The following is a 55,246-nucleotide window of genomic DNA, read 5'->3' on the forward strand; positions in this document are numbered from 1 at the left end:
CCCCTCAATAGAGGGGTATCGATAGAGGAAATCGCCTGTAAAGCCCTAATTATGTATTGCAGACTGGGGGGAATAACAACCGAGGGGCTTTTTTCTGCCCGGATGAAACAACCAATGCGGGGCACCCCGGTTGCCGATTGACGCGGGCCTGCCGCCGCATGGCGATGTCATTCTGCGCACAGGTTTGCTGGCGTAGCCGGCACCATCCCAGGTAGTCGAGACCTTCAAGACTTCGGTGCGGCTTTGCGCGCTGGTCACTGTACTCCCTGATGCACGCAGCATCTATTTACTCACCCCCCAAGGGATACCCTCCCTTGCGGGCAGGAGTCCCTTGTTTTCCTCAAAGGAGTCTCCCCATGGATCACTCATCCATTCGCACGCAGATACCAGCGTTGGTGTCGGCCCATGTTCCGCGCAATGTTCGCAGCTTCAAGTTCCGCATCTACGAAGACCTTCCGCAGGAATCCTCGCTCGGCTTCCGTATGGACCCGCAGCCCTTCGAGGGCAAAGTTGTCGCCAAGACCGATCAGGTCATTGTGATCAAGACCGGTCGTGCCGAATTCGCCGTACTGGATCGCCACCAGGTGAGCCAGGAGCCCGACGAAGGTATCAAGGTACAAGTCCAACCCTATGTCCGTCGCCGCTTCGACGGTCTTCGCGCGGATACGCCCGAAGAGCGCACAGAAGTGGCCTCGGACGGCACTCCCTACACGGTGAAGACACACATTCTCGGATCAGCACCGGCCAAGTTGCCGGCTCCTGAACTGCGTTGCCCGGAGTTGCAGGAGCTCGTTCATCAACTGGAGCAACTGCCCGCTCCCGATGGTTTCCGGCGCATCACCCACCTCCTGGTGGATGCCGAGGCCAGGGATTTCACCTGGGTTGACCCGTTACCCAACAACATCATCGAGACGCCACCCGCGATCAGCTTCACGGTCTCCACGGAGAAATTCCAGGGCCGCGTCACGGTGCTCTATGACCGTGCTGGCGACCATTACGCCGTGGAGTTGCGCCACGCTGATGAACTCATCCAGCGCGTGGACGAGGTGTACTTCGACATGCTCGGCGAAACGCTGGAACACCTGATCGACGACGGGCATTGGCGGCAGATCCAGGTGGAAATCCTGTCGGACGGGCGCAAGCCGATTCGGCACTGATCAGTCGGCCAACGCCACTCCTTACCTGTCCAGCTTCCTGCCTTCTTGGCGGGAAGCATTTTCCTCAAGCAATGGAGATCACCATGTTGCGATTCAAAGGTACAAATTTGCGTCCCGTGCTGGCCGAGGCTATCGCTCACAAGGGCCGCCTCATCCTCGCCAAGGATCATGGGGTGTATTTCCTGGCCGAGTTCGGCGAGCGTACACCCGATGGGCAGCAAAAACTGCTGGCCTACGCCGTTGGCTGCGATCCCGACATCGATCCGTTCGATAACTGGTGGGAACTCGCCCGCACCGAGCTTGGCGGGGATGACTTCGGGGAGTTTCTTGATCCCCACGATGTTGTCTTCACCCGCATCCTCAACAGTGAAGACGATCTTGAATTGTCGGCCACGCCGATACAGCTTTCGCTGCGAGCCGTTGCGTCCAAGCCAGGTAAAGGCTAGCTCACCACCTGATCACAAAGCCTCCATCCGGGGGCTTTTTCTGAACAGCGGCCATGTGACCGCATGCCTGTCTCTCGTTCCTTTCACAAGGAGCGCCCTCTGCCGTCGGTGCCCGCCGGCACGCCAGCCTGGAGACAGCCCACATGCGCGACCCGTTCAAGATCGACCAGCCCACCTGTATCAGTTTCAGCGCTGGTCGCACCAGCGCCTACATGCTGTGGCGAGTGTTGCAAGCCAATGCGGGCCGGCCTATCGATACCGTGGTCTGCTTCGCCAACACCGGCAAGGAAGTGGAGGCCACGCTGCGTTTCGTGCGCGAGTGCAGCATACGGTGGCAGGTGCCGATCCAATGGCTCGAATACCGCGATGCGTTGCCCGGCTTCGCGGTGGTCGATTTCGCAAGCGCCAGCCGGCAAGGCGAACCCTTCGAGGCGCTAATCCGCAAGCGCCAGTACCTGCCCAACCCGGTAGCTCGGGGCTGCACCACCTCCCTGAAAATCCGTGCAATGCACAAGTTCGTACGCAGTTTGGGCTGGACCGATTGGGATCAGTTCATCGGCATCCGGGCTGACGAGCAGCGCCGCGTGGCGAAGATCAGGACGCGCGGTCATTCCACAGAGTCCAGCAGAGAGACGATGTGCATGCCGTTGGCCGAGGCTGGCGTGAGCGTGCGCGAGGTGACCGCCTTCTGGCAGGCCCAGCCCTTCGATCTGGAATTGCTGACCGTGAACGGCCGCACGCTCGAAGGCAACTGCGACCTGTGCTTTCTCAAGCCACAGGGACAGCGGCTGGCACTGATCAAGGCCAAACCGGGGTCCGCCGTCTGGTGGATACGTATGGAGTCTTTGAATCTTGCCAGCAAACCCAGCGGCGCGCGCTTTCGCAACGATGGCCCGACCTATGCCGACTTGGCCCGATTCGCCGCCCACCAGCGCGACATGTTCGATTCCGACAAAGAGTCCATCGCCTGTTTTTGTGGTGACTGAACAATGGGGATGCGCGCCAGTACCGATTTCCGGTAGCGGGCACATCGCACGGGTGCCACGTTACAGCCATGTTCCGCTGACGTTGTCAGCAACATGCCCAGGTGGTCACGATCTTCAAGACTACGGCGCGGTTCCGTCCGCGTTGATCAATCCAGTTCGCACTCGGCATCCCAGATGCGAACGCCCATCGAGTCTTCGATGGTGATGCCAATCTAGTTGTACCGGATCCCAGGATCCATCAACCCACGCGGGGGTTACACACCTCCCGTCCGGGTCGGTGTGTCTCCGCACTCTTGTCCTTCAAGTCTGGAGATTCACCATGACCACTTCATCCGAAAAAACCTTTTTTGATCTTCACATCACCGGCCTCGGTTATCTCAATCGCGTTCGCGAAGTGAAGCCAAAGAAAGGTGATCCGTTCCTGGCCTGCGATATCGCAGCGCTCAATGGTCCGAGCGACGACGTCTCGTACGTGCGTTTTGATACGCGCGTTTCGGGCTCGGAAGCACAACATCTGGTTCGTCGCTGCATCGAGGCCGTCGAGGCTGAGAAGAAAGTGATGATCGGGTTCCGACTCAGCGACCTGTGGGCCGACACCTTCACTTACTCCAAAGGTAAACGTGCAGGCGAACAGGGCGTGAGCTTCAAGGCCCGTCTGTTGTTCATCAGTTGGATCAAGGTCGACAGTGCTTTGGTTTACAAAGCCGAGCCGAAATCGACCAAGGCCGATGAAAGCGAATCGCAAGCCCCTGCGGCTTCCGAAACGCCTGTCACCCAGGAAGCACCCGGCTCGGAAACCTCCGAGCCTGTCGCAGAACCTGTCGACGAAGCCACCGATGCGCAAGCACCAGCACTGGCCGAGTCGTTCTAATCCGTAACGCCGGGGTGGTCCTTCGATTCAACCCTCGTGGGGTTGACTTCGGGCCGACATAAGCCCCGGCCTTCCTTCATTGCCTGAATGGGTTATTACGCCAATGGCGTATCCATCCGCATCGGTACGACCGACATGCAGATGGGTTTCTCCCTGCCAATTTTCGTCCAGCCCCTGCATTGCAGGGCTTTTGTCCTATGCACTCGTGTTCGCCTGGCTCCATGCCAGTCGTTGCCGGCTGCTCAATTTTCAAGGAGTTTGTCATGCAACTTGCATCTCGTTTTGCATCACGTTCCCCAGTGCTACGTGCTGATCATCCGCTGTCCGATGACCAGATCCGCGCAATCGCCCCTTCCATCTTCGCGGAAAACCCGCATGAAAGCCGTTCCGAGCGGTACAGCTACATACCGACCTGCGCTGTACTGGCGAAACTACGCGATGAAGGGTTCGAGCCCTTCATGGTGTGCCAGACCCGCGTGCGTCACGAAGACCGTCGTGAATTCACCAAGCACATGCTCCGGCTTCGTCATGCGAGCCAGATCAATGGCAAAGAGGCCAATGAAATTATCTTGCTCAATAGTCACGACGGCACGAGCAGCTATCAGATGCTGGCTGGCATGTTCCGCTTCGTCTGCCAAAACGGTCTGGTGTGCGGCAACATCGTCGGCGACGTCCGTGTGCCTCACAAGGGCAACGTGACGGAACATGTCATCGAGGGCGCCTATGAAGTCCTGCGTGGCTTCGACCAGGTACAGGACTCCCACGAAGCCATGCGAGCTATCACGCTCGACGATGGCGAAGCAGAGGTCTTTGCGCGCTCGGCACTGATGCTCAAGTACGACAGCCCGGACAAGGTGCTGCCGATCACTGAAAGCCAGGTGTTGGCGACACGCCGGTTCGATGACCAACGCACGGATCTGTGGTCGGTGTTTAACCGAGTACAGGAAAATCTGGTCAAAGGAGGTCTGTCTAGTCGGACCGCCAACGGTCGCCATCAACGCACACGCCCTGTGCAAGGCATCGATCAGAACGTGCGCCTCAATCGGGCGTTGTGGTTGCTGGCCGAAGGTCTGCGGCAACTCAAAGCTTGACCGCACGCTGACTGCGCCCACTCCGGGCAGAGTCCGCGGTTCTCACACATCGTTCCTGCCAGAGCGTTCTTCAATCCCCAAGGGGCTGTACTGGCCTCGCGGGCTGGTGCCGTCCCTGCTTCTTCGAAAGGACATCACCATGCCTCATGTATCCGCCATCCAACCGCTACTGCGCATCGACGAATACCCAGACCTGATGGCCGACGGCTGTGCTAGTGATGTTTGTCTCCCGGTAGCCCTCGTGTCGCCTCAATCCACAATCGGAAGCAACCGCCTGTTCAAAGGTAGGCGATCGATTTCTTCATCCCAAAGGAGCTTTACCATGAACCTTCGATACCTTCCACGTCTGCGCTCCGCGCGGCCCTCCTCTGCCCCCAGGTTTTCAAGCGGCCCCCTGAAGCTCAGCGACAGAATGCAGTCGCTGGACAGCAAGGGACTGATCGCCCCCCAACGCTTTCTGCATCGCCATTTGCACGGTGACTGGGGCGAACTTGATGAGTCTGAGCGCCGTGCCACCAGTGCTGCTCTTGAGTCCGGGGGCATTGGCCTCACGCTATCAAGTGACGCCACGATTGGCGTTGGTGGTTATCACTGACGAGCAACGCAGTCTCACGATCATTCAATTACTCGTCGAGGCAGTTGCACCCTGAAGGCCGAGATTGTCGGTTTATCCACCTGTTGGGGCCCATCACCCCAAGGGTGCTGTGGTCCTCAACAAGGAGACTTCCATGGCACATTCATCCAGAAACCACCGCCGCCACTCCAAGCTGCTGTTTCCGGTTGGCGCGTTGATCTTCAGCAAGGGCGTCGATCGCCTGATGCGTGAAGGTCGCCTTGATCCAATGCCGTTCTTTCAACGTCATGCGCATGGCGACTGGGGCCAGGTTTCCGACGAGACCTGGTACGCCAACAACGCCGCGCTGAAGATCGACGGGCAGCTCAATTCATTCTACGTGGTCACCCGCGAAATCCGCCTTAGCATCATGTCCGAGGCCGACCGCAGTGCCACCATGATCCGGCTACCGTCGGAACGCTGAGGCCGCTCTTGCAATTATCTACCGACTTCCGGTCGCCAGTACCGGTCAGTCACTTTTTTCACCGCCCCGGGGCCTAACTCGGCCCCTGCCCCCCCTGTCCCCCTTGGCCTAAGGCAGAGTTTCCGAGCGAGGTCAAAGGCATGATCAATCTGGTGACTCGGCGAATCCTATTGTTTGCTGATACACCGGCCTTGTGAGGCGATGGTGTCGGTTCCACGCTCCAGAGAACTGACCGATGCCAGCATTCAGCCAAAATCACCCCAGCAGGGTCTTACTCTGCCTGCTGATGACAGCCGCTCTGGCCAGTTGCACGACGGCATCCGCTCCGACTCCACCCACTTCGGTTGAACCCGCAGAGAAAGGTCCCAGCACGTCCACGCGCGGGGTGCCGGAGTTCATCTCAGTGGTGCGTTATGGTCGGTACACCCTGGTCGAGTTGGCTCCGGTATCAGCGCAACAGGACCTGCTGCTTCAGGTCGTCGACGTGACCGTTCCCGGCACACGCACAGCCACCGTTGGGGACGCCCTGCGTCATGTCCTGCTCCGTTCTGGCTACCAGTTGTGTTCCAGCAGTGATATCGCAGCGCTGAATGCGCTCCCGCTACCGGCTTCGCACTACCGACTGGGCCCGCTGTTATTGCGTGATGCCCTGCTCACGCTGGCCGGTCCTGCCTGGGATCTGGAGGTCGACGACGGCGCACGCCGGATCTGCTTCACACGCGCAGTGCAGCCCACCACCGGTGGTGCACTTCCCCAATCCGGACCGGTCGCCCCTGTCGACATAGCGCGGCCTCCATTGAAAACGGAGGCCAGGCCATGAGGGGATTTCAATCCACCCCAGGCGACTCCCTCAGCATGCTGTTACGTGCGGCCAGCATCGCATGGCTGACCCTCATCAGCGCAGCCACGATCGTCAACCACGTCTCGCTGTCGAGTCTGGCCACCCAGGCCAGAGCCAACGCTCAGGCCAGCCAGGTTGTTGCCCTGGAAACCCGTCTGACTGAGCTGAGCCAGCGCCTCGACTCATTGCAGAAACAGCCTGTCGCCTTGACCCAAGCCCATTATGAGGCTGATAGCAAAGCTCTTGCCCAACGGATGACCGCCGTTGAAAGCGGGCTTGATCAGCGTCTGACAGCAGCCAGCCTTTCCTCCCTGGAAACACGCATCGACCAATTGACCAGTCGTCTGGATAAACCCAACCAGACGACTCCAGTATCGGTACGCGCCCGTGTGATACACCCGACAAAACCGACCCAAGCAGCGAGCCTACCGTTCACGGTTATGGGGACCGAGCTTCGCGGCGGCGAACGATTCCTGTCGATCCTGCCAACCGGCACTACCGCCTTTTCCGAGATACGCGTCCTGCGTCCCGGTGAGACCGACAGCGGCTGGCGCCTGCAAGCCATCGATGGCCAGACCGCCGTGTTCCAGCGCGAGAACGGTGGCCAGATGCACCGATTGACGCTGCCATAGGGGCTCCGGATGAACAGCAATCTTGTTTTCCGCGCGTTAACGCTGAGCCTGATCGCCTTCTTTAACTCTCCGGTGATCGCACAGAACGCTCTCACGATTGCCTCCACCGTCGCGCCCAGCGAGGAACAAACAGCGACCTCACGCGTCAGCGACGAACAACAGGCCCGTGACTGGGGGTTGCACACGGAAGAATGGGCTCGCTATCGCCAATTAATGCAGGGACCGCTGGGCCTCTTTTCGCCCAACCTCGACCCATTGACCGCACTTGGCATCGAAGCGCGCTCCGACAAGGAGCGCCGTCGCTATGCCGAGTTGCAGGTTCAGGTTGAAGCCCGCCGCGCCGAAAAGACGCTGGCATACCAGCGGGCCTACGACACCGCCTGGCAACGTCTACACCCGGGCATGCAACGTGTCACCCTGCCCGGCCATACTCCAGGCAATTCCTCCACCACCGTCAACAGCACGGACCGCATCGCCGTGTTCATCAAGGACGGCTGCGCGCCATGTGGCCTGGCGGTTCAGCAGTTGCAGGCATCTGATGTCGGCTTCGACCTCTACATGGTCGGCAGCCGCGCCAACGACACGCTCATTCGCGACTGGGCGAAGCGAGCCAGCATCAATCCAGATCGCGTACGCAACGGTTCAATCACGCTCAACCACGATGCCGGACGCTGGCTGTCTTTGGGCCTGCCGGGGGACCTGCCTGCCGTTGTGCGGCAGGTCAATGGCCAATGGCAACGGCAACGGCAATGACCCGCTGGTGTCATCTGCTCGTGGTACTGGGCTGGATGACCATCATCGCCCCCGCCGGCGCGCAGGACGTACCGCCTCCGGCGTACCAGATCGCCGCGCACCGAGCTGGCATTCCCTCTGCGGTGCTGTATGCGGTGGCGTTGCAGGAGAGCGGCCTGCAACGCGATGGCCGGCTGGTGCCGTGGCCCTGGACCCTGAATGTGGCGGGCGTATCGCGCCGTTTCAGTTCCCGCGCCAAAGCATGTACGGGTCTGCAAAAGGCGCTGCGGGAGGCTCCCCCCACACGGGTCGACGCCGGCCTCGGCCAGGTCAACCTGGGTTATCAGAAGCACCGCTACCCGCAGCCCTGCGATCTACTCGACCCGTATCGCAACCTCGCTATCGCAGCGGAAATTCTGCGCGAACAGCACACCGACGGCGAGGACTGGCTGCTCGCCATTGGACGCTACCACCGCCCGGCAGGCGGGGCAGCGGCTGCCCGCTACCGCATGAGTGTGCACAAGCACCTGCAGCGCGTGCTCGGCGGCGCCCTCGCTGAAAACTCCCCCAGGAGAAAACCACTATGAAGCTCCATCTTCCTCTGCGAATCGCCGCCCGATCGCTGTTCGGCCTGCTATGCCTGGCCACCGGGGGAGCGCTCGCAGACGCCGCCTCGTTGATCGTGGTCGAAGATCGTGGCGGTGTTTCGGCATGGCCCTACTACCAATCACTGAATCTGCGACCCCACCAGGACCAGCCGTTAGCCCCGTCCCTCGCCGCACCTCATCCGTCACAGCAACGTTTCAACGAAACAGACATGCTGCCGGTTCGTTCCGGACGCCTGTCGCCGGGGGAGGAGCCGCGCAGGGTCATCCAGGCCCCCGGGCTGCGGCCAATGTTTCTGGTCGGCGATGACGACCGCTCGCGCCAATGGTTACGCGAGCGTGCAGCAATCCTGGGCGAATTGAATGCGGTCGGCTTGGTCGTCAACGTGGCATCTGCAGACGCACTTGCCACCTTGCGCGGGCTGGCCCCGGGCCTGACACTATCGCCGGTATCGGGCGACGATCTCGCAGAACGTCTGGGGTTGCGCCATTACCCCGTGCTGGTCACTGCCACCGGCATTGAGCAGTGAGCCACTCGCCATGGCCCAGCCTCATGCGGTGGAAGTCCTGCTACGGCCAGCGGTGGAGCTGTACACCGTGGCCGTCTGCGCCGTTGCCGCGCTTCTGTGCCTGGTGGCGCCATGGTCGCTGGCGTTAAATCCACTGCTGGGCCTGGGATCAGCCCTGGCGTTCCTGCTGTTTGGCATTATTCGGCTCCGTGAGGCATGGTTCATCCTGCGCTATCGGCGCAATGTCCGCCGTCTGCCGAAGTACGTGATGACCAGCCGTGCTGTGCCGGTCAGTCAGCAGCGCCTGTTCATCGGCCGAGGGTTTCGCTGGGATCAGCGGCACACGCATCGGCTGATGCAAACGTACCGCCCCGAGTTTCGTCGTTATGTGGAACCCACGGCCGCCTACCGCATCGCCCGCCGTTTGGAAGAGCGGCTGGAATTCGCACCCTTTCCACTCTCAAAACTTGCCCGACTGACGACCTGGGACAGCCCATTTAATCCGGCGCGGCCGCTACCTCCAGTCGGTGGCATGCCGCGCCTGCATGGCATTGAACCGCATGAGGTGGACGTCACGCTGCCGCTGGGGGAACGGGTTGGGCATTCACTCGTCCTGGGCACCACGCGGGTGGGCAAAACAAGACTCGCCGAGCTGTTCATCACCCAGGACATCCGGCGGCGTAACGCAGCCGGCGAGCATGAAGTGGTCATCGTCTTCGACCCCAAAGGCGATGCAGACTTGCTCAAGCGCGTGTATGTCGAGGCCAAACGCGCCGGACGCGAAGGCGAGTTCTATGTTTTTCATCTTGGCTGGCCGGATATCAGTGCGCGCTACAACGCCGTGGGCCGGTTTGGCCGCATCAGCGAGGTGGCCACGCGCATTGCCGGCCAACTCTCCGGCGAGGGCAACTCTGCGGCGTTTCGCGAGTTCGCCTGGCGTTTCGTCAACATCATCGCCCGTGCACTCGTCGAGCTGGGGCAGCGGCCCGACTACCTGCTGATCCAGCGGCATGTAGTGAACATCGATGCCTTGTTCATCGAGTACGCCCAGCACTACTTCGCGAGCAACGAACCGAAGGCGTGGGAAGTCATTGTGCAGATCGAGGCCAGGCTCAACGACAAGAACACTCCCCGCAACATGATCGGCCGCGAGAAGCGCGTCATTGCGCTCGAACAATACCTGTCACAGGTCAGGGTCTACGATCCGGTGCTGGACGGGCTCAGATCTGCGGTACGCTATGACCGCACCTACTTCGACAAAATCGTCGCCTCGTTGCTGCCCCTGCTGGAAAAACTCACGACCGGCAAGATTTCTCAGTTGCTGGCCCCGGACTATGCCGATCTGGCCGACCCCCGTCCCATTTTCGACTGGATGCAGATTATCCGGAAGAAGGCCGTGGTGTATGTGGGCCTGGACGCACTCTCGGATGCCGAGGTTTCAGCCGCCGTGGGCAACAGCATGTTCAGCGACTTGGTGTCGGTCGCTGGACACATCTACAAGTTCGGTATTGACGATGGTCTACCCGGCACGGCGTCTGGGGTCAAAGTACCGATCAACGTGCACGCCGACGAGTTCAACGAACTGATGGGTGATGAATTCATCCCCATGGTCAACAAAGGCGGCGGTGCCGGTCTCCAGGTCACCGCCTACACGCAAACGCTCAGTGACATTGAAGCGCGTATCGGCAACCGCGCCAAAGCCGGCCAGGTGGTCGGTAACTTCAACAACCTGTTTATGTTGAGGGTGCGGGAAACTGCGACCGCCGAATTACTCACGAAACAGTTGCCCAAGGTTGAGGTGTACACCACCTCACTGATGAGCGGCGCCACCGACAGCTCCGACATTCACGGCAAGACCGATTTTACCAGCAACACCCAGGACCGCATCACGACGACGAGTGTGCCCCTGCTCGAACCCGCCCATGTTGTCGGCCTGCCCAAGGGGCAGTGCTTTGCACTGATCGAAGGCGGCAACCTCTGGAAGATTCGCATGCCGCTGCCGGCACCCGACCCTGACGAAGTGATGCCCAGGGACCTGCAGCAGCTTGCTGGGTACATGCGCCAACACTACGTCGAGGCGGGTGACTGGTGGGACAGCAAAGCACTACCGGGCCTGCAGGATGCCCCCCTACCTGATGACCTGCTTGACGGGTTCCGGCATATGGCGACCGCCGAAACGACTGCTGAGAGGCGCAACCGTGAGTGACCCGGCCAACACAGCGCAGCGCCAGCAGACCCAACAGCAGGGTTTGATCACCGGCATCATCACGCTGCCATTCCGGTTTGTGGGCGTGCTGTTGGGGTCTTTGTTTCTGTCCATCGTGATCGAATGCGTGGGTATGCACCTGTTCTGGGCCGATCAAGGCTGGCGGCACGCGCAAGGCATGCTGGACTATGAACTGACGCAACTCTCACAACACTTCACACGCAGCGCCGTGGTGCAGGAACCGGGACAAACGGCGTCCTGGTTGGTAGAAACGGCTTACCAATGGGTGTTCGTCAAAAGCGGGCTCATCGACTGGATGCGCGATACATCCGCCAAGGCCAGTTCACCCAGCCAGGGAGCGGGTCGGGATTTCCGTTTTTATCTGAGTCAGGTTTATGTGTACCTGGAGAACTATCTGATCGCCAGTGCGTACACGCTACTGGTGTTCCTCGTCCGGCTGCTGGTGCTGGTACTGACCATTCCGCTATTTCTGATGGCAGCATTCGTCGGTCTGGTCGATGGCCTGGTGCGGCGGGACATCAGGCGCTTTGGTGCGGGCCGTGAGTCCGGCTTTGTCTACCACCGGGCAAAGGCCAGTCTGATGCCGCTCGCCGTCATGCCTTGGGTCCTTTACCTGACCCTGCCCGTCAGCGCACACCCGCTTCTTCTCTTGCTTCCCTGCGCAATTCTGTTAGGTGCCGCAACAGACCTCGCAGCAGGCAGCTTCAAAAAATACCTATAAGTGCTGACCGGTATTTCAGGCCAGTAATGCCTGCGCCGCCTCCATTTGCTCGTGCTCAAACGCTGGAGCAAAATCGTCCAACTCGCTCGCTTGCAACCCCACCACAGCACTGAGCGCAATCTGCCGCCAGTCCAGCACGGCGTCATACACTTCTGCCAGCACGGCCAACGCATCCTCCCGACTCAACGAAAAATAGGTGCTCCGCGCCAGCAGCATCTCAAGATCGGTGATCGGTCCATCCTCCTCCGACAGCCAGGTTTTCGACTCTCGCTCTTTGTCCGGGAAGGGATTGACGTCGAATGCCGGTGCCAGCCGCCAGAGCCCCTTTTCCACATGAAGAAAGCCATGGTTCTGCAGGTGGTCATCCACATTGGTGATCAGTAGGTTAAAAACCAGTCGCCGCCACAGCTGCTGCACATCTGCGGTCGGTGCATGCCCCACGGAACGGATAGCATCGGCAATTTCGGTATAGCTTCGATCCTCTTCGCGCGACGCCTGCAGCAAAGATGCGGCGGACTGGTATGGAATACGCCCATCAGCACCATCGCGATCGAAACGGCGGATGATAGCGACCGGTACGCCATCCAGCTCTATGATACGGGCCGGCGCGGCATTGATACCTGCTTGTTTTGCCAAGCATAAGGCCAGCACTTCGCCGCGCGTCACGCTACGGGCGTCGCCCACGCTTGGGAATTTTCCAATGGCGAGTGCACCATCCTCATCAACCACCGTGCTCTTGGGGCGCATCCCGCCGAGCGATGTGCCTTTGCCCTGAAGGTAACGCAAATCTTCAGTGCTTTCCTGACCTTTCTCAACTGCCCGGCTGGCTTGGTAGATGCGCTGCAATTCCAGCAGTGGCGGTGTAGCGCGCCGTCCATCTTCAATAGTCCGGCAATATTGTTCATTCTGATCGCGCAGTCTCAGCGCGCCGATCCGGCTGAAATCGTCAACCGCCAGCAGGTAGTCCATCTCTGTCAGCGACGCGAGCGATGGATTACCCTTACGACGCTTGGCATGGTCACGTGCGATGACCCGACGTCCCCAAGCGTCCGGTGCTGTATCGGCAATGGCGAAATGAAAGACCGAATCGTGAGCTGAGGGAGCTCTACGTGGCTGATAACCCGAGATCAGGCTGAGATCGGCAGAAACATTGAACCCATCCTGATTCCCCAACCATCCCTGCTCATAGGCAAAGGTGGTGTTCTCGCGGCGCCCCTGCTTGACGTAAATAAGAGTGCCAACAGGTATTTCCGCCTTACCAAGACAGACCTGGACTTGCTGGCGAACTGAAGTAACCGATTTCATAATGCCCCCGATGCCGGCGGTTTACTGCGTACACGTTTAGGCAATTGTTCATCCATCAGCGTCAGCCCGATGTCGTCGTGCGCCGTATCCAGCAGGTTGGCCAGCGCCTGTACCTCACCGAACACGTGCAAGGCGCGGGCGAAGAAATGAATAGGCACCCGCATATCCCCTTTCTCCATGCGCCGAACAGTGGATACAGAAGCCCCCATTCGCTCTGCAAGCGAGGCCTGTGAAATCCGTCGACGCCTGCGTGCAAGCTCAATGTCGCTGCCGAGCTTGCGGAGCGCCCGCTCGACGGGTAACGGCAGTGGTGTACTCATTTATCATCCTCATAGGAATTCTTAAGGCCATTATCAGCTCCCATGAGAACAATTACCTCATGTCTCGTTACTGTTGTCAATAAACATCCCACGGGAGCGCTAGTAAGCGATTAGCAGTCCAATCAGAATGCTAAAGTGAAATCTGAAAATATATCAGCCCTTAGCGTCCACGATTTCGATACGCAGAGACACAGATGAAGAGATAGCTGTTCTGCGATGAAACAGTCGCCCATACCACTCTCTTCAGAATGCACAACGCAACACCACCGAAAAATGTATGTAAGGAAAGTGGTGAGGAGTAACTCCCCATTGTTTGCGGCTTTCCACCAGCCATCCCCGCAGCATCGAGCCGTTCGAGTCCATCGGAAATGGCGCAATGGCAAGGTTTCACAATTCGGCTTACGCATGGCGACGTCCGGTCGTAGCGTTGCTGCTCACCAGTATCTTCATCACTCAGCTCGCCGCCGCCGCTGACGATGGGTATGAGCGTGAACACCTGGCCGCCGTCGCCCGCCAGCTCGACCTGCTTGACCGTCTGGCCAAACAATCCGCCAGCACCGCCCCCGAGTCACGCTCCCGCTATCACTTCGACTATCGGCGTCTGGACGCCGACCTGCAGCGCATGCGGTCGAGCATCGACGATTACCTGTCGCCCCAGCGTGCACAGCCACGCGATCCCTCTGTACTGCTTGGCGATTACCGCCAGGACGCCGAACAGGGGGATGACCAATGAACGCCAACCAGCTTGCCGCCTTTCAGGCCAATGCAGGCTTCACTCCCTCTGCTGTCGCCGGCGTACTACTCGGTGTCGTGTTCGCAGTCCTGCTGCTGTGGGGCGTATGGGCCCTGCGCACAGCCTATGTCGGCTGGTCGGAACAGCGGATTTCCCAGCGTCAGTTCCTCGGCGTTGCGGTGAGGTTTATCGCGATGTACGTCGTGCTGACTTTTTTCCTGCTCTCCTAACGCAAAGGCGCACATCATGAACCCGCTCTCGCATCGCTTGCATTCGGTACGTATGGCCGTCCTGGCCTCGGCATCCACACTCGTCATGCTGCCATCGCTTGCCCAGGCCGATCTCCCAACCCTGGAAGACCCGTCACGGGGCACGGGCTCGGGCATCATGGAGACGCTGCGCAATTACGGTTACGACATCGTGATGCTCGTCGCCTTGCTGGTGGTCGCCTCGATGTTTGTCGGCGTCTGCTACCACGCCTACGGTACCTATGCAGAGATCCACACGGGCCGCAAAACCTGGGGGCAATTCGGCCTGACGGTGGCCGTGGGCGCCGTCCTGCTGGTCGTTGGTGTCTGGCTGCTCACTGAAGCCACCGGCGTGCTCTAGGAGTCATGCCATGAGCACGCATCAGGACATTCGGCCTGACGGGACGGTGGTGTTTCTTCCACACCGTCTCAACCGTCACCCCGTGGTCGTCCGCGGCCTTACCGCAGACGAGCTGTGGATCTGCGCCGGGCTGTCGGCAGCAGGCAGTCTGGTGGTAGGCGTGCCGCTGGCCTTTGTGTTTTCGACGATTGCCATCGTGCCCACGGCCATCATGCTGGGCATCGCTGCCGGGGTGTTTGCAGGTGGAGGCATGCTGCGTCGCCAGAAACGTGGCAGACCCGACACCTGGCTGTATCGCCAACTGCAGTGGCGGATCGCACAGCGTTATCCAGCCTTAGCCGCTTTTGTGGGCGCGCACGCCCTGGTGATCAGCTCGGGTTCTTGGAGCACGCGCAGGACCAAGGCAGCGTGAGCCGGTTCAAGAACGAAATTACCCACCTCCAGTCGCACATCAGGACCCTACGACTGGGGCTTGGCGCACTACTTGTCATCGTCTTGGTGATGGGCGGCGGCTGGTGGAGCGCACCGCGTGACCTGACCGTGCACGTCCCGCCCGACCTGCGCTCCGGCAGTACCCGGAAGTGGTGGGAAGTGCCACCCGAAAGCGTCTACGCCTTCTCGTTCTACATCTGGCAGCAACTCCAGCGCTGGCCCACCAACGGTGACGAAGACTATGCGCGCAACATCCACGTGTTGGCGCCCTATTTCACTCCCGCCTGCCAGACCTTTCTGCGCAATGACTATGAATACCGCCGTACGGCAGGTGAGTTGCGTCAGCGAGTACGAGGCCTCTATGAGATCCCGGGGCGCGGCTACGGCGAGAACCCAACCCTGCGGGTGAAAGTCGTCTCCGACCGCGACTGGATCGTCACGCTTGATGTAACGGCGGATGAATACTACGGCGCCGAGCAGGTCAAACGGGCCCTTGTTCGCTACCCGCTCAAGGTCGTACGGGTGGACGTCGACCCCGAGCGCAACCCTTTCGGCCTGGTCCTGGACTGCTACAGCGGCGCACCGCAACGCATCATCAGCCCCGACCCTGTCACGCCTGCAAGCACAACGCCGGGCGGGCTGGGTGGCGCTATGGGAGAGACGCCATGAAACACCTGCTTTGTGCCTTCAGCCTGCAGCTCACCGTTGTGCTGTCGCCGGCAGTCCACGCCGTGGAGATCCTGCGCTGGGAGCGCCTGCCCCTGGCGGTTTCCCTGATCGTGGATCAGGAGCGGATCGTGTTCATCGACCGCAACGTCCGCGTGGGTGTGCCTGCCTCGCTCGCCGGACGCCTGCGGGTACAAAGTGCCGGTGGTGCACTCTATCTGCGCGCCAGTGAGCCCATCGAACCGACACGCCTGCAACTGCAGGATGCTGACAACGGGACACTGATCCTGCTGGACATCGCGGCCGAGCCCGCTGTGACAGGCCAGGCGGCGATGGAGCCGGTGCGTATTGTTGAGGCTGAGGGCCCGGCTCAACGCTACGGCGAGACGCAGACATCTCAGGGCAGTCATGGCAGTGTCGACACAACCGCCCCGCCTCGCGCCGCCCATGAAACGCCTGTGCCTGTGGTGCTGACCCGCTACGCCGCGCAGAACCTGTACGCCCCACTGCGCACGGTCGAGTCCGTTCCTGGCGTGACGCGCGTGAACCTGCGCCGCCATCTGCCCCTGGATACGCTGCTGCCCACCCTACCCGTTCAGGCCAGGGCCATCGCCGCCTGGCGGCGGGATGACGTGTGGGTGACCGCCGTCAGGCTGGCCAACAGGTCGACCCGCCGGCTCGCCCTGGATCCGCGTGAACTGCAGGGTGATTTCATGACCGCTGCGTTTCAGCATTCAACCCTGGGGCCTGCCGGTACCCCGGAAGACACCTCGGTGGTTTACCTGGTGACCCGGGGGCATGGCCTGGCCAAATCTCTGCTGCCGACACTCAGCCCGATCAATGCGGCGCTGAATCTGCCGTCCCCCTCAACGCCAGCCCCGAAGGACGGAGCTCGTCATGAAAGGTAATGGCCTGCTGAAATGGCTGATGGTGCCCATGACGCTATTGCTGGTGTTCGTCGGGATCAAGCTGTTTTCCGGCGGTAACGGCCAACCGGTCCATGACGGCACTCCCCGGCTGACGTCCCAAGAGGCAAAGGCATTGGGTATCGAAGGCGATACGCCTCGCGACACCGTGGCGACGCTGGTAGGTCAGGTCAAACAACTGCGTACCGAATTGCAGAGCGCGATGGCGGACAACAAAACGCAGAAGTCTGAAAACGAGCGGTTGCGTCAGCGTGAAGGCTCAATTGACCGGCGCATTCAGAGTGCGCTGGAGACCGAACGTAACCAGTTGCGCAACGACCGTGAACAGGTCTCCGGCGAGCGGCAGCAAGCTCAGGGCTTGCTGCAAGACCTGCAGCGCCAAATCGAAGGGCTGTACAGTCAGCGTGGCGATGCCGACCTTCCCATCGGTCTGGGCCTGAAGCCCGGGGACGGCGATGGACTCGGCAGTGACGGTATTCACTGGATTGAACCGGACGATGCCAGGCGCGATGGCAAAAGTGGCGCCTCCGGCAAGCGCGACAGCTTCAGCTTCCCCACCCGTTTCGGGCCCGCGCAGAAAACGCTGGAAGCGACCCGGGAGACCGTCGTGGAAGCTGGCAGCAAGGCGGCGGGTGTGTCCACCGCAACGCCAGTTTACACCGTACCAACCAACGCGACGCTGATGGGCTCGATTGCGATGACTGCGTTGATCGGGCGCGTGCCAGTGGACGGTACGGTGAATGACCCCTACCCGTTCAAGGTCCTCATTGGTCCCGACAACCTCACCGCCAACGGCATCGACCTCCCCGAGGTGTCCGGCGCGGTGGTCAGCGGTACCGCATCAGGCGACTGGACGCTGTCCTGCGTGCGCGGCCAGGTCCGCAGTGTGACGTTCGTGTTCCATGACGGCACCATCCGCACCGTGCCCGAAGAGGGCGAGCGCGGCGATAACCAGCAGCAGGACAACAGGGGCAGCAACGCTACCCAGGAGGGCCTGGGCTGGATCAGCGATCCCTATGGCATCCCGTGCGTTTCAGGTGAACGCCGCAGCAACGCCCAGCAGTACCTCAGCAGTCAGGCGCTGATTACGGCGGCGGGTGCCGGCATCGCATCGCTGATCAAATCGGACAACGACAGCGTCGCTGTGGTGGCTAACAACAACGGTTCAATGGGCACCGTCGGTATTACCGGCAACGAAGCGGTGGGCCGCATCCTCGCGGGCGGCGTGCAGGACATGTCGCAGTGGGTGAACAAGCTCTACGGGCAGGCCTTCGCAGCCGTCTACGTCAAGCCCGGTGCCCAGGTTGCCGTCCATCTCGAACAACCCCTCAGCATCGACTACGCCCCCAAAGGTCGTCGCGTCGATCACCGTCTCGGAGGAGCTCCCCATGCACAGGATCTGGACTAACGGCCTGACGGTCCTCATGGTGACCGCGGCCCTGGCCGGCTGTTCGACCAGCAAGGAAAAGATGCTGCCGCATGACGGCAACACCATGCTCGATATCTGGAACGAGGAGACCGGCGGTGCCGCGCGTGGCGGACAGAGCGCGCAGCAACTGCTGGACGCCCGGCAGTCGCTGCGCCGGCCACTCACGCAAGACGATGTAAACGCGGCGCCGACTGTCAACGCAAGCTATACCCGCACCGCACAGAACGAGATCTACCGGCAGTTTCACCGCCTGCCCAATCCGGACCTTGTGATGTACGTCTTTCCCCATCTGGCAGGCACTGATCCCGCTCCCGTTCCCGGGTACACAACCGTCTTTCCCCTGTACCAGCGGGTCCAGTACGCCATGCCCGGTGAGCGGGTCGAGGATTACTGATGCGCTGGCCATTTTCCCGCGTACCTGAGACAACTCAGGCAGACAGGCCAACCCCGGATGCCTGGGAGCGCCATGTTGCCGAACTGCAAGCGCACGGCATTCCGGCGCCGGGCAAGCCCGGTGCCGCGCGGCGGCGTCCTGCAACACAGGCCGACGAGCAGGCGCTTTATGACGTCGTACCCTCATTCGCTGATCTGTTGCCCTGGGTCGAATACCTGCCCGATTCAAAATGCATGCTGCTCGAAGACGGCGTCTCCGTCGCGGCATTTTTTGAATTGATGCCCGTCGGTACGGAGGGACGTGAGGCGGCCTGGCTTGCGCAGGCGCGCGACGCCCTGGAAAACGCGCTACAGGACAGTTTCGATGAACTGGATGACTCGCCCTGGGTGATGCAGCTCTACGCTCAGGACGAGACCGACTGGAACCCGTACCTTGCCTCCCTGCGCAGTTATCTCCAGCCACGGGCACAGGGCAGCGCCTTCAGCGAGTTCTACCTGCGCTTTTTCGGTCACCATCTGCGGGCCGTTGCCAAGCAGGGCGGCCTGTTCGAGGACCGCACGGTCACCAAGTTACCCTGGCGCGGCCAAACGCGCCGCGTCCGCCTGGTGGTGTATCGGCGTGCAGGGAATACGCCCGCCCGACGCGGGCAATCCCCCGAGCAGGCATTGAATGTCATTTGCGACCGGCTGGTCGGTGGATTGTCCAATGCGGGCATACGCGCCCGTCGCCTGCAGGCGGCAGATATTCATGCCTGGCTGGTGCTCTGGTTCAACCCGCGGCCGACGATGCTCGGCCCCACGTTAGAAGACCGCGAACGCTTCTACCGCCTCACGGCCTATCCGACGGAGTCCGAACCCGGCGAGCTGGAACTGGCCAGTGGTACGGATTTCGCGCAGCGCCTGTTTTTCGGCCAGCCCCGCTCTGACGTCGAAAACGGCCTGTGGTACTTCGACGACCAGCCCCACCGAACCGTTGTTGTCGACCGGTTGCGCACGCCGCCCAACACCGGGCACATCACCGGGGAAACCCGCAAGGGCGGTGATGCGATCAATGCCCTGATGGATCAGATGCCCGAAGACACCGTGATGTGCCTGACGATGGTCGTCACGCCGCAGGACATTCTTGAGGCGCACCTGAATCACCTGGCGAAAAAGGCGGTTGGTGAAACCCTGGCCTCGGAACAGGCATTGAAGGACGTCCAGCAGGCGCGCGGCCTGATTGGCAGTGCACACAAGCTGTATCGCGCCTCGCTGGCGTTCTACCTGCGGGGTCAGGACATGGCAGACCTCGATACCCGCGGTCTGCAACTGGGCAACGTCCTGCTCAACGCAGGCCTGCAACCGGTACGCGAAGAAGATGAAGTCGCGCCGCTCAACAGCTACCTGCGCTGGTTGCCCTGTGTCTATGACCCGGGCAAAGACAAACGTCAGTGGTACACGCAGCTCATGTTCGCGCAGCATGTAGCCGACCTGGCACCGACCTGGGGGCGCAGTGCCGGCACCGGCCGCCCCGGGATCACCTTCTTCAACCGTGGCGGCGGCACCATCACCTTTGATCCGTTGAACCGACTCGACCGCCAGATGAATGCACACCTGTTCCTGTTCGGCCCCACCGGTTCAGGCAAGTCGGCCACGCTCAACAACATCCTCAACCAGATCACCGCCATCTACCGGCCACGGCTGTTCATCGTGGAAGCCGGTAACAGCTTTGGCCTCTACGGTGAGTTCGCCGCGCGCCTGGGGCTGACGGTGCATCGCGTCAGGCTTTCGCCCGGCGCAGGCGTGAGCCTTGCACCCTTCGCCGACGCCTGGCGTCTGGTCGACACACCCAGCCAGGTCCAGACACTTGATGCCGACGCGCTCGATGAAGAATCCGCCGAGGGCGATGCCAGTGCTGACGAGCAACGTGATGTGCTGGGTGAACTGGAGATCACCGCACGATTGATGATCACCGGCGGGGAGGACAAAGAGGAAGCCAGGATGACCCGCGCCGATCGCAGCCTGATCCGTCAGTGCATCCTCGAGGCCGCCCATCGCTGCGTGATAGAAAAACGCACGGTACTGACCCGTGATGTACGCAATGCGCTGCGCGAACGCGGTTGCGATTCGACGTTACCCGAGACACGTCGTACTCGTCTGCTGGAAATGGCCGATGCGATGAACATGTTCTGCCAGGGCGTCGATGGCGAGATGTTCGACAGGCCGGGGACGCCCTGGCCGGAGGCCGATATCACGGTTGTCGACCTGGCGACGTTCGCGCGCGAGGGCTACAACGCGCAGCTGTCGATTGCCTATATCTCGCTGATCAACACCGTCAACAACATCGCCGAGCGCGACCAGTTCCTCGGCCGCCCGATCATCAATGTCACCGATGAAGGCCACATCATCACCAAGAACCCGCTGCTCGCGCCCTACGTGGTCAAGATCACCAAGATGTGGCGAAAACTGGGCGCCTGGTACTGGCTGGCAACGCAGAACCTGGACGATTTGCCGAAAGCCGCCGAGCCCATGCTCAACATGATCGAGTGGTGGATTTGCCTGAGCATGCCGCCGGACGAGGTGGAGAAGATTGCCCGGTTCCGCGAACTGAACGCCTCGCAGAAGGCCCTGATGTTGTCCGCGCGCAAGGAAGCCGGAAAATTCACCGAAGGGGTGATTTTGTCAAAATCAATGGAGTTGCTGTTCAGGGCGGTACCGCCCAGCCTGTACCTGGCGCTGGCAATGACGGAACCCGAAGAGAAGGCCGAACGTTTTCAGTTGATGCAGCAGCACGGCATCAGTGAACTGGAAGCCGCGCTGCGGGTTGCCGACCAGATCGACCGGGCGCGGGGCATCGAGCCGCTGCGCTACGACCTGTTTGATTGACGTCGAGGATTCTGCCATGCCTTCGCCCACTCTCCTCCTCTGCCGTCGGTGGCCATGCTGGGTCTGGCTGCTGGGGGTGGTGATTGCTGGCCTGCTCGTGCTCTGGCTTTGGCCGTGGGCCGACGAGTCGCATGAGTCAACCCACACGTCGGACGCCACCGCTGCGCAGCACCCGGCCGGCCCACCTTGGCGCTATGGACGCACGAATGCGCGCTTCACCATTGTCGAATACGCCGACCTCGAATGCCCCTACTGCAGGGCCTATGACCCCATCCTGCGGCATTGGATCGACCAGCACCCGGAGGTGAATCTGCAATGGCACCACCTGCCGCTAGCCATGCACGAGCCGGCAGCGACCCGACAGGCGCGTCTGGCCGAATGCATCGGCGAGTCCCACGGACATGACGCGTTCTGGCAAGCCATCAGCTGGATCTACCAGCATACCCGTAGCGATGGCCAGGGCCTGCCGCCCGACACCGAGTACCACGGCCAGAATCCAACCGTGCAAGCCTGCCTCGCCAGTAAGAGACCCGACACCATCATCCAGGCGCAGGCCAACGAAGCACGCCACAACGGCGTGAGCGCCACCCCGACCCTGCACCTGATCGACCACCACAGCGGCCAGTCACTGACCCTGGCCGGCCCGGCTGAAGGCGACGCGTTGCTGTCGGCATTGGACCTATTGGTGTCCAACGGTACAGCGCCAAACGCAGCACAACTTCATCACCAAATGCCTGCCGACGTTGTCGGCGACATGCCCAGATAGCCCGCGGTCTTCAAGGCTATGCCGCGGTTTCGACCGCGTTGACTGCACGCCAGTTCGCCACGCATCCCCCGAGCGAACGGTCATCCGCGCAAGCGGTGGCGGATGCCTATCGTCACTGTCTCCGGAGGGTCCGCCCTCCAGGGACGGCTGCCTCCAATTCCTAAAGGAGGTTCCCATGTCCACATCCCTCGCCATGATCAGTGGTAATGCTTCACTCAATCCCGTCGGCACACCGGACGACGACCAAATCATCGAACAGGCGTTGGTCATCCTTGAGCAGCGAGTGTTCACTCGCGGCCCCTCGCTGCAAAGCCCGGAGGATGTGCGCAATTTCCTGCAGCTGAAAATCGCAGCACAGCCGCATGAAGTCTTTGGCGCCGTGTTCCTCGATTCGAAGCATCAGGTGCTGGCCTACGAGCCTTTGTTCCAAGGCACTATCGACAGCGCCAGCGTCTATCCACGGGTGGTGCTCAAGCGCTGCCTGGACCATAACGCCGCCGCTCTGGTGCTCTGCCACAATCACCCTTCCGGCTGTACTGAACCCAGTACGGCGGACGAAACGTTGACCCAGAGATTGAAGGAGATATTGGGACAGGTCGATATCCGTCTGCTGGATCACTTCATCATCGGGAAAGGCGATCCTTATTCGTTCGCCGAACACGGATTGATCTGATCCTCTTCGCGCCAGCTTGCTGACGCTCCAACCCCCCATCGGAAGCGATGCTTTCGATGGGGTATCTGCTGTCCACGAAATACCGCGATTCGTAGGCGCATGGAAACCGGGCACCTCCCATTTCCGATTGTTTGTTGTCGCGTTAAGCGCGATGCGTTGCACTACCGAGGTCATGAACCACCGGATGCTGCGCCATGTTGTGTTCTCTTTCCCCCGGCCCGATCAGGTGCCTGGCCTTGGCCATTGCGCTGTGTGCCTCTGCGGCTAGTGCAATGGATATCTGGGTCATCACCGACCGCCAACATCCCGTGCAAGGTACACCTGACCGACTGATCGAGCTGGATGCACCCGCGCGTATTGAAGCCGAACTGTCGACCGATCTTCCAAGTGATGTCCAGCAAGCGTCACTCTTGGTACAGCAGCGCCTCAAGCACGGCGGCCCCGCGCTGGAGCAGCGTCTGGCCAGGACCTACCAGGACGTGACCGATGCCTGGAGCCTGGGCATTACCACCCTCCCCGCCATCGTTATGGATCAACGCTACGTAGTTTATGGCGAGCCGGACGTCGCCAAGGCGATCGCACGCATCGAGGCCTACCGGAGGACTCAACCATGAAGTGTGCCCGCCTTCGGCGTACCGGCATCGCCACCATTTTATTGGCGACCGCATCGTCATCGTTCGCCCTCAACACCGCGACCATCGTGTCTTCCACTTTGTCCCCATCGTGCCTGGAATACCGAGTGATAGGGATCTGCTATTGGCTGTTCTGTACGCCGTTCGGCTGCTCGGTGCGGACGTCCACCAAGGTGCGCCACTACATTCCGGATGCCGTGGTTTCGAATTACTCCAACACCGGTGAGAACCCGTGGATCGAAGTGCGGGTCATGAGCGCCCCCAACGTGACGGCCCAGGCAGGCGGCGACGGCACGACGAACCATGACAATGAAAGCAACATGGCGAAGTTCAAGAACGCCGACGTGATCGGCCATCCCGGCGGCCATGTGTTCGGCCAATTCGCCAGCACCTCAGGTTACGCCTGCAAAGGTGCCGGCACCGCGTTTATGCCATACCTGCTGAGCACGCTCGACACTATCGCGTGGCGCTACAACATCCCCGAAATGGTGTACCCCGAAGCACTGACGCCCGGCGAGCGCGAGGTCGGCACACGCAGCACGTTCAACCTGTGGGGCGCCGTCTATCCGCGCGGCGGATTTCTGCATCAGGTCGACGATTACAAGGCCGGCGCCGTGGTCGCCCAACGCGCCGGGGACATCGTCACCCGGCGGGGGCAATTGCATGTCTATCAGCCATTGCTCGCGAACTCGCAGCCCGGTTACTGGCCGGCCGGAGCGCTGGAGGAAAGCAATGCCTCGACCGGCAAGTGGCAGGAGCTGACGCCGCGTCTTTCCAACCGCTGCGTGGTGTTCCCCCACAGCGAACCGCTGACCCAGGCCCAGCAAGGTGATTATGCCTGGGCGCTTTGGCGCCCATACAGCTGTTGCGAACGCCGCGGGCAGACGTTCCTCGGCAGTACAGACTTCAACTGAGGGGAAAACAATGAAGCGTCCTGTCACCCTCTTCCACCAATTGCCGTTGCGGTGGCAGGTGGCCCTGCTGGCCAGCGCGCTGGTGCTGGTCAGCAACCTGGTATCGGCCCGAACCGACGGTTTCCAAAACAGCGGCAGCGTGATTGGCGACGACCTCATGTATTCAATTGGTGGCGGCAGCGCGGTATCCATGAGCCGCGCGGCCGGCATGCATTCTCTCGGTGTGGGCGCGGGCTGGAACAGCAATCTGATGTGCGGTGACATGAACATCAGCACCACAATCCAGAACCAGCTCAACGGCCTCACCAATGGCTTTCAGAACATCATGAGCAGCGTGATCCAGAACGCGACGAGCGCGGTCGCATCGTTGCCGGCGCTGATCATTCAGCGGGCAGACCCCGGCCTCTACAACCTGTTGACCAACGGTATTCTTCAGGCCAGGCTCGATTTTGATCGTTCCAAACTGACCTGCCGCGCGATGGCCGAGAAGATGGCCGACACGGCAGGCGGCCAGATGGGCTGGAGCCAGCTCGCCGAGGGCATGGCGTTGCGCCAGGCGGTGGCGAGCACTGACGCGGTGTCGGCCATCGAACAGGCTGAAACCAGCCGGGGCAAGGATGGCGTGCCTTGGGTGGGCGGCGGCAATGCTGGCGGTGCCGGCCAGCCGTCGATCAAAGTGATCAGCGACGTAACGCGTGCCGGCTACAACCTGGTCAATGGCCGCAGTGCAACCGACCCAACATCCATCGACCCGACGAGCTGTAATAGCCTGGCCTGCCAGACCTGGTCGTCGCCGCAAGCGGCCACCGACTGGGCCACACGCGTGCTCGGCGAACAGGAGCAGCGCACCTGCGAGACCTGCACCAAGACCCAAACCGTGCCAGGCGTCGGGTTGACGCCGCTGATTCAGGAAGAGTACGAGACCAAGCTGGAAACGCTGAAGGAATTGATCAGCGGCGCCCGCCATACCACCGTTGAGAACTTGCGTGCAGCCGGCAGTACATCCTTGCCGGTTACCCGCGGCGTTATCGAAGCCCTGCGTGACGAGCCCGACCAAGATGTCCTCGCCCACCGCCTGGCGTCCGAGGTAGCGCTGGCGTCGGTACTGGAGAAGGCTCTGCTGCTGCAGCGCACGCTGCTGACCGGAAAGAAAGAACCCAATGTCGCGGCCAACCAGTTGGCCGTCGATGCGGTCAATCATGAAAGCGACACACTCGACCGCGAGATCCTTAACCTCAAAACCGAATTGGAGATCAGGCGCGAGCTGGCAAACAACTCGCCTATGACGATCATTCAGCGCCATGGCACGCGCGCGTCAGGCTCGCGTGGTATCTACGAGGGCGACCCGGTGCCGGATCGCCTCGACCAGTTACAGCGCTCCCATCCAGGAGGCACGCCATGAACGCAGCATGGCTACGGCCGCGCGGGCTCCTCAACAGCCGCGTCGCCAGGGCATTGCTATGGACGCTGCTGCTCGTTGCGCTGGCAGCGGCGGCCAACATCGCCGGCCTCTATCTGGTCGGCAGCATTGTCGGCTGGGAACGCTGGCTGGCGGACGCGGCTGGCTACTTCCTGTTGTGGCGGCTCTGTCTCTACGGGGCAACCGTCTATGGCTGGGTATGGATGCGCCGTCGGCTGCTGACACGCGAGTCGGATGCCTCGGCACGGCGCCGGCTGCTACGTACCGAGATCGCCGGCCTCATCGTGATCGTCGCACTGGAGGCCGGCCTGCTGATGCAGGCGGTCTAACGGGAGACCTCGAACATGACGCTTTTCACCACTGACTATCTGGAGTATTACCTGACCCTCGTGGGCTGGATCGTCCACAACGGCATCTGGTCGGTGCTGGTCTCCAGCGGCGTGTTTGCCATTCCCTTTATAGCCATTATTATCCAGGAATGGCTCAAAGCACGTACTGAAGGGGCCGACGAAGGCAACAAGGGCGTACTGTCCTCGATGCGCATCGAGAACCGCATCTGGGTGGCCATCGTCGTGCTGATGTTCGCCGGCATCCCGTTTATCGATATTGACCTCGGCACGATCAAGTACGACCAGGCGCGATCGGCACAGTGCCAGGTTAATGTTCCGCAACCTACTGATACCGGCTGGTCGCAGTCATTCAGCACGCTCAACAACCAGAGCGCCAAGGTGCCGGTGTGGTGGGCCTTCATGCATGCGCTCTCGCGTGCGGTGACGGGGGCCTCGGTGGCAGCGATCCCGTGCGGAACAGATCTGCGGCAAATGAGGATGGAGATCAACGCCACGCGCATTAACGACCCTGTCCTTGCGCAGAACGTGGCGGACTTCACCCACGACTGCTATGGACCCGCCAGGGCGAAATTGTTCATGAACCGCCCCCCACTCGACGACGCGCAGATGCATGACGTGACCTGGATCGGCTCGACCTACTTCGTCAACACTGGCGGCTACTATGACACCTACCACTCACGCACGCCGCGCGATGCCTGGCCCTATGACACTGACCGCGACGCGGGCCTTGCGCAGGTGCCCGGCGGGGGCGGCTACCCGACCTGCCAGCAATGGTGGAGCGACAATGGCAATGGTCTGCGGGCACGTCTGCTGGGCCAGGTCGATCCCAGCTTGCTTACACGCCTGGCCGGCTGGGCAGGCTTTCTGAGCCGCAGCGAGGTTGATGACTCGGTCATCCGCGCAATCGCCTCTCCGCGCCAACAGAAGCTCAACCAAGGAACGGTTTACACCGATTATGGTGGCCAGATCGACAAGACCTTGCCGAACATCGTTACCCGCACGGCGGGCGACGTAGGTCTTGCGGTGGGAGCCATTCCTGCATTTCCGGCGATGGACGCGGTGCGCCAGGCCCTGCCGATGGTGTTGTCGCTGCTGAAAATGGCCTTGGTGATCTGCATCCCGCTGGTGCTGTTGATGGGCACCTACGACCTGAAGACCGTGGTCACCGTCAGCGTGGTCCAGTTTGCGCTGTTCTTCGTCGACTTCTGGTTCCAGCTCGCTCGCTGGATCGACAGCACCATCCTCGACGCGCTCTATGGCTCGGGCTGGGGTTGGAACCGGCCCGTCACTAATTTCGATCCGGTGATGGGGTTGAATAATGCCTTGGGCGACCTTCTGCTGAATTTCGTCATGGGGACAATGTTCTTGGTGCTGCCTGCGTTTTGGATGACTGCGTTGGGCTGGGCAGGCTTCCAAGCCGGTGCAATCACTCAGGCCCTCGTAAATGGCAGCAAGGACGCGCAAACGGCAGGCGGAAAAGGGGGTACCTCACTGATGAATGTCGCCAAGAAGTAAAATGAGTTACTCCTACATTTCGTCGTTGGGATCGTGAGGATCGATCCTTGAGCCATCAGGATGGTAAAGGCCAAATCCGAGATTGCCGCTCCGCCATTCAGTTTGCGGCTCATCCCAATCGGTATTGCGGGCCACCCAAGCTGCAGCCACGCCGAACACCAGCAGCAGAGCCAGCCAGAAAGCGGTATAGAGCAGCACAGCCAGCACCGCGAGTTTGACGACCCAGATCAACACAGCCACCGCTGGCGGAGGCACGCCTTGCGCAACCAGCCATCCCGATACCCGCCGTTCTCTGCGCACATAAGCACGCCATCCGCGGCCGAGCCAGCGGCCAAAGCGTTCTGCATTGCTGATGCGAGTTCTTGTGCTCATAGTCATCACCTGCTACGCGCGTTAAACAATTACTCCAGTTTGCTCCAATTCTGCCGGCTGGCAGTTACCAATGCGTCCCAGTCGTCTGGCGGATTTCCACGACCCAGCATCTTCTCAAACACCGCATACGGATCGGACTTGCTCCCCGAGGCACGCAGCGTTTGCTCATCGTTGACCCAAGCGTAGACAATCACTTTCGCCCTCGAGTCATAACGGAAGAACAGCCGAAATCGTCTCCCGATCTTGGCCCTTCGCCAATGGCGGTATTCCGGCCCCAGTGTGTTTCCTTGACGGTACTCATCGCGCGCCGGCTCACCAGGAACGACTTCAAGCACCAGTTGGCTCAGGGCTCGGAACAGCTTGACGTTGGCATTGGATGCAAATCCTATCGGGTCATTCTGCTCCGCGCGCTGCGCGGCGGTATACAACCTCTGCAACTGCTCGATCACACAGTCGTGGAAGAGTAGCGTCCATCCATGCCGCTGCATCAGAGCGCCACTTCGCCGTCAATCTCGTTGGTCAGATTCACGTCATGCCCAGCCTGCATCAGCATGGCGTGAGCCAGTTCGTCCGGCAACCCGCGAACATGCCGGCCAGCCTCGATATCGCGGGCCAGCAGACTCAGAAACGCGCCGATGGCCGGATCTTCATGCTCGGTATTCGCGCGGGTGACGACAATCTGCCCATCCTCGCCCAGGTCGAACGCTACCTTGCCGCCGGTATCGACGCCCAACGCCTGACGGATCGGCTTGGGCAGCGTGATCTGGCCCTTCGATGTGAGCGTGGCTAGTTCATGAATGGCTGGCATGGCGTGCTCCTTGGATGACAGTTTTTCCGATAGTAAGGAATATTCCTTTCCGCGTCAAGACAGATTGGCGAGATCTTCAGACGCCGGTAGGCGGATCGCGTTTACCTCAAAAAAAGGACTGACACCGTGTCGGATAGCTTGTAGAGCGACTCCCCGAGCCGAAGTACATATAAAGGCTTCGATAAAGGTCAAAGGGCTGGGAAGGGCCAATGGAATGGGCGCAAGGGGAAAGGCTCTAACCGGAAAAGGAAAAGGCTCTCCCGTCCACCGCAACTTCAGGTGACATCATGTTCGAGCTGTTCCAACGAAAACGCTCGGTGTCGGCACCGATGGCGCGCACGGAAGCGGCTGTAAAAGGTAAGGGGCTGACGCGGCCGGAGTCGGCTGCATCGCTGCTGGCGACCCCACGCCGGCAGAAGCTGCTGGAACACATCTGGCAACGTACTTCGCTCTCACGCAAGCAGTTCAGGTCCCTGTATCTCGCACCCCTGGAGCGCTACGCCGAGTTGGTCCAGCAATTCCCCGCGTCGGAAAGCCACCATCACGCCTATCCTGGGGGCATACTTGACCATGGACTGGAAGTCGTCGCCTATGCGCTGAAGCTGCGGCAATCGCACCTGCTCCCTGGAGGTGCCCCTCCGGAAGACCAAGCAGCCCAGTCCGAGGCCTGGACAGCTGCAATATCTTATGCCGCGTTGCTTCACGATATCGGCAAGATCGTCGTCGACCTGCATGTGGAATATTCGGACGGTACAGTCTGGCACCCCTGGCACGGCCCCCTGACCCAGTCGTACCGCTTCCGCTACCGGGACGACCGTGAATACCGGCTGCATGGCGCAGCCAGTGGCTTGCTCTACCATCGGCTGCTCGATAAGAACATCCTTGACTGGCTCAGCGGCTATCCCACACTTTGGGCATCGTTACTGTATGTGCTGGCCGGGCAGTATGAACATGCCGGCGTCCTCGGTGAGCTCGTGGTCCAGGCCGACCGCGCATCAGTGGCCCAGGAGCTCGGGGGTGATCCGACCAGGTTGATGTCGGCCCCACGGCATGCCCTGCAGCGCAAATTGCTCGATGGCCTGCGCTACCTGCTGAAGGAAGAGTTCAATCTGAACCAGCCGGGCCCGTCGGATGGATGGCTGACGGAGGAGGCGTTATGGTTGGTGAGCAAGACGGTCTCAGATAAGCTGCGCGCACATCTTTTATCCCAGGGTATCGACGGCATCCCGGCGAACAACACTGCCGTGTTCAATGTACTGCAGGATCATGGCATGCTGCAGCCTACCGAGGCAGGCAAGGCCATCTGGAAAGCGACAGTGACCAGCGATGCTGGGTGGTCGCATACTTTTACGTTGTTGCGGTTGACCCCAGCCTTGATCTGGGAACCCACCGAGCGCCCCGCTCCCTTCCAAGGCAGCGTGACGGTGGAGACAATGCGGGCAGCGGAGGTCGACGCCAACCCCGCACCCGCCAAGGTCTCTCCCGAGATGGTCGCGCCAGCTATATGCCCACTGCCGGAAACCGGCACCCAACGCGGGACCGAGGGAGATCAGCCAGAAGCCCTGGAAGAGTTGTTGTCGATGATCCGCCCACACGAGATGGAGGCCTCGCCCCCCTCTCCCGACACCTCTACAGTGCCGGAACCAATACTAATCATGCCACAAAGCCCCGCGCCAATGTCCGTTCCGTCAGCGTTCCTGTTGCCGCTTGAGGCCGCAAGATCCACAGCCGAGCACCTCATGACCTGGCTTAAGCAGTCCATCGTATCGCGCCGGCTCATCATCAACGATGCCAGGGCACTAGTGCATACGGTGAGCGGTATGGTCTTCCTGGTCACCCCCGGCATTTTCCAACGCTATGCGCAGGAACACCCGGAAGTTGGCGCGTTGGCGCGCCAGGAAAAACAGCAGGATTGGGAATGGGTACAGAAGCGTTTCGATAAATCCTTGTTACACCGAAAGCAGAAAAACGGTTTGAACATCTGGACCTGTAAAGTCACCGGGCCACGCAAATCGCGACGGCTGCACGGCTACCTATTGCTAGAGCCCAAGCAGCTGTTTGATGAGGTACCTCCAAATAACCCGTATCTGACCGTCATTAACGGAAACGCAAGCTCCCAGATATCGCCAACGCCTTGACCCCTCGTTGATCTTGTCGCGCATCAACGTTCATTGCTGGCGCAGCCCCTTCAGCGACTCACAAGCTGCTCAATTACCCTGGTCGGGCACGCGGGTCAGCTGGCCTGCATAACCTTCGCACATTAGGATCAGCGCGTTTCTTTGATTTACCTGTTGGCGCTGATACGGTTTTGACCCTGGATCAATTCGGCATCGGCGCCAACACCCAGAACTTACTAGCATCGAAGTCAAAGAACTATTGGCGCGCACTGCGCGAAAAATTGGCGATGCTCAAGATTATCAAAACGAACACTCTCCCCAGTTCGGCTATGGTTGTGTAAATGCAATGAGCGCTGTTCTTCAGGTTCTGCCACCTAAGGATCAGTAGTTTTCACCTGTTTTTTGTTGTTTAACAGCTCTCGAATTGGGGAGGTGCGTATTTCGCTCATCGTGACCGGTCATTTCGCTAACAACGTGACCGGTTTCTCCACCCGATTGCGCGGGGTCTAAATTCTAACCGCATCGGTCACGATGCCGCTTCCTCTTCCGTCTTTTTGCGTCGCAGCGACTCCCCTTTCATCACGATTCGATACGCGCTGTGCACCAACCGATCCAGTAAGGCATCGGCTACCGTTGGGTCGTTGATCCAGCCGTGCCAGTGATCGACCGGCAGTTGACTGGTCAGTACCGTCGACCGGGAGCCGGCGCGGTCGTCGATCACTTCCAACAAGTCGTGCCGGGCATTTTCTTCCAGCGGGGCCAGGGCCCAGTCGTCCAGTAATGTTGAGCTCAACATTATTGGACGACTGGGGCTTGGCTCCGTTTACCGCCGCGCAACGGCGCGACATGCTGGAACTGCTCGACGACCGTTATGGTCACCGCTCAACGCTGGTGACCAGTCAGATGCCGGTGGACAAATGGCACGAGCTGATCGGCGATCCGACCTTGGCTGACGCGATCCTTGACCGGTTGGTGCACAACGCTTACCGCCTCGAACTGAAGGGCGAATCGATGCGCAGACGCTCGACGAAATTGACGACAGCGGGTACTTCAAACTAACAATGCAAACCTGCGTCGCTGCGCTCCGACTGCCCGGCCGGATAAGCGTGGAACAGGTGGCCGGATGCTGGTGGAATGAGTGGCCGGATGGCGTGGAATCCGCAGACAACTACCCGATGTCGATGGGTTTGTGATAATTTCGCGTGCATCTGTACCTTCACCCACCCTATTTAAGGCCGATGTGACGTTGTCGATGGTTATTTTCGAGCCGAGCAGCCTAGATACATCGCTGACGTTTCAGCGTTGTAAGGAAGAGTCCGTGTGAGTATCGCTTTCCCTCCCGCCGTGATTATTAGTCGACGGCGCGTCAAGCTGGGTTCGTTGGCCAGCACACCCGGACGGAGAACTTCTCCCCAGCATCATTTTTCTTTCAATGTATTGAATGAGCGCCAATAAATGGACTTTTTCCCCTGCTTCCTTTCTGTCGTATTTGTTGTTCGCAACCAGTCAAAGCATATTGAAAAATATTTGACCGAAGCCACCGCAATCATTTCCACGCTCGTCAGCGACTACGAACTAATCATTGTAGATAACGCCTCCGATGACGATAGCATCGCCGTACTCAAGCAACTCACTGCGGAAAGTGGGCTGGCCAACCTGCAGGTCTATGCACTGACTAAAGAAGTGGATACAGATACTGCCTCGTGGGTCGGCCTGGAAAATGCGCTCGGCGACTTCGTTCCCGTCATCAATCCCTTACTGGATGACATCAGCTTTATTCCGCAAATCCTCGAAAAGGCTGCCAATGGCGCAGACGTAGTGTTTGCCAATAATGAGCAAAAACCATCGCAAAGCCTGGCCTACCGAGGTGCTAACGCGGCTTTTCACGGGTTATACAACAGGCTTAACGGCGTTAACCTTGCCAAAGAGGCGCCGCAATATCGCATGCTCAGCAAGCGCGTCATCAACTTTATCCTCCAGCACCCGCAACCGGCCATGACCTATCGCCATCTGCCAGCAACCGGCGGATTCGCGAAAGCCTACCTCACCTACAGTGCGGCACCGAAGTCATCACCCCCCAAGCGCCTAGGTGAGAGTATTGATCGAGGCATGCGACTGCTCGTATCCACTACGCGCGCGCCCATGCGGCTTGTCACCTATTTGTCCTTGTTCGGCGCGCTCGCCAACGTGGTGTACTCCATCTACGTGCTTGCCGTGGCCGCCCTGAAGCCTGATGTAGCACCTGGCTGGGTGAGCTTTTCGCTGCAACAATCGGGTATGTTTTTCCTGATTTCGCTGGTGTTGTTGGTACTGGGCGAATACATCCTGAATATGGCCAGCCTGTCGAACGAGGGGCCGCTTTATCATGTTGGCCAAGAGTTCACCAGTGCGCGCATGACGCGCTTGGAAAAACTCAATATCGAAGAAGTTGGCTCCGTACCCGCCAAAACCGACGGCCTCCTATCCTGATGGCAAGCCCACACCCTCAGCAAACGGCAGTAGTAATAGGCGGGGGCTTCTACGGCGCCGCAATCGCCGTGTATCTCGCCAAGCAACGCGGCCTCAAGCGTGTACTGCTGATTGAGCGCGAACCGGCCCTGCTGATGCGCGCTTCGTACAACAACCAGGCTCGCGTTCATAACGGCTACCATTACCCGCGCAGCTTTACCACGGCTTATCGGAGCCGGGTAAACCTGCCGAAGTTTGTACGTGACTGGCCGGACGCTATTAAGCAAGACTTCACAAAGCTCTATGCCATCGCCCGACGCAACTCAAAGGTCACGGCCAGGCAATTCGAGCGGTTTTGCAGGGATATTGGCTCGGCTATCGAACCCGCCGCACCGGAGCTGAAGGCGCTGTTTGAACCGCGCTTGATCGAAGATGTATTCCTCGTCCAAGAGTACGCCTTCGACACCACGAAGCTCGCTGATTGGGCGGAGCGCGAACTTAAAGAAAGCGGCGTGCACGTCCTCTACGAAACCCGGGCAGTCGAAATATCCAGGGCCTCAAAGTCTGCAGTCCAGGTCGTTATCGAAGGAAAAGACGGTCAACAAGAACTGATTGCCTGTGAGTACCTCTTCAACTGTACCTACAGCGGCATCAATCATTTCAATGGTGACTTCACCGGCGTGCAAACGGGCCTCAAACACGAAATTACCGAAATGCCGCTGATGCACATGCCCTCCTCCCTGGAAGGTTTGGGGATCACGGTGATGGATGGTCCGTTTTTCTCGATGATGCCTTTCCCGGCTCGCGGGCTTCATACGTTGTCCCATGTCCGCTACACGCCTCATCAGCACTGGGACGACAAGCGCGGCGTGAACCCTTACGAAAAACTGGGTGCGTATGACAAGGCCAGCCGCGTCGATCGAATGGTCAGAGATGTGGGCAGATACATTCCGGCCGTCTTGAACTCGACCTACGTAGGCTCACTGTTTGAAGTCAAGACCGTGCTGACAAAAAGCGAAGGGGACGACGGGCGACCCATCCTGTTCGAAAAGCACGCCACATTGCCTGGTTGCTACTCCATTCTGGGCGGTAAGATCGACAACATCTATGACGTCCTGGAAAAACTCGACCTCGAAGTTTTCAGCGAAACCGAACCCGACTCTTGAGCAGACAATGACTAACACTATCGAAATCACCATTCCGATTCTGAATGAAGAAGCGACCCTCGCCCAGCAGGTCAAGACCGCTCACGCGTATATCCAGGAACACCTTAACGACCTCGGCATCATCACCATTACCCTCGCGGATAACGGCTCAACCGACACGACTCAAGCGATTGGCGAAGCACTCTCGAAAGAATTTCCGAACGTCAACTATTTGCGCCTTGAAAAGCGCGGTGTCGGCCTGGCCTTGAAGTCGTCATGGACGGCCTCCACCGCTGACATCGTTGGCTATATGGACCTTGATCTTGCCACCGACCTGAGCTACCTGCGGCCAGCACTCAGCAGCCTGATCGCTAAAAAAGCCGATATCGTGACCGGCTCTCGCCTGGCCAAGGGCGCAAAGGTAATCGGGCGCACGCCCTTGCGAAACTTCACCAGTGCGTGTTTTAACCGCATTGTGAAATTCATCTTCCAAACCTCGTTCAGCGATGGCATGTGCGGTTTCAAATTCCTGCAGCGCAGTGTCCTTGCCCCCTTGATGAGTGAAGGCGCCAAAAGTGACGGCTGGTTTTTTGCAACCGAACTGCTGGTCACCGCCGAGCACATGAATTACACCGTGCTGGACCTCCCCGTCACCTGGACTGATGACCCCAACTCCAAAGTTAAAATCATCAAGCTCTCGCTGGAGTATTTGAAGGCAATGTTTGCACTCCGCCAACGGCTACGTCACTCTAAGAGCGCGCCCCATTCATGATCACTCTATCGAATGACGACAAAACGCTGGTGCTCGGCACGGCCCTATGGGGCTGGGGCATAGACGAAAGCAGCGCGCACGAACTGATCGATACCTTTGTTTCCAAGGGGGGCAACACGATCGACACAGCGTCTAATTACCCCATCAATAAGCGTTCGGAAGACTTCGGCCTTGCCATACGCTGGGTTGAACACTGGGTGAAGTCAAACCCTGGCACAGACGTATCCGTCATCGCCAAAATTGGCGCCACTGATAACTCAGGCTCTCCCGACACTGACCTGTCTGCCGCTAACATTCTCTCAACAGCCAATGAGCTCAAAGATCGCCTGGGGCTCGCGTTGTCCTGTGTATCGGTGCACTGGGACAATCGCGGCGGCGAGCAACAGGACTTGGTCGACATCGAAAAGACCCTGGAGGCTATGGCGACCCTGCGTCAACTCGGCCTGGGCATTGGTTTGTCAGGCATCAAGTTTCCCGCCCAGTACTACAAGGCCAAGCCCGAGCTGTCTGAACACTGGCTCATACAGGTCAAGGAAAACTTTACCACTCGCGCCGCTCGTGAAAGCTATTATCCGCATTTTCCCAATGCAAAGTACTTAGCCTACGGGATCAACCTGGGTGGAATAAAAGCAACGCCGGCTGAAAAAAACAGTTCCGCCGAGTTGAGGAAAATAGTCCACTCCACCACCTTGATTGAGAAACTGTCAAATTTCCTCGCGTCGAACACTTCGATTGTTCCGCGCCCCACCACGATGAATGATCTCGCCTTGGCATTCATCTTTGCCAACCCGGCACTGTGCGGCGTGATTATTGGCCCACGAAACAAAGAGCAATTGCTCAGCACCCTGTCTTATTGGGACGCGCTGCGCAACACCTTCAATCATTCGGACCATTCAGCGTTATTAGCCTCGCTGGCCGAACACACTCACCATGGTTGAAGCATGATACAGCTTATAAAATATGCCCTGACAGGCGTTATCAACACCTTGATTGGCTATGGTGTGTTCTGCGTACTGTTCACCCAGTTCAATATACATGCCGAGTATGCGAACGCGGCAGGGTATGGCATTGCGCTGGTCTTTGCATTCCTGCTTAACAAGGTTTTCGTATTCAACACATCGACATTCCACCCTGGCATGGTCCCAAGGTTCATTGTTGCGTTTCTGGTGGCCTTCCTGATCAACCAATTGGTCCTGATCGTATTCCACAGGGTGTTTGGTGTTCGCGCGGAAATCGCTCAAATCCTCGCCATGGGAACCTACACGGTGTTGTTTTACATATTGAACAAGCGCTACGTTTTTAACCAACGCGCTACTTATGAGAAACAATGACTCGACGGTCACACGCTGCGATTACGGCTAACGCTCAGGTTTGACCCCTATCGCGACGTGCGACCACTTCATTCTTGCCCGCTGCCTGACGGCGTAACACACCGGCATCTGGCGGGTACAGGTGCCTGTTTCGAGACGCAATTCTTGCGCGTTACGCCAGGAACCCCGGCCACAAAAAATAATTGACCACTCCGATTGGCGGATAGGAAAAATTCCTACAGCATGGTAACATCGCTTTCATGCGCGCCTTGAAAACAGGCAGTATAGAGGGTCTGGGCAGGTTAACCGCTCGTCGCCAAGAAGCTCCTTTGAGCAAGGTTAAAATAGTCGATGGGCTGATTGTCAGGAAAATCTTGATCGAAGGCGCGGCCGTATAGTCGACTTTACCGCTCGATATTTCAGCAGGTACGCCAGCCACGGCAGACGGACCATAAGAAAAGCTGGATCGGGCTTCCGAGCCCCGAGACGGCATGAGCGTTCGAGGACTTATGAGGTCGACTTTCAACCGGAACTCATTTTCCTCTACACGGTCATCTTGTTGGACAGAGCAGGCGCCACCTTGATTGCACGTCCACTACTAGGTCGAGAGTTCACTCTGATGCAGGAGGCACTCTTTGGTCATGCGCACTGATAGATTGAGCACGGCGAAGGGATGCGGAGCGAAGGTGATTTTGCAAAGCTTTCTAAACAATTAGGATGATAAAATGTCTGCAACAAACGTCAATGCATCGGTACAGGGCTCGACCTCACGCTTCGCCGGGAAAAAAGTTTGGATTACAGGCCACAGGGGAATGCTCGGTTCTGCTGTAGTGCGTAACTTCAAAGGTGAGGATGCCCAGTTGCTTCTGACGTCCAGAGCTGATCTGGACCTTACCAACCAAGCCGCCGTGTACGATTGGATGGAAAAGAATCGCCCAGATTTTATCTTTCACGTCGGCGCCAAAGTCGGCGGCATTCACGCCAATGCAACGTTGCCCGCATCATTCATTTATGACAATTTGATGATTCAAACAAATGTCATTTCTGGGGCACATAAGTTCGGCACTACCAAGTTACTTTTCGTGGCGACTAACTGCACCTATCCCAAAAATGCAGAGCAACCGATTGCTGAATCCGCACTGCTCACGGGTCCGCTGGAAGAAAGTATTCGCGCGTATGCGGTAAGCAAGATTGCCGGCATTGAAATGTGCCGGGCTTACCGCAAACAATATGGCTGCGACTTCGTGTCAATTATCCCACCCAACCTCTATGGCCCTGGCGATAATTACCACTCCCAACACAGCCATGTGGTTGCCGGCATTCTTCGCCGCACGCATGAGGCCAAGGTACTCGAGAAAGACGAGTTTGTCGTATGGGGTGACGGCACACCGCGTCGCGAACTCCTGCATGTCGACGACCTTGCTGATGCAATGAAGTGCGTCATGCTCGCCCCGACCACCGACGACCTCTACAACATTGGCTGCAACCACGACATCGCCATTGCTGACCTCGCGGCGATGATCGCGAAAGTCGTCGGCTATCAAGGCAAAATTGTCTACGACACTGACAAACCCAATGGCACCATGCGCAAACTGCTTGATAGCAGCAAAGTTCGGGCACTCGGCTGGAAGCCGAGTGTCAACGAGAAAGTAGGGCTTGAAAGCGCCTACAAAGACTTCTTGGGGCTCCTTGAGTCGCCAACGCCAGATGCACGCATCGATCTCTGATGCAGGGCGAAGCCGAGACGTCGTCTTTTTTAACTCCTACAGTTGGATGCTGTGAAATGAGCAATGATTTCCTTCTGCCCGAGGGCGTATTTGGCCGCTTTGGCGTTGTTAAGCTTTGGCCGGGTATTAAAACCGCAGAAGATGAGTGCATCGCGCGCCTGAAACTGGCCGCTAAAGCCATCGGGGTTGAATGCGTTGAAGTGCATGCCGATGGCGGCCTGATTTCGGCCCCCGACATAAAAGTATCAAAGGCGAATGTCGATTTTGTGATCCATCTGCATTACGACACCCCCAAGCGCTACGATGCCTTCTCCTTTGTAGCACTGTGGAACCCGTTGAAGTTCTACCATGAATGGGGATATCAACGCTGCTCGCGCAACCTGACCACACATGATGACTTCCTCAGTTGCAGCTCCGTTGCAGCCGATGACCATGTAGCGCGTATGGTTCGTGGTTCCACTACGCACTTGCCGGCGCACTTCAAGCTTTACCATTCCACGCCCAAGATCGTCCACGAACCCTCCCTGGGTGACGGCAAACTGTTCTATGCCGGTATCAACTGGGAAGCCATCGTCAGCAGCCGCCAATCGCGCCAGCAAGAAGTACTCAAGCGTCTGGACCCTACCGGCCTGCTGAAAATCTATGGCCCGACCATTTTCCAAGGTGTGCGTGTCTGGGAAGGCTACCAGAGTTATGTCAGGGAGATTCCGTTCGACGGGTTCTCCATGATCAACGAAATCGCCAAAGCCGGCGCCGCGCTGGTGCTGTCTTCGCAGGCCCACCGCGACTCAGAAATGATGTCCAACCGCCTGTTCGAAACCATTGCAGCCGGTACGCTCGTCATCTGCGACGAAAACCCTTTCGCACGCAAATTCTTCGGCGACTCGTTGCTCTATATCGATAGCCGCTCGCCAATGGAACAAATCTACGGCGATATCACCGCGCACCTCAGCTGGATCAAGAACCACCCAGAGGAAGCGCTGGCCAAGATCAAGCAGGCACAAGCCATCTTCAATGAGCATTACTCGCTGATTGGCAACTTGAAGGATCTCTACACCGGGCTGAACGAGCGTAAACAGCAACTGACCGCTCGACACTTGGGCGCGGGCGGCGAGAAGACACAGATCAGCCTCAACTTGCTGATGCTGGACTACTCCACCGCCGCGCTTAAAAAGCACGTCGAAAGTGTCGCCCGCCAAAACTACACCAACTTCACGGCAACCCTGGTAATCGACCGAGTCGCCGCAAGCGATCTCAAATCAGAAATTTCGCGAATCCTGAGTACCTGCCCTACCCCTATCCAGATCAAGGAAGTAGAGGGCTACAAATACGGTATTCATCCTGAAATCAAGGCTAAACGCCTCTTGGGTGAAACGCTCAAGGAGCTGGTTTCAGACGCGGCGCACTCCGATGCAATCGTATTTGTCGCGCCCAATGAGAAGCTGCTCGCCAACCACCTGACCGCTCTGGCCGGCGCACTGCAAAGCGACCCAGAGGTAAACTGTGCGGCAACGGCAGCCATTATGGATGACGGCCACTCCCCGGTGCATACCGTGCATGAATTGATCGACTTTGGTCATGTGGATGCTGCAGGCCCGCCTGGTTACGGTCGCTTCATCTTCCGGACCGCCACCCTTCCAACCGACTTGGATATTGCGCTGCCTTACCTTGACGGACGCCCACTGGCTGCAATGATCACCGGCAAGATCAAGCATCTTTTGCCTGCCACCGTCATCCTGGATATTCGCCAATCATTTCCTGAGAGAGCGTGGGACGAAGCAGCCGAAACCGAGCTCATCAAGGATTTCAATCCGCAGGTGCTCAAAGTGTCGGCAGGCTTCTACATGTCCCCGGCCCCCGCGCCCGTTTACATCGAAGCGCCGAATCGGTCTATCGCCAGGCTGTTTCTTAACAAGACCTGGGTTAAAGCCCAGATCCACGCAATCAGGACCCAAGGTCTTAGCGCGCGTCTTGCAGTATTGAAGCGAAAACTAGGATGAACCCACACGCCCCTGCTCCTATATCGTTGTTTTCCCTGCTCAAGAGCGTTTGGTCGAATTGGAACCTGATCCAACAAATGACCAAACGAGATGTTATCGGACGCTACAAGGGTTCGATGATGGGTATTTTGTGGTCGTTTGCGAACCCGATACTGCTTTTGGTCATCTATACGCTGGTGTTTTCAGTGGTATTCAAGGCTCGCTGGGGAACCGGCGAGCCTGGGAGCAAAAGCGAGTTCGCCATCCTGCTGTTTACCGGAATGATCGTTCACAGCCTGTTCGCCGAGACCCTGACAAGAGCCCCGACGCTGATCCTGAGCAATATCAGCTACGTGAAGAAAGTGGTGTTTCCCCTGGAGATTCTTCCGATTATCGCCATGGGCACCTCGTTCTTCCATGCCCTGGTGAGTATCGGGGTCCTGCTGGCGGCGCAACTTCTGGTGCACGGCACCATCCCATGGACCGTGCTTTTCTTGCCCTTGGTGATTGCGCCGTTGATTGTTCTGTCTTTGGGGCTGGCCTGGATACTCGCGTCCCTTGGGGTGTATTTGCGCGACGTAGCCCACCCAATAGGCTTGCTCATGACCTTGCTGCTGTTTGCCTCCCCGGTGTTTTATCCTATTTCGGCGTTGCCGATAGAGATTCAGCCGTGGTTAATGCTTAACCCCCTGACCTTCATCATCGAGCAAGCTCGCGCGGTGCTGATCGCCGGATCAATGCCCGACTTCGAAGGCCTGGCGATTTACGCGGCAATTGCCGTGAGTATTGCCTGGGCCGGCTATAGCTGGTTTCAAAAGACTCGAAAAGGATTTGCGAATGTCCTCTAATGAATTCGCGATTCGTGTGGAAGCCGTTTCCAAGCGATTCGAAATATTCGAACACCCTCGCGACCAACTCAAGCAATTCATCTACCCCAGGCTGCGCCGACTGTTTCGCAGGCCAAGCCGCAACTACTTCAAAGAATTCTGGGCGCTTCAGGAAATCTTTCTAGAGGTGCGCAAAGGTGAGTCCTGCGCGATTGTCGGCCTGAACGGCAGTGGTAAAAGTACGCTTTTGCAGATCATTACCGGCACCCTGACCCCCACCACAGGCAAAGTCAGCATCAATGGTCGGGTCGCCGCGCTGCTGGAACTGGGGTCGGGTTTCAACCCTGAGTTCAGTGGGCGCGAAAATGTCTACATGAATGGCGCCTTGCTGGGCTTCAACCGCAAAGAAATCGATGCAAAAATCCCCGACATCGAAGCGTTCGCCGATATCGGCGACCATTTTGATCAAGCGATTTCATCGTATTCGAGCGGCATGCAAATGCGTGTCGCCTTCGCCGTATCCACGGCGTTCGAGCCCGACATCCTGATCATTGATGAAGCGCTGGCTGTGGGCGACGCCTACTTCCAACAAAAGTGCTTCCAGCGCCTGGAAAGCTTTCGTGAACGCGGGGGCACCCTGTTGTTCGTGTCCCACGATGCCAACACGGTAAAACACATTTGCAACAAAGCTCTGCTATTAAGTCATGGCAGAACCTTGAGCTTTGGTGCCCCTCGGGACGTGATCGACCTGTATCAAGGCCTGGTGGCGAGAAAGACCGATATGAGCGGCAGCCAGGTATCGGTTGATCAAAGCGTTGCACCCACCTCCGAAAGCCTTGAAGTTATCGAGCATCCGACTGCGTGGACCAAAGCCACGACCATCACCACCAATGGTGATGCGGAACTGATCGATTTTGCTTTGCTGGATGCGGAGAACCACCCCGTCACCTACATTGAAAGTGAGACACAGCTGACCGTCCGTTATGTCGTGAAGCTCAACAAACATTTCGAGCGACCTGCGTACGGTCTTATCGTGAGAGACCGCCTGGGCCGCTCCCTGTTCGAAACCAGCACCTTTGCCCTGCAAATGCCCGACGCCCCCTGCCAGCAAGGCGACCAAGTACTCGTTCGGTTCAACCTCAACTTGAACTTGAAGGCGGGTCAATATTCATTTTCAGTGGGAGTGGCCAATAAAGGTTTTTCCAGAAGCGAATTTGAAGAATACAGCTTGCTGATGCATGACGTAGAGCAGTTACAGGTCACCGAGTCACCACTGGCGGCGTTCTACGGGGGCATTTTTAATATGCACCCAGTCGTATTCGTGGATTTACTGGAAGAAAAGTCAAATGCCTGATCTCGATACGCTGTCCCAACAGCTGGAAGAAGCCCTGAAAGAGCTGAAGGCCCTGACAGAACGCCAGTTGCACTTTGAGACCATTCTGCTGAACAAGGGCCTATCGACTGAAGACGTCGCCGGCTTTAACCCATTGCTGCATCGAAATTTCATCAGCAATGCGGATGCCGCACAGCAAAAGCATCTGATGCACAGCTGGAAGTACAACTCGGCAGCCGTACTGGAACCCACGGAGCTGGCGGACAGCGGGTTCCGCGCTTTTTCGCAAAATGACGAAGACGGTATTTTGCTGCGCCTGTTCACCCATATCGGTTGCACCAACCGTTATGTTGTAGAAATAGGCAGCAATTGCAACGGCTCCGATGTAGGCATTCCTGAAAATCTGTCGACCAATCTGCTGGTCAATCATGGCTGGCACGGCACGATCTTCGAACTCGATGCGACCGAGTGCAACAAGATGCGCTACTTTTTCGCGCGTACCGCCTCCACACGCCACTATCATTGGACGCGCGAGGGCTTAACCGAGTACTACTCACCGGCGATCGTTCAACACGCCATCAGCCCAGAGAACATTAACGAGCTGCTGCTGGCTGCGAACCAGGAGCCGGAGCCCGACCTCTTTATTATTGATATTGATGGCGGTGACTTTGCCGTCATGGAAAATCTCAGCGCGATCAAACCACGCGTCATTGTCGTTGAGTTCGAAAAACGCTTTCGCGAACGCTACAGCGTCGTTCAGCGAGACCGGGAACAGTTTAGCCTCAGGTGGCAGCAATCGGGCGCGGCCAGCCTGACCGCGTGGACTAGCCTGCTGGCGCCAAAAGGCTACAGGCTTTGTGCAGTAGGAACCTGCTGCTTTAACGCTTTTTTCGTACGCGAAGACGTTGCCGAAGGCAAGTTGGCGGCCTTGTCACCAAAGTCAGCATTCGATTCGCACCCGGTATTTTCTGCCATCAACGATGATTTCTGGCTCACGCCTGATGACAGCTGGCAAACATTTTGAATGTGTACTAAGCAACACCACCGTGAAAGAAGATGCCCACCACCCCTGAGTTAGCGCCGGCGCGAGCGACTGTACAGCGCTCGACATTCGCTCAGGGGCGGTGGCGCACAAACACGGTAATCAGCAAAGCGCGCTAACGCTGCGCAAGCAGGCTGCAGTCTTGTGCCTTTGCCGTACACACCGCCGAACGGCCGCGTGGAAAATTTCAGCGCACACATGAGTAAGGATCACTGAGGCATGATAGCTAACAACCCAAAGCACACCGCGCTAACGTTATTATGTTTGATCATTGTACCTTTAGTCATTGCCTACTATGCAATGGGGCTGGACAAGTCAGGTCTCGATTCGCCCTTCATCTATGAACACCTCGATGATATTTGGCAATTCACCTTAACTAAAGTGCTGAAAGAAACCGGCTGGATTCTTTACAACCCTTACCTCGGCGCTCCTGAAGTTGCCAGTTGGCATTATCACTCTGCCGCTCAAACCAGCGCCCTGCACTCTATTATAATGCTGGCGATGAGCCCTTTTTTCGACAGTGCCATCACCCTGCAGCAAACGTACTTCATCTTAAACTTCCCACTGATCGCAATCACTGCCTATTGGGCATGCCGCCTGCTTTGCATAGCTCGCTTACCGGCGATCAGCGCCGCGCTGCTGTTTGCTTTTTGCACCTACCGCTTCAATATTCTTATCTACTCATTTTTGCCTAACTACTTCTGCATCCCCCTGGCGATGGTCGCTATCATTTGGACGTTTCAGGGTAAATTTGACGAGACTCTGACAGCGGCCAAACTGCCGGTCGCGGTGAAAGCGTTACTCAAGAACAAGTCCTTTCTGCTCGGCCTATTCTTTATTATCCTGATCGCCCTGTCCGATGGCTATTACGCATTTTTCTCACTACTGCTATTTGGATGCGCCGGTGCCATTCGACTGATTGTGGGGGGTTGGAAAAAGCCAAGAATCCTTATTCCGGCAATCCTGTACATTGCGGTGCTGGTGGTCGTTTCGCTGTTGATTCAGCTGCCGCTGTATCAATATAAAAAATCCCACCACGACGAGTTCTACCAGAACAACATCGCCGACCCCGTACTGCAAAAGTTCCCGCTCGAGTCCGAAGTTTACAGCAGCAGCCTCAAGTTACTGATAACCCCCAACCAGCAACATCACGTCTCCGCGCTGGGCCATGTGGGCGATCGCTTGGTCGAGAGCAGCAATGCCGCTCGGAAAATTGCTATACCCGCCTCAATTACGCTTGGCATTTTCGGCACCGCCTTGCTGTTCCTGAGTTTCACCTTGTTGATGGTGCCGCAACTACGTCGTAGCGTATTTGCCGACGGCGGTACAACTTCAGAGCACAACAAAAGCTTTATTGGTTTGGGGGACAGCCTTCTAGCGATTATCTTTTTCGTCTTTCTGGCAAGCATCTCCGGTGGACTCGGCACCCTCATCGCATTCGTGTTCCCAACTATCAGGGCCTACAACCGCTTTCCAATATTCATGGAATTTGCCCTCTTGCTCTTGGGCGCGCTGATAGCCAGCCGAGCCCTGAGTACGTTCCGCCGCCCCGCCGTAATAGCGGCAGCCCTTGTCCTCATCACTGCACTGGGCATCTACGACCAGACCCCCGCCAATGTAGCGAACAGATCACCTGACATTCGGCCTCGCGTTGCGCAAGAAACCGCATTCGTCAAACAGTTGGAGTCGGAACTGCCGAAGGACGCGATGGTTTATCAGTTTCCTTACTCCCAGTACCTGACAAACAACAAATACTATGGCTGGGGTTCGTTCAACCATATTCGTCTGTATTTATTCTCTGAGCATATTCATTGGAGCAATGGCGGTTCAAAAAACAGCCCGGCAGATAACTGGAATCGACGCATTTCAAAGTTACCCATCGACGCATTGCTCAATGAAATTCAAGCGGTCGGTTTCAAAGCCCTCGTCATTGACAGGATCGTTGTAAAAGATGATGAGTTCGCAAAAATCAAGTTGGCATTGCAAGCGCTGAAGCTTCTTGTGGTTGAAGACCCGTCCGGGCGGTTTGCACACGTACTGCTGCCACAGGCAAATTTCAAGGTGTCCTACTCTAAAGACTACACGGCCATCGACAGCCTGACGATAAACGCTGCCACGCCTTTTGATAAGAACGCTTACCCAGAACTGATTGATGCTGAGAAGCTTGAACATTTCCTGAACGATAACCGTGCGCCCTTCCCTCTGCGTATAGAGCGCACCCAGCACCCAGAGATTTTTAAAGACGTGACGCTGCTAACTAAAGGCAGCGGCGATTCCGCGATTTTGCCTATAACAGACCTCAACGTCACACTGACCTGCACTGCGCTCGACAAACAACAGCGCGTTGCGATAGACCTTAATAATAATGGAACTTTTAACCTTAGCCTGGGTCAGGGTTCATTCCCGATTAGCGTTGGGGTACACGTAAAAGGCCCAGACGGCAAAATGCTATTATGGGACTCGGGCTATCGGATGGCAGGAGGTTTGGTTGTCAAACCGGGCGAGAAAAAACGGCTTGTGTTCGATCTGAAAGACTATACTGGCGCCAATCAATACACAGCGGACCCTGCCAATTCATTGCAATTTGAACTGGTTCAAGATGGAAATACCTGGTTCTCTAACGCCAGCTGTTCTCCCGCCCCGTGATTGCACACAGTCAATGCTCGAATAGGGTGCAGATGAGTTTGCCAAGTCGTAAGCTCATCGGCACACATTGAGAATTCGGCCTCATTGAGGCAGTATAGGAAATTATCGGCCTGAGTCTGGGCTGAGTCGGTCAATCGTGAGGAATTGCGTTCCTCACTTTCACTTCAAATATACTTTTTAAAAAACACGTCAAGAGAAGCATATGAAAAAAGTTGCGCTTATTACTGGAGTAACAGGTCAAGACGGATCCTACCTGGCCGAGTTGCTTCTCGAGAAAGGCTACGAAGTGCACGGAATCAAGCGCCGAGCCTCATCGTTCAACACCGACCGAATCGACCACCTGTACCAAGATCCACACGACTCCGACCGTCGCCTGGTCCTGCATTATGGCGACATGACTGATTCGACCGGCCTGATCCGCGTCATCAAGCAAGTGCAACCCGACGAAATCTACAACCTGGCCGCACAGTCCCACGTTGCCGTATCGTTCGAAGAGCCTGAATACACCGCCAACTCCGACGCACTGGGTGCACTGCGCATCCTTGAAGCGATCCGGATCCTGGGGCTCGAGAAGAAAACCCGTTTCTATCAGGCGTCCACTTCCGAGCTGTATGGCTTGGTACAGGAAACCCCTCAGAAAGAAACCACGCCTTTCTACCCTCGCTCCCCGTATGCGGTGGCCAAGCTCTACGCTTACTGGATTACCGTCAACTATCGCGAAGCGTATGGCATCTATGCCTGCAACGGCATCCTCTTCAACCACGAAAGCCCGGTGCGCGGTGAAACCTTCGTAACCCGCAAGATTACCCGTGCGCTCGCCCGCATCAAGCTGGGTCTGCAGGACTGCCTGTACCTGGGCAACCTTGACGCGCTGCGCGACTGGGGCCATGCAAAAGACTACGTCGAAATGCAGTGGCTGATGCTCCAGCAGGAACATCCGGAAGACTTCGTTATCGCCACCGGCAAGCAATACAGCGTTCGCGATTTCGTCAATGCCGCGGCAAAACACGCCGAAATCAACATCACCTGGAAGGGTGAAGGCGCTGATGAGAAAGGCTACGACGCCGATGGCAAGTGCATCGTTTCGGTTGACCCACGCTACTTCCGCCCAACTGAAGTGGAAACCTTGCTGGGCGACCCAACTAAAGCCAAGCAAAAGCTGGGCTGGACACCTAAAATCAGCTTTGAAGAACTGGTCACCGAGATGATGACCGAAGACTTGAAGTCAGCCACTCGCGATGAGTTGGTGAAAAAACACGGTTACTCCGTCTACGACTACCACGAGTAATAGCTAGGTGGATAAAAGCGCCAAAATATATATCGCAGGGCACGCCGGCATGGCTGGCTCCGCGATCCAGCGGCGGCTATCCGCCGCTGGGTTCAGCAATTTCGTTACTCGCTCGCACGCCGAACTCGATCTGACCCAACAGGCCGCTGTGGATGCTTTTTTTGCCGCAGAGAAACCTGAGATCGTGTTTTTGGCTGCCGGCAGGGTTGGCGGGATCAAAGCCAACAACAATTTCAGAGCTGAATTTATATATCAAAACTTGATGATAGAGGCGAACGTGATCCACAGCGCCTGGAAACATGGGGTTCAGCGCCTCCTGTTTCTGGGTTCCAGCTGCATTTACCCGCGCGATTGCCCTCAGCCAATCCACGAAGACTACCTGCTGACAGGACCGTTGGAGCAAACCAACGAGTCTTATGCAGTGGCCAAGATCCTTGGCGTCAAACTGTGCGAGAACTACCACCGTCAATATGGCGCTCAGTTCATTGCTGTCATGCCATCCAACCTGTATGGCCCCAATGACAGTTATGACCTGGAAAACTGCCATGTGCTGCCTGCCCTGATTTGCAAAGCCCATGCGGCAAAAATGAGCGGTGCATCGGAGTTGGTGGTTTGGGGTTCGGGCTTGCCAAGACGCGAGTTTCTTTTCGTTGAAGATATGGCCGATGCTTGCGTGCACCTGATGGAGTCCAACATCGAAAGCGGACTTTTCAACGTAGGCATGGGGAGCGACCTGCCCATCAGTGAACTTGCCGAGTTGATTATGGAGGTTGTCGGCTACAACGGTCGGATCGTATACGACCATAGCCAACCCGATGGCACACCTCGCAAGTTACTCAATATCAACCGTTTGAAAGGCCTGGGATGGACGGCCCAAACGCAACTGCGTGAGGGTATAGCTCTGACCTACAAAGATTTTCTCAGCCGTACGGATCACCTCTGAATGTCCCAACCCTTGGTCACGATCGCAGTACCTTCATTCAACCAAGGCCGTTATCTCGACGATGCTTTGAGGTCAATATTCGAACAGGACGTTCCTGTAGAGGTTTTCGTTCTGGATGGCGGCTCTACCGACAACTCGGTGGAAGTTATCCGCAAATGGGAACACAAGTTGGCCGGCTGGCGCAGTCACCGCGATGACGGTCAAGCGGCCGCCATCAATGAAGGCATCCTTCAAGGCAAAGCCCCTTTTGTCTGCTGGCTGAACAGCGACGACTGGTTCGAACCCGTCGGGTTGAAACGACTGATCGAAGCTATTAACGCCGCACCACAGGCATCAGCGGTCTACGGCAAGTGCTGGAACGTCATTCAAAACACTGGCAAGCGCAAGCCTGTATGGGTTGAGCCGTTCAGTGAGCGTCGGCTGTCGCTGCGCTGCATCATTTCGCAGCCCGCCACATTGATCCGCCGATCGGCCTGGGAAACCATAGACGGCGTAGACGCCTCTATGCACATGGCAATGGACTACGATCTCTGGTGGCGACTCTTCAAAGAAGTCGGTCCTCTCACCCATGTGGATGCTTTCGTAGCCGTTAATCGGGAGCACGAAGAGACCAAGACAAAAACCCTACGCCGGCGCCATTACGCGGAAGCGATCGCGGTAGTACGCAGGCATCACGGTAGCGTTCCCTTGAAGTGGTGGCTCTTTCAGCCCTACGCCGTCTGGCTAAAATCCATCTTCCCCTAATCGGAACTTGCCATGCGCATTTTGCATTTTTATAAAACTGCCTACCCCGACACCATGGGCGGTGTGGAGCAAGTTATACATCAAATTTGCCAACAGTCGCCTCGTTTCGGTGCGACCTGCGAAGTCCTTGCACTGTCCCCCCACCCAAGCCCGACAGTACTGGAGCTGGACGGTTATAAGACGCACCAAGTTAAAGAAAACATAAAAATCGCTTCAACGGGCTTTTCGAACCAGGCGTACTCGAAGTTCAAAGAGCTCGCGCAGCAGGCTGACATCATTAACTACCATTTCCCTTGGCCGTTCATGGATGTCATCCATTTCGTCAGCCGGATAAAAAAGCCTAGCGTTGTCTCCTATCATTCGGACATCGTCGATCAAAAGAAGCTGCTAAAGCTTTATCGCCCACTCCAGAACAAATTCTTGAGTAGCGTCGACCGAATCATTATCGCATCGCCCAACTATTTGGAATCCAGCGCCGTATTGCCTGCGTTCCGCGAAAAGATCAGCATCATTCCAATAGGCCTGAATAAGGAGAGTTACCCAATCCCCTCTCCTTCGGTGAAAGCGCGATGGGCGAAACAACTGCCCGAGCGGTTCTTCCTGTTCGTTGGCGTGCTGCGTTATTACAAAGGCCTGCACACGTTACTCGAGGCCATCCAAGGCACTGGGTACCCCGTGGTTATTGTTGGCGACGGACCAAAGAAACAAGAGCTCATGGAACAAGCCGAAACGCTTGGGCTTCAGAACGTGCACTTTTTAGGGAAAGTTGACGATGAGGACAAGGTGGCGTTGATTCAACTTTCCACCGCCATCGTATTCCCTTCGCACCTTCGCTCAGAAGCGTTCGGCGTTGCATTGCTGGAAGGTGCAATGTATGGAAAACCAATGATCTCGTGCGAAATCGGCACCGGGACCACCTACATTAACATTGCCAATGAAACAGGGCTGACCGTCCCACCCGAGAACCCAACCGCCTTTCGCGAAGCCATGCGTTACTTGTGGGATCATCCCCAAGAGGCAGCGGTGATGGGTGAAAAAGCACAGGTACGATACACCGAGATATTTACCGGCGATCAAATGTTGCGGGGATATATGAAGGTTTATCAGGACCTGATGAACGAGCAACGATAAAACCTGCCCGACATCCAGGTCGGGCAGGCCACACTCGCGTTACTTGCCGTTTTCGGCGCGACCGTAGATATCTTCAAAGCGAACGATGTCGTCTTCGCCCAGATAATCGCCACTCTGCACTTCAATCAATACCAAGTCGATAATCCCCGGGTTCTCCAGCCGATGTGTATGGCCGGCGGGAATAAAGGTCGACTCATTGGTATTCAGCAAAAACTCACGATCGTTGTTAACGACGCGCGCCATACCGCTGACCACGATCCAGTGCTCGCTTCGGTGATGGTGCATCTGCAGCGAAAGCGATGCCTGCGGCTTGACCACAATACGCTTGATCTTGAAACGCTGGTCCTTTTCCAATGTCGTGTAAGCGCCCCACGGACGACGGACGGTGGTGTGATCAAGGTGCGCAGAGTGACCACTCTTTTTCAACTGAGCCGTGATCTCCTTGATGTCTTGTGCATGGTCTTTATGGGCGACCAGCAGGGCATCCGGGGTATCGACAATGATCAGATCCTCCACCCCCACCAACGCAGCCAAACGACGCGGGCTACGCACGTAGTTGTTACAGGCGTCATGAAAAATCGCTTCGCCCTCGACACGGTTACCTTGCTCATCCACTGGCGACAGCTCGCTCATGGCATTCCACGAGCCGATATCACTCCAGCCAATGTCACACGGCACTGTGGCTACTTTGCTTGAGCGCTCCATCAGTGCGAAGTCGATGGAAATATCAGGCACCTTGGCAAAGCTTTCAGACTCCAGGTGCAAGCTACGATGGCTATTGCCGGTCATCGTGCCGGAACCGGCCAGGCAAAGATCCACAGCACTGGAGACATCCGGCGCGCACAGTGTCATCTCTTCAATTAACGTGCCGGCGCGGAAACAGAACATGCCGGAGTTCCAGAAGTATTCACCGCTCGCCAAATAGCCTTGGGCAGTTTCCAAGTCTGGCTTCTCGACGAAGCGTTTGACCTTGAAGCCATTACCGAGGGGGTTGTCATTGTCTTTCTGGATATAGCCGTAACCGGTTTCCGGATACTCAGGCTTAACCCCGAAAGTGACCAGCCAACCCTCTTTGGCCAACTTGGATGCCGTAGAAACCGCATCGGTGAATGCCGCTTGGTTATCGATCAGGTGATCAGCTGGCAACACCAGCATGATGGCATCTGGCCCATGGGTACGTGCAACTTCTTGAGCAGCCAGTGCAACAGCCGCTGCGGTATTACGCCCAAAGGGTTCAAGAACAAAACTCAGGTTCGTGAATTGAGGTGCTTGTGCACTGTATTCATCGAGCGTTTTGAAATAGAGGTCACGGTTAGTGATCGTTAGAACTTCGCTGACTCCGTCCAGTGCCAGTGCACGGCCGTAGGTTTTGCGAATCAAATTACCGCCACCCGGCAGTTCGATAAACGGCTTGGGATGTGCTGAACGCGAGACAGGCCACAGACGGCTGCCCGCACCGCCGCAAATAATGACTGGAACAAGTGTCACATTGTAACTCCTTTACGTACTGCCACTTCATTTCGACTGCGGCCTTCGCCCCCTCGATGCAGCAAATTCGAAAGCAAAGTGACGTAGAGTCTTTCAGCTAAAGAAGTCAAATCGCCGAGGCGTCCGGGGGGAGAAACATGGTGTGTTTTCTTACAAACTAGCGTCAACATTCTTATTTAAATGACCATTTATGTCTAGGGAAATCCTTATATGGACGCCTCCCGGAGCTCAATAGGTAGCCATGCTGGCGCGTAGGTAGGAGCAGTCTTATATACGGCCTGTTGTGCAGGCCGAAAAACCTGCTGGCCCTGATGGAATCCGCTGACGAGGCCCTCATCTGAAAATCGAGCTGAAGGCTGTGCCCGTGGCTCATATTCCCTACCAGGTTTACCCCGTCACGGTCTGACCTATTTCGCCATCACGTGCTTACCGCCTGTGCTCCTTGTGAAGTCTGTTGGTTACTGTTTTCAATGCCCCGTAGGGCATGCCGTAAAGAGTTCGGCCCGATACGTAGAGCCCTTGGCCAACACGGCCCAAAGGGTTCTGGCGAGCTTGTTAGCCACTGCGGCGACTGCCACGTTATAAGGCCGCCTGGTCAACAAGCGTTCGACCCACTCTGACCGGTGTCCTCTATTGAGGATCGAGCGAGCGCCATGCATCAACAGCGTTCGCAGATAGGTGTCTCCGCGCTTGCTCAGCCCCAGTTGCCGAACTCTGCCACCGGTGCCCGTTTGTCGAGGAACCAGCCCCAGCCAAGCTGCGAACTGGCGACCAGAATGGAAGGTTTTCGCATCTCCCAGTGAGGCAACAGCGGCTGTAGCGGTCAACAAACCAATTCCGGGAATCTCTGCAATTTTCTGGCAGTCGGAGTTCTCACGTAGGCACTGTTTCAAACGCAGTTCGATTTTTCGAATTTCCTCATCCAGCTGGATAATCCGAGTCCACTGATCGCGTAGGCTGTCCAACAACATGGAAGGCACTTGATGCTCAGCATTGGCAAAGGCCTCCGGAACGGCCTTACTCAGCTGGGTATAACCTTCTGGCAGCACGATTCCGAATTCGTAAAGCAGCCCACGTAAGCTATTGCTCTGCATGATGCGAAATTTCAGCAACTGGGAGCGGATACGGTGTAGCGAGAGGATCGCCTGCTGATCCGCCTGCTTGATTGCCACCAGGCAAGCGCCGGGCTGCTGCACCGCTGTCCAGATGGCTTGAGCGTCAGCCGCATCGGTTTTGTTTCGCAGCACAAAGGGGCGTACCGAACGAGGGGCGAGTAGCCGTACCTCATGCCCCTGCTGTTGAAGCTGACGTGCCCACCAGTGGGCACTGCCACAGGCCTCGATTGCCACCAGGCTGGTCGGATAATTTGCAAAGAACGCCAGCACTTCATCACGGCGCAGCTTGATACGCTCGATCCTCCCAGTGCACTGATCAACGGTGTGCAGCTGGAAAACCTTCTTGGCGATGTCCATGCCAATTACGCTATGTTTCATGGTGGATCCTCCTGCTCAAGTGGTGTTTGTTATCCACTCTCCACTTTGGCACCTAGATGCCGGGGCAGCGAAGATCCTCTATTGATGTAGAGGTGCTGCGGTCGGCCCGCTGCCGGGGGGAGGCGTCCATACCATCTGAAAAAGACTTCCTGATTTGGCAAAATCCCCGGACACCAATCGCCGAGCTTTTCGATGATGAAGCAAATGACCTTCGCCGATGCCGAGTACGCCGGTAAGCGCAAGCAGACCCGCAAGGAGCTGTTCCTGATAGAGATGGATCGGGTCGTACCCTGGGAGGGTTTGATTGCTCTGATCAAACCTCATTACCCAAAGGGCGAAGGGGGCCGTCCAGCCTATCCGCTGATGGCGATGCTGCGGATTCATCTAATGCAGAACTGGTTCGGTTACAGCGATCCGGCGATGGAAGAGGCGCTGTACGAGACGACGATCCTGCGCCAGTTTTCCGGTCTGAGCCTAGAGCGAATCCCGGATGAAACCACCATCCTCAACTTCCGTCGCCTGCTGGAAAAGCATGAGTTGGCCACCGGTATTCTCGGCGTGATCAATGGCTATTTGGGCGACCGTGGCTTGTCACTGCGACAAGGCACCATCGTCGATGCCACGCTGATTCATGCGCCCAGTTCGACCAAGAACAAGGACGGCAAACGCGACCCGGAAATGCATCAGACCAAGAAGGGCAACCAGTATTACTTCGGTGCCAAAGCTCACATTGGTGTCGACGATGAGTCCGGGCTGGTACACAGCGTGGTGGTCACTGCGGCCAACGTCGCGGACGTAACCCAAGTCGACAAACTGCTGCACGGTGGTGAGAACGTGGTCTGCGCTGATGCGGGCTATACCGGTGTAGAGAAGCGTGAAGAGCATGCGGGGCGCCAAGTCATCTGGCAGATTGCAGCCCGGCGCAGCACTTACAAAAAGCACGGTAACCGCAGCGCGTTATACAAAGCGATACGTAAGATCGAAAGAGCCAAGGCCCAGGTTCGCTCCAAGGTTGAGCATCCATTTCGGGTGATCAAGCGCCAGTTTGGTTATACGAAAGTGCGCTTCCGAGGCTTGGTGAAAAACACTGCTCAGATGGTGACGCTGTTCGCCCTGTCGAACATTTGGATGGCGCGTCGACATTTGCTCTCCAATGCAGGAGAGGTGCGTCCGTGAAGAGTGAAGTGACTGCTGCGAGGTGCTTGCAGCGGCAAAAAAGGCTGAAATAGACGGCAGGTTTGACCGGGATTTGAGCGGCTACCGTTTTTTGAAAGTGTCGATGGCGAAGTATCCGGAAAACAGGGGGCTACTTCAGACCATCCCTAGGGTCTGTTCCCGTTTCGTACTAACCCATTGATCTATAAGAGCAAACTCGTATCGTTGTAGTTCTCACACAACACCAATACGAGCTTGCAATGCCCCGATTGATGCTCAGCGATGAGCACTGGTCGAAGCTGCGGGAAATTCTGCTGCACAAGACCATCTACAACAAGCGTGATCTACGGATAACCGTCGAAGGCATGCTGTATCGCATGCGCACAGGCTGTCCCTGGAGAGACTTGCCCGAAGCATTCGGCGGCTGGAGCAAGGTCTACAAGCGCTTCAATGCGTGGTCTGCCTCAGGCAAGTGGCTCAAGGTGTTTCAAGCGCTTGTGGCTGATCCTGATATGGAGTGGGTTTTCATCGATGGCAGCTATGCCAAAGCCCACCAGCACAGTGCAGGGTGTCGGCGCTGATTGAAAACTGACCCACTGGGGATGCGGACAAAAACTTGGACTGGTTATGCCGCGAAGCCCAGGCTTTCACGATACTCAATGGGACTGAGCGCGC

At 57.7% G+C, this 55,246-nt stretch carries 54 protein-coding genes and 3 pseudogenes; 49 read left to right on the top strand and 8 right to left on the bottom strand.

The features are described 5' to 3' along the window. Positions 1–356: 356 nt before the first annotated feature. The 14 genes from AC1Q6D_RS30845 (at position 357) to AC1Q6D_RS30910 (ending at position 11,855) form a co-directional block, all read left to right on the top strand. The gene (locus AC1Q6D_RS30845) at positions 357–1,157 is read left to right on the top strand and encodes a GTPase (protein ID WP_092234946.1); all 801 of its coding nucleotides are present in this window, start codon (positions 357–359) and stop codon (positions 1,155–1,157) included. An 83-nt stretch (positions 1,158–1,240) separates the two neighbouring features. Further along, positions 1,241–1,603, top strand: coding sequence for a DUF3085 domain-containing protein (locus AC1Q6D_RS30850; protein WP_092234943.1), 363 nt, complete (start codon positions 1,241–1,243; stop codon positions 1,601–1,603). 143 nt (positions 1,604–1,746) lie between these two features. Next, the gene (locus tag AC1Q6D_RS30855; RefSeq protein WP_028622303.1) at positions 1,747–2,589 is read left to right on the top strand and encodes an adenine nucleotide alpha hydrolase family protein; all 843 of its coding nucleotides are present in this window, start codon (positions 1,747–1,749) and stop codon (positions 2,587–2,589) included. Between the two features lie 319 nt (positions 2,590–2,908). Beyond that, positions 2,909–3,460 (top strand): STY4534 family ICE replication protein, encoded by a 552-nt coding sequence (locus tag AC1Q6D_RS30860; RefSeq protein ID WP_092234940.1) that lies wholly within the window; start codon positions 2,909–2,911, stop codon positions 3,458–3,460. Positions 3,461–3,723: 263 nt separating this feature from the next. Further along, complete coding sequence (locus tag AC1Q6D_RS30865; RefSeq protein WP_092234937.1) at positions 3,724–4,551, top strand: DUF932 domain-containing protein; 828 nt, start codon at positions 3,724–3,726, stop codon at positions 4,549–4,551. 494 nt (positions 4,552–5,045) lie between these two features. Further along, entirely contained in the window at positions 5,046–5,201 is a 156-nt protein-coding gene (locus AC1Q6D_RS30870) for a hypothetical protein (protein WP_158249416.1), read from the top strand. 78 nt (positions 5,202–5,279) lie between these two features. Further along, the gene (locus tag AC1Q6D_RS30875; protein ID WP_092234931.1) at positions 5,280–5,588 is read left to right on the top strand and encodes a hypothetical protein; all 309 of its coding nucleotides are present in this window, start codon (positions 5,280–5,282) and stop codon (positions 5,586–5,588) included. 235 nt (positions 5,589–5,823) lie between these two features. Beyond that, complete coding sequence (gene pilL2, locus AC1Q6D_RS30880) at positions 5,824–6,408, top strand: PFGI-1 class ICE element type IV pilus protein PilL2 (protein ID WP_169870711.1); 585 nt, start codon at positions 5,824–5,826, stop codon at positions 6,406–6,408. Beyond that, positions 6,405–7,061: a hypothetical protein gene (locus AC1Q6D_RS30885; protein ID WP_028622307.1), complete on the top strand. Its 657-nt coding sequence runs from the start codon at positions 6,405–6,407 to the stop codon at positions 7,059–7,061. Before pilL2 ends, AC1Q6D_RS30885 begins: the two co-directional genes overlap by 4 nt. A 9-nt stretch (positions 7,062–7,070) precedes the next feature. Further along, positions 7,071–7,814: a TIGR03759 family integrating conjugative element protein gene (locus AC1Q6D_RS30890; protein WP_028622308.1), complete on the top strand. Its 744-nt coding sequence runs from the start codon at positions 7,071–7,073 to the stop codon at positions 7,812–7,814. Beyond that, entirely contained in the window at positions 7,811–8,380 is a 570-nt protein-coding gene (locus AC1Q6D_RS30895) for a transglycosylase SLT domain-containing protein (protein ID WP_371919938.1), read from the top strand. The genes AC1Q6D_RS30890 and AC1Q6D_RS30895 overlap by 4 nt, the downstream gene beginning before the upstream one ends. Continuing rightward, positions 8,377–8,928 (top strand): integrating conjugative element protein, encoded by a 552-nt coding sequence (locus tag AC1Q6D_RS30900; protein ID WP_092234928.1) that lies wholly within the window; start codon positions 8,377–8,379, stop codon positions 8,926–8,928. The genes AC1Q6D_RS30895 and AC1Q6D_RS30900 overlap by 4 nt, the downstream gene beginning before the upstream one ends. Before the next feature lie 10 nt (positions 8,929–8,938). Beyond that, positions 8,939–11,113: a type IV conjugative transfer system coupling protein TraD gene (gene traD, locus AC1Q6D_RS30905; protein WP_092234926.1), complete on the top strand. Its 2,175-nt coding sequence runs from the start codon at positions 8,939–8,941 to the stop codon at positions 11,111–11,113. Then, positions 11,106–11,855 carry a TIGR03747 family integrating conjugative element membrane protein gene (locus AC1Q6D_RS30910; RefSeq protein WP_092234923.1) on the top strand — a complete coding sequence of 250 codons (750 nt, stop codon included), beginning with the start codon at positions 11,106–11,108 and terminating at the stop codon, positions 11,853–11,855. Before traD ends, AC1Q6D_RS30910 begins: the two co-directional genes overlap by 8 nt. A gap of 15 nt (positions 11,856–11,870) precedes the next feature. Here AC1Q6D_RS30910 and AC1Q6D_RS30915 read toward each other — a convergent pair whose 3' ends face one another. Both AC1Q6D_RS30915 and AC1Q6D_RS30920 read right to left on the bottom strand, forming a co-directional pair. Beyond that, complete coding sequence (locus AC1Q6D_RS30915; RefSeq protein ID WP_167362631.1) at positions 11,871–13,160, bottom strand: type II toxin-antitoxin system HipA family toxin; 1,290 nt, start codon at positions 13,158–13,160, stop codon at positions 11,871–11,873. Then, a complete protein-coding gene (locus AC1Q6D_RS30920) occupies positions 13,157–13,480 on the bottom strand; it encodes a helix-turn-helix domain-containing protein (RefSeq protein ID WP_024718120.1) in 324 nt (107 codons plus the stop codon). The genes AC1Q6D_RS30915 and AC1Q6D_RS30920 overlap by 4 nt, the downstream gene beginning before the upstream one ends. A 376-nt stretch (positions 13,481–13,856) precedes the next feature. Between AC1Q6D_RS30920 and AC1Q6D_RS30925 the strand changes: the two genes are divergently transcribed. From AC1Q6D_RS30925 to AC1Q6D_RS31000, 16 genes are all read left to right on the top strand, one after another. Further along, positions 13,857–14,213 carry an integrative conjugative element protein, RAQPRD family gene (locus AC1Q6D_RS30925; RefSeq protein ID WP_092237365.1) on the top strand — a complete coding sequence of 119 codons (357 nt, stop codon included), beginning with the start codon at positions 13,857–13,859 and terminating at the stop codon, positions 14,211–14,213. After that, a complete protein-coding gene (locus tag AC1Q6D_RS30930) occupies positions 14,210–14,443 on the top strand; it encodes a TIGR03758 family integrating conjugative element protein (RefSeq protein ID WP_092234917.1) in 234 nt (77 codons plus the stop codon). Before AC1Q6D_RS30925 ends, AC1Q6D_RS30930 begins: the two co-directional genes overlap by 4 nt. Positions 14,444–14,495: 52 nt before the next feature. Then, positions 14,496–14,822, top strand: a complete 327-nt coding sequence (locus AC1Q6D_RS30935; protein ID WP_235861065.1) for a TIGR03745 family integrating conjugative element membrane protein — start codon at positions 14,496–14,498, stop codon at positions 14,820–14,822. 10 nt (positions 14,823–14,832) lie between these two features. Then, positions 14,833–15,234, top strand: a complete 402-nt coding sequence (locus AC1Q6D_RS30940; protein WP_092234911.1) for a TIGR03750 family conjugal transfer protein — start codon at positions 14,833–14,835, stop codon at positions 15,232–15,234. Next, positions 15,231–15,923, top strand: coding sequence for a PFL_4703 family integrating conjugative element protein (locus tag AC1Q6D_RS30945; protein ID WP_103406366.1), 693 nt, complete (start codon positions 15,231–15,233; stop codon positions 15,921–15,923). The genes AC1Q6D_RS30940 and AC1Q6D_RS30945 overlap by 4 nt, the downstream gene beginning before the upstream one ends. After that, entirely contained in the window at positions 15,920–16,828 is a 909-nt protein-coding gene (locus AC1Q6D_RS30950; RefSeq protein WP_103406365.1) for a TIGR03749 family integrating conjugative element protein, read from the top strand. Before AC1Q6D_RS30945 ends, AC1Q6D_RS30950 begins: the two co-directional genes overlap by 4 nt. Continuing rightward, positions 16,818–18,254 carry a TIGR03752 family integrating conjugative element protein gene (locus tag AC1Q6D_RS30955; protein ID WP_103406364.1) on the top strand — a complete coding sequence of 479 codons (1,437 nt, stop codon included), beginning with the start codon at positions 16,818–16,820 and terminating at the stop codon, positions 18,252–18,254. The genes AC1Q6D_RS30950 and AC1Q6D_RS30955 overlap by 11 nt, the downstream gene beginning before the upstream one ends. After that, positions 18,235–18,669, top strand: coding sequence for a TIGR03751 family conjugal transfer lipoprotein (locus AC1Q6D_RS30960; RefSeq protein ID WP_103406363.1), 435 nt, complete (start codon positions 18,235–18,237; stop codon positions 18,667–18,669). Before AC1Q6D_RS30955 ends, AC1Q6D_RS30960 begins: the two co-directional genes overlap by 20 nt. Then, the gene (locus AC1Q6D_RS30965) at positions 18,669–21,533 is read left to right on the top strand and encodes a conjugative transfer ATPase (protein ID WP_103406362.1); all 2,865 of its coding nucleotides are present in this window, start codon (positions 18,669–18,671) and stop codon (positions 21,531–21,533) included. Before AC1Q6D_RS30960 ends, AC1Q6D_RS30965 begins: the two co-directional genes overlap by 1 nt. 16 nt (positions 21,534–21,549) lie before the next feature. Further along, on the top strand, positions 21,550–22,299 hold the full coding sequence (locus AC1Q6D_RS30970) for a DsbA family protein (RefSeq protein WP_103406361.1): 750 nt from the start codon (positions 21,550–21,552) through the stop codon (positions 22,297–22,299). Between the two features lie 193 nt (positions 22,300–22,492). Further along, a complete protein-coding gene (gene radC, locus AC1Q6D_RS30975; protein ID WP_231990967.1) occupies positions 22,493–22,972 on the top strand; it encodes a RadC family protein in 480 nt (159 codons plus the stop codon). Positions 22,973–23,166: 194 nt separating this feature from the next. Beyond that, on the top strand, positions 23,167–23,586 hold the full coding sequence (locus AC1Q6D_RS30980; RefSeq protein WP_103406360.1) for a TIGR03757 family integrating conjugative element protein: 420 nt from the start codon (positions 23,167–23,169) through the stop codon (positions 23,584–23,586). Continuing rightward, positions 23,583–24,518 (top strand): TIGR03756 family integrating conjugative element protein, encoded by a 936-nt coding sequence (locus AC1Q6D_RS30985; protein ID WP_103406359.1) that lies wholly within the window; start codon positions 23,583–23,585, stop codon positions 24,516–24,518. Before AC1Q6D_RS30980 ends, AC1Q6D_RS30985 begins: the two co-directional genes overlap by 4 nt. A 10-nt stretch (positions 24,519–24,528) precedes the next feature. Beyond that, a complete protein-coding gene (locus AC1Q6D_RS30990) occupies positions 24,529–25,920 on the top strand; it encodes an integrating conjugative element protein (RefSeq protein WP_103406358.1) in 1,392 nt (463 codons plus the stop codon). Further along, positions 25,917–26,267, top strand: a complete 351-nt coding sequence (locus tag AC1Q6D_RS30995) for a hypothetical protein (RefSeq protein ID WP_103406357.1) — start codon at positions 25,917–25,919, stop codon at positions 26,265–26,267. Before AC1Q6D_RS30990 ends, AC1Q6D_RS30995 begins: the two co-directional genes overlap by 4 nt. A gap of 15 nt (positions 26,268–26,282) precedes the next feature. Then, positions 26,283–27,803, top strand: coding sequence for a conjugal transfer protein TraG N-terminal domain-containing protein (locus AC1Q6D_RS31000; RefSeq protein WP_103406356.1), 1,521 nt, complete (start codon positions 26,283–26,285; stop codon positions 27,801–27,803). Positions 27,804–27,815: 12 nt separating this feature from the next. Here AC1Q6D_RS31000 and AC1Q6D_RS31005 read toward each other — a convergent pair whose 3' ends face one another. The 3 genes from AC1Q6D_RS31005 to AC1Q6D_RS31015 are packed head-to-tail and all read right to left on the bottom strand — an operon-like array spanning position 27,816 to position 28,983. Beyond that, positions 27,816–28,181: a DUF3742 family protein gene (locus AC1Q6D_RS31005; protein ID WP_442961305.1), complete on the bottom strand. Its 366-nt coding sequence runs from the start codon at positions 28,179–28,181 to the stop codon at positions 27,816–27,818. A 23-nt stretch (positions 28,182–28,204) separates the two neighbouring features. After that, positions 28,205–28,663 carry a type II toxin-antitoxin system YhaV family toxin gene (locus AC1Q6D_RS31010; protein ID WP_103406355.1) on the bottom strand — a complete coding sequence of 153 codons (459 nt, stop codon included), beginning with the start codon at positions 28,661–28,663 and terminating at the stop codon, positions 28,205–28,207. Continuing rightward, on the bottom strand, positions 28,663–28,983 hold the full coding sequence (locus AC1Q6D_RS31015; protein ID WP_103406354.1) for a type II toxin-antitoxin system PrlF family antitoxin: 321 nt from the start codon (positions 28,981–28,983) through the stop codon (positions 28,663–28,665). Before AC1Q6D_RS31015 ends, AC1Q6D_RS31010 begins: the two co-directional genes overlap by 1 nt. Positions 28,984–29,270: 287 nt before the next feature. Here AC1Q6D_RS31015 and mobH point away from each other — a divergent pair, with 287 nt between their 5' ends. Continuing rightward, the gene (gene mobH, locus AC1Q6D_RS31020) at positions 29,271–31,121 is read left to right on the top strand and encodes a MobH family relaxase (RefSeq protein WP_103406353.1); all 1,851 of its coding nucleotides are present in this window, start codon (positions 29,271–29,273) and stop codon (positions 31,119–31,121) included. A gap of 505 nt (positions 31,122–31,626) precedes the next feature. On the opposite strand, the pseudogene AC1Q6D_RS31025 reads toward mobH, so the two are convergent. Continuing rightward, positions 31,627–31,881, bottom strand: a pseudogene (locus tag AC1Q6D_RS31025) (ATP-binding protein); the annotation flags it as partial. Positions 31,882–31,895: 14 nt separating this feature from the next. On the opposite strand from AC1Q6D_RS31025, the pseudogene AC1Q6D_RS31030 reads away from it, so the two are divergent. From AC1Q6D_RS31030 to AC1Q6D_RS31105, 16 genes and pseudogenes are all read left to right on the top strand, one after another. Continuing rightward, positions 31,896–32,159 (top strand): annotated as a pseudogene (locus AC1Q6D_RS31030) (ATP-binding protein); the annotation flags it as partial. Between the two features lie 396 nt (positions 32,160–32,555). After that, a complete protein-coding gene (locus tag AC1Q6D_RS31035) occupies positions 32,556–33,569 on the top strand; it encodes a glycosyltransferase (protein ID WP_103406352.1) in 1,014 nt (337 codons plus the stop codon). Continuing rightward, a complete protein-coding gene (locus AC1Q6D_RS31040) occupies positions 33,569–34,714 on the top strand; it encodes an FAD-dependent oxidoreductase (RefSeq protein WP_103406351.1) in 1,146 nt (381 codons plus the stop codon). The genes AC1Q6D_RS31035 and AC1Q6D_RS31040 overlap by 1 nt, the downstream gene beginning before the upstream one ends. Then, the gene (locus tag AC1Q6D_RS31045; RefSeq protein ID WP_256590389.1) at positions 34,656–35,465 is read left to right on the top strand and encodes a glycosyltransferase; all 810 of its coding nucleotides are present in this window, start codon (positions 34,656–34,658) and stop codon (positions 35,463–35,465) included. The genes AC1Q6D_RS31040 and AC1Q6D_RS31045 overlap by 59 nt, the downstream gene beginning before the upstream one ends. Beyond that, positions 35,462–36,403, top strand: a complete 942-nt coding sequence (locus AC1Q6D_RS31050) for an aldo/keto reductase (RefSeq protein WP_103406349.1) — start codon at positions 35,462–35,464, stop codon at positions 36,401–36,403. The genes AC1Q6D_RS31045 and AC1Q6D_RS31050 overlap by 4 nt, the downstream gene beginning before the upstream one ends. A gap of 3 nt (positions 36,404–36,406) precedes the next feature. Continuing rightward, positions 36,407–36,796, top strand: a complete 390-nt coding sequence (locus AC1Q6D_RS31055) for a GtrA family protein (RefSeq protein WP_103406348.1) — start codon at positions 36,407–36,409, stop codon at positions 36,794–36,796. 704 nt (positions 36,797–37,500) lie between these two features. Continuing rightward, positions 37,501–38,502 (top strand): GDP-L-fucose synthase family protein, encoded by a 1,002-nt coding sequence (locus AC1Q6D_RS31060; protein ID WP_207291557.1) that lies wholly within the window; start codon positions 37,501–37,503, stop codon positions 38,500–38,502. 56 nt (positions 38,503–38,558) lie between these two features. Continuing rightward, on the top strand, positions 38,559–40,502 hold the full coding sequence (locus AC1Q6D_RS31065; protein WP_103406346.1) for a glycosyltransferase family protein: 1,944 nt from the start codon (positions 38,559–38,561) through the stop codon (positions 40,500–40,502). Beyond that, complete coding sequence (locus tag AC1Q6D_RS31070; protein WP_103406345.1) at positions 40,499–41,329, top strand: ABC transporter permease; 831 nt, start codon at positions 40,499–40,501, stop codon at positions 41,327–41,329. Before AC1Q6D_RS31065 ends, AC1Q6D_RS31070 begins: the two co-directional genes overlap by 4 nt. After that, positions 41,319–42,662: an ABC transporter ATP-binding protein gene (locus AC1Q6D_RS31075; RefSeq protein WP_103406344.1), complete on the top strand. Its 1,344-nt coding sequence runs from the start codon at positions 41,319–41,321 to the stop codon at positions 42,660–42,662. The genes AC1Q6D_RS31070 and AC1Q6D_RS31075 overlap by 11 nt, the downstream gene beginning before the upstream one ends. Next, positions 42,655–43,665 carry an FkbM family methyltransferase gene (locus AC1Q6D_RS31080; RefSeq protein WP_103406343.1) on the top strand — a complete coding sequence of 337 codons (1,011 nt, stop codon included), beginning with the start codon at positions 42,655–42,657 and terminating at the stop codon, positions 43,663–43,665. Before AC1Q6D_RS31075 ends, AC1Q6D_RS31080 begins: the two co-directional genes overlap by 8 nt. A gap of 237 nt (positions 43,666–43,902) precedes the next feature. Further along, on the top strand, positions 43,903–46,329 hold the full coding sequence (locus tag AC1Q6D_RS31085; protein ID WP_103406342.1) for a hypothetical protein: 2,427 nt from the start codon (positions 43,903–43,905) through the stop codon (positions 46,327–46,329). Between the two features lie 202 nt (positions 46,330–46,531). After that, complete coding sequence (gmd, locus tag AC1Q6D_RS31090; RefSeq protein ID WP_103406341.1) at positions 46,532–47,617, top strand: GDP-mannose 4,6-dehydratase; 1,086 nt, start codon at positions 46,532–46,534, stop codon at positions 47,615–47,617. Between the two features lie 7 nt (positions 47,618–47,624). Beyond that, positions 47,625–48,560 carry a GDP-L-fucose synthase family protein gene (locus AC1Q6D_RS31095; RefSeq protein ID WP_115284124.1) on the top strand — a complete coding sequence of 312 codons (936 nt, stop codon included), beginning with the start codon at positions 47,625–47,627 and terminating at the stop codon, positions 48,558–48,560. Then, positions 48,561–49,304 (top strand): glycosyltransferase family 2 protein, encoded by a 744-nt coding sequence (locus AC1Q6D_RS31100; RefSeq protein WP_103406894.1) that lies wholly within the window; start codon positions 48,561–48,563, stop codon positions 49,302–49,304. 12 nt (positions 49,305–49,316) lie between these two features. Continuing rightward, on the top strand, positions 49,317–50,435 hold the full coding sequence (locus tag AC1Q6D_RS31105; protein ID WP_103406893.1) for a glycosyltransferase family 4 protein: 1,119 nt from the start codon (positions 49,317–49,319) through the stop codon (positions 50,433–50,435). A 39-nt stretch (positions 50,436–50,474) separates the two neighbouring features. Here AC1Q6D_RS31105 and AC1Q6D_RS31110 read toward each other — a convergent pair whose 3' ends face one another. Further along, a complete protein-coding gene (locus tag AC1Q6D_RS31110) occupies positions 50,475–51,923 on the bottom strand; it encodes a mannose-1-phosphate guanylyltransferase/mannose-6-phosphate isomerase (protein ID WP_103406892.1) in 1,449 nt (482 codons plus the stop codon). A gap of 467 nt (positions 51,924–52,390) precedes the next feature. After that, the gene (locus AC1Q6D_RS31115; RefSeq protein ID WP_058655491.1) at positions 52,391–53,416 is read right to left on the bottom strand and encodes an IS110-like element IS1383 family transposase; all 1,026 of its coding nucleotides are present in this window, start codon (positions 53,414–53,416) and stop codon (positions 52,391–52,393) included. A 195-nt stretch (positions 53,417–53,611) separates the two neighbouring features. Here AC1Q6D_RS31115 and AC1Q6D_RS31120 point away from each other — a divergent pair, with 195 nt between their 5' ends. Continuing rightward, entirely contained in the window at positions 53,612–54,592 is a 981-nt protein-coding gene (locus tag AC1Q6D_RS31120; protein WP_103406890.1) for an IS5-like element ISPa26 family transposase, read from the top strand. A 239-nt stretch (positions 54,593–54,831) separates the two neighbouring features. After that, positions 54,832–55,140, top strand: a pseudogene (locus AC1Q6D_RS31125) (IS5 family transposase); the annotation flags it as partial. Positions 55,141–55,246 lie beyond the last annotated feature (106 nt).

The sequence above is a fragment of the Pseudomonas sp. MT92 genome (genome assembly GCF_058792515.1).

Excerpts from the sequence above, each read along its gene's own strand:
- AC1Q6D_RS31075 (WP_103406344.1), top strand. The coding sequence starts at position 41,319 with ATGTCCTCTAATGAATTCGCGATTCGTGTGGAAGCCGTTTCCAAGCGA.
- AC1Q6D_RS30935 (WP_235861065.1), top strand. The coding sequence starts at position 14,496 with ATGGCCGTCCTGGCCTCGGCATCCACACTCGTCATGCTGCCATCGCTT.
- AC1Q6D_RS30845 (WP_092234946.1), top strand. The coding sequence starts at position 357 with ATGGATCACTCATCCATTCGCACGCAGATACCAGCGTTGGTGTCGGCC.
- AC1Q6D_RS31035 (WP_103406352.1), top strand. The coding sequence starts at position 32,556 with ATGGACTTTTTCCCCTGCTTCCTTTCTGTCGTATTTGTTGTTCGCAAC.
- AC1Q6D_RS31005 (WP_442961305.1), bottom strand. The coding sequence starts at position 28,181 with ATGACTATGAGCACAAGAACTCGCATCAGCAATGCAGAACGCTTTGGC.
- AC1Q6D_RS30875 (WP_092234931.1), top strand. The coding sequence starts at position 5,280 with ATGGCACATTCATCCAGAAACCACCGCCGCCACTCCAAGCTGCTGTTT.
- AC1Q6D_RS31055 (WP_103406348.1), top strand. The coding sequence starts at position 36,407 with ATGATACAGCTTATAAAATATGCCCTGACAGGCGTTATCAACACCTTG.
- AC1Q6D_RS30885 (WP_028622307.1), top strand. The coding sequence starts at position 6,405 with ATGAGGGGATTTCAATCCACCCCAGGCGACTCCCTCAGCATGCTGTTA.
- AC1Q6D_RS30940 (WP_092234911.1), top strand. The coding sequence starts at position 14,833 with ATGAGCACGCATCAGGACATTCGGCCTGACGGGACGGTGGTGTTTCTT.
- AC1Q6D_RS30985 (WP_103406359.1), top strand. The coding sequence starts at position 23,583 with ATGAAGTGTGCCCGCCTTCGGCGTACCGGCATCGCCACCATTTTATTG.
- AC1Q6D_RS31080 (WP_103406343.1), top strand. The coding sequence starts at position 42,655 with ATGCCTGATCTCGATACGCTGTCCCAACAGCTGGAAGAAGCCCTGAAA.
- AC1Q6D_RS31105 (WP_103406893.1), top strand. The coding sequence starts at position 49,317 with ATGCGCATTTTGCATTTTTATAAAACTGCCTACCCCGACACCATGGGC.
- AC1Q6D_RS30890 (WP_028622308.1), top strand. The coding sequence starts at position 7,071 with ATGAACAGCAATCTTGTTTTCCGCGCGTTAACGCTGAGCCTGATCGCC.
- traD (WP_092234926.1), top strand. The coding sequence starts at position 8,939 with ATGGCCCAGCCTCATGCGGTGGAAGTCCTGCTACGGCCAGCGGTGGAG.
- AC1Q6D_RS31015 (WP_103406354.1), bottom strand. The coding sequence starts at position 28,983 with ATGCCAGCCATTCATGAACTAGCCACGCTCACATCGAAGGGCCAGATC.
- AC1Q6D_RS30915 (WP_167362631.1), bottom strand. The coding sequence starts at position 13,160 with ATGAAATCGGTTACTTCAGTTCGCCAGCAAGTCCAGGTCTGTCTTGGT.
- AC1Q6D_RS31060 (WP_207291557.1), top strand. The coding sequence starts at position 37,501 with ATGTCTGCAACAAACGTCAATGCATCGGTACAGGGCTCGACCTCACGC.
- AC1Q6D_RS30995 (WP_103406357.1), top strand. The coding sequence starts at position 25,917 with ATGAACGCAGCATGGCTACGGCCGCGCGGGCTCCTCAACAGCCGCGTC.
- AC1Q6D_RS31040 (WP_103406351.1), top strand. The coding sequence starts at position 33,569 with ATGGCAAGCCCACACCCTCAGCAAACGGCAGTAGTAATAGGCGGGGGC.
- AC1Q6D_RS30950 (WP_103406365.1), top strand. The coding sequence starts at position 15,920 with ATGAAACACCTGCTTTGTGCCTTCAGCCTGCAGCTCACCGTTGTGCTG.
- AC1Q6D_RS31100 (WP_103406894.1), top strand. The coding sequence starts at position 48,561 with ATGTCCCAACCCTTGGTCACGATCGCAGTACCTTCATTCAACCAAGGC.
- AC1Q6D_RS30970 (WP_103406361.1), top strand. The coding sequence starts at position 21,550 with ATGCCTTCGCCCACTCTCCTCCTCTGCCGTCGGTGGCCATGCTGGGTC.
- AC1Q6D_RS30860 (WP_092234940.1), top strand. The coding sequence starts at position 2,909 with ATGACCACTTCATCCGAAAAAACCTTTTTTGATCTTCACATCACCGGC.
- AC1Q6D_RS30990 (WP_103406358.1), top strand. The coding sequence starts at position 24,529 with ATGAAGCGTCCTGTCACCCTCTTCCACCAATTGCCGTTGCGGTGGCAG.
- AC1Q6D_RS30855 (WP_028622303.1), top strand. The coding sequence starts at position 1,747 with ATGCGCGACCCGTTCAAGATCGACCAGCCCACCTGTATCAGTTTCAGC.
- AC1Q6D_RS30850 (WP_092234943.1), top strand. The coding sequence starts at position 1,241 with ATGTTGCGATTCAAAGGTACAAATTTGCGTCCCGTGCTGGCCGAGGCT.
- AC1Q6D_RS30930 (WP_092234917.1), top strand. The coding sequence starts at position 14,210 with ATGAACGCCAACCAGCTTGCCGCCTTTCAGGCCAATGCAGGCTTCACT.
- AC1Q6D_RS30865 (WP_092234937.1), top strand. The coding sequence starts at position 3,724 with ATGCAACTTGCATCTCGTTTTGCATCACGTTCCCCAGTGCTACGTGCT.
- AC1Q6D_RS31050 (WP_103406349.1), top strand. The coding sequence starts at position 35,462 with ATGATCACTCTATCGAATGACGACAAAACGCTGGTGCTCGGCACGGCC.
- AC1Q6D_RS30900 (WP_092234928.1), top strand. The coding sequence starts at position 8,377 with ATGAAGCTCCATCTTCCTCTGCGAATCGCCGCCCGATCGCTGTTCGGC.
- AC1Q6D_RS31070 (WP_103406345.1), top strand. The coding sequence starts at position 40,499 with ATGAACCCACACGCCCCTGCTCCTATATCGTTGTTTTCCCTGCTCAAG.
- AC1Q6D_RS30980 (WP_103406360.1), top strand. The coding sequence starts at position 23,167 with ATGTTGTGTTCTCTTTCCCCCGGCCCGATCAGGTGCCTGGCCTTGGCC.
- gmd (WP_103406341.1), top strand. The coding sequence starts at position 46,532 with ATGAAAAAAGTTGCGCTTATTACTGGAGTAACAGGTCAAGACGGATCC.
- AC1Q6D_RS31120 (WP_103406890.1), top strand. The coding sequence starts at position 53,612 with ATGAAGCAAATGACCTTCGCCGATGCCGAGTACGCCGGTAAGCGCAAG.
- radC (WP_231990967.1), top strand. The coding sequence starts at position 22,493 with ATGATCAGTGGTAATGCTTCACTCAATCCCGTCGGCACACCGGACGAC.
- AC1Q6D_RS31085 (WP_103406342.1), top strand. The coding sequence starts at position 43,903 with ATGATAGCTAACAACCCAAAGCACACCGCGCTAACGTTATTATGTTTG.
- AC1Q6D_RS31115 (WP_058655491.1), bottom strand. The coding sequence starts at position 53,416 with ATGAAACATAGCGTAATTGGCATGGACATCGCCAAGAAGGTTTTCCAG.
- AC1Q6D_RS30920 (WP_024718120.1), bottom strand. The coding sequence starts at position 13,480 with ATGAGTACACCACTGCCGTTACCCGTCGAGCGGGCGCTCCGCAAGCTC.
- AC1Q6D_RS31000 (WP_103406356.1), top strand. The coding sequence starts at position 26,283 with ATGACGCTTTTCACCACTGACTATCTGGAGTATTACCTGACCCTCGTG.
- AC1Q6D_RS30925 (WP_092237365.1), top strand. The coding sequence starts at position 13,857 with ATGGCAAGGTTTCACAATTCGGCTTACGCATGGCGACGTCCGGTCGTA.
- AC1Q6D_RS30870 (WP_158249416.1), top strand. The coding sequence starts at position 5,046 with ATGAGTCTGAGCGCCGTGCCACCAGTGCTGCTCTTGAGTCCGGGGGCA.
- mobH (WP_103406353.1), top strand. The coding sequence starts at position 29,271 with ATGTTCGAGCTGTTCCAACGAAAACGCTCGGTGTCGGCACCGATGGCG.
- AC1Q6D_RS30895 (WP_371919938.1), top strand. The coding sequence starts at position 7,811 with ATGACCCGCTGGTGTCATCTGCTCGTGGTACTGGGCTGGATGACCATC.
- AC1Q6D_RS31065 (WP_103406346.1), top strand. The coding sequence starts at position 38,559 with ATGAGCAATGATTTCCTTCTGCCCGAGGGCGTATTTGGCCGCTTTGGC.
- pilL2 (WP_169870711.1), top strand. The coding sequence starts at position 5,824 with ATGCCAGCATTCAGCCAAAATCACCCCAGCAGGGTCTTACTCTGCCTG.
- AC1Q6D_RS31010 (WP_103406355.1), bottom strand. The coding sequence starts at position 28,663 with ATGCAGCGGCATGGATGGACGCTACTCTTCCACGACTGTGTGATCGAG.
- AC1Q6D_RS30955 (WP_103406364.1), top strand. The coding sequence starts at position 16,818 with ATGAAAGGTAATGGCCTGCTGAAATGGCTGATGGTGCCCATGACGCTA.
- AC1Q6D_RS30960 (WP_103406363.1), top strand. The coding sequence starts at position 18,235 with ATGCACAGGATCTGGACTAACGGCCTGACGGTCCTCATGGTGACCGCG.
- AC1Q6D_RS30965 (WP_103406362.1), top strand. The coding sequence starts at position 18,669 with ATGCGCTGGCCATTTTCCCGCGTACCTGAGACAACTCAGGCAGACAGG.
- AC1Q6D_RS31045 (WP_256590389.1), top strand. The coding sequence starts at position 34,656 with ATGACGTCCTGGAAAAACTCGACCTCGAAGTTTTCAGCGAAACCGAAC.